Raw genomic sequence first — 51,484 nt, forward strand, 5'->3', positions numbered from 1 at the left:
CTCAGTGAATGGGATGACTTCCTCCTGCGAAAGGTCACGGAAGTCTTCAAGCACGGTTTCATCAACACCAGCACCAGAGAGCCATGTGATGATTTTGGAGATATTCCCTCGCTCCATGGCCTCGATGATTCCGAGCGGCATCTGCTCGAACGAAGGAAGCTCGAACGGCTCATTGAATCCCTCGTATTCGAACTTGACGAAGGTGTACTGCTTAGCGGTAGAACGTCCGCCCTTACGGGTCTTAGAGACAGGCATGGTCAGCCCTTTCTTGTTAAACAGCAAGACCCCCACCAGATAATGAGGGCCTTGCATGATTGTTTGGTTATCGGTCTAAATTGTTGTGAGTGAACAGCTCAAGCCTTTTCAGGCGAGCCGCTTCACCAGCTTCTTCGGGAGTGTCAAAGTATCCCGCATAGTAGCGCTTGCCGTTGTGTCCAACGCGAGCTCCCCACTTTTGCTTGCTACTGTTCCAGATTGCTCCACGAATACCAGAACGGCTCGTAGACTGCGCACCTAGAACGTTTTCCCGGTTTTGCTTGTTTGTTGCCAAGCGTAGATGATCAGGGTTTACGCACGAAGTGTTGTGGCAAATATGGCCAATAAACAACCCTTCGGGAATCTCACCCTTGGCCCATTCGTAGGAAAGCCTATGCGCTCCAGCGTTAGTTCCGTTCAGCCTCACGCATCCATACCCATCAGGGAAAGTTGCGCCGGTCCAAACCCAGCAACTGCCGGACTTATCAACTTTTTGCCAGAAGCGTTCTTCCAGTGATAAATGCTGTCCGCCGAGGGGCTTTAGACCCTTCCCCTGCCGATGCTGCCAGTAGTGACTATCGCAAAGGCCTAGTGTCCTGCACGGCTTTGTGCATCCATCAAACGAACAGGTAGACTTGGTCATATCGACTCCTTTTCAGTCGGTCACAACCCCGGAATGTTAGAGCATTCGCGGGGTTCTTTAATTCTCTAATTCTACCAGAAAAAGAACCTATTTCCCGGTGCGGAGCTGACCAACACGCACCGGGAAGTAGGAGATTATTTACGGAACAACCGGGCCATCAACGAACGAAATCGCCTTTACGCCGTTAGCGTCCGGGAAGGCCTCGATGTTTACCTCGTACCTAATTACTTCTGAGTGTACGAAAGTTACATCGCCAGAAGTCGAAAGCTGACCATCCTTGATGTACTCTCGGATCTTCGTAGTACCGTCTGCCATGTCAATGACGAACGACTTGCGCGCAGGCATTTTGGCGGTATGGTTTACCTTGACCTTGCCAGCAGTGACAGTAACATTTGCGTCGCCATGAATCAGCTTCAACACGTCCGCATTAGCGGACTCAAGGAACTCAAGAGTGTAGGTCAGGCTGTGTTCGGTGCGGACGACCTTTACAACGTCTCCACCCCAGGCCATTACCTTATCGTCGGAAGCGTCGGTAGTACGAGTGACACCTCCGTCTCCCACATATCCCGCCTTGATCCATGCTGGGTCTAGTGCAGTAGTTGCATCTGTCGGTTCGGCCACGGTCTTATCACCGAACAGCACACCGCCGGTAGCGGTTACAGGAGCACCAACGAGCACATTCTGTGTACCAGTTGCCATGATTTGCCTCCTAAAGGGCATAAGAAAAAGCCCAACCACAAACGTGGTCAGGCTTCGAAAATTGTTTGGTTAGATAGCGGGAATCTGGGTTGTTGACGCTCTGAAACTCAGTTCCACAGTGAAGGAGTAACCCGGCGTGCGAGTCTCCGAGTCGGGCTGGAAAGTAGGACGCTGAACAGTTCGCAAGAAAATCACGCCAGCCTCCTCGAACGGCCACTGACGAATCAGGCCATGCAACTCACGAGCAACCCTAGAAGCTTCCATGCCGTCAGCATGCGAAACCTCCACCGTCACCCGCGCATCATCAAGCACAACGTCCCGCTCGCCCCGGCCACCAGTGTCCACCACCGTCACCAGCAGCGGGCCCCACTCCCAACCAGGCGGCACATCCATGAACGGGCCAGCCTCAAAAGGAACATACTTGCCAAGGAACGCCACAGCACGAACAACCGGGTCCTGAAAGAGAATGATTTCAGGCATCAATCCCTCCCAGCGTCGAGTGCTCTCAAAAGTGCATGGTGCTTCCTGTTATGAAAGTGCGCGTGCCCTGTAGCCATCACTGACACAGCGCCACGCGGATCTTCCAAAACCAGCTCCGTGACCTTATAGCCCATCGCCTCACCACCAGCAGCCGCCGCAATCTTGTCGCCACGACGCTTCAAATCAGCGCGAACCTCCGGCAAATTGCGGATCTGCTCAAACACGCCCCGATTGAACTTGAGTTTGCGAGCCATCAGCCAGTCACCCGCTTCAACTTCACCTCAGTACGGAAAACGGAAGCTGTGAAGAAATTACGCACAGGAGGCGCGTAACCCTCAACACCGAACCGCTGCCCATAAACCGTGAACTGATCAAGATGACTGATCGTCAACCCAGGAGGCAGAAACAAGACGCGCTCAACAACATCCCGCTCAGCAGACATATTGCGTGGTTCATCAGCGGCAGCCACATCTATCCCAACATCCTCAACGAGAACATCCTGATAGACCGGAACCTGCGCACCCTGCGGGTTACGCTCATTCCTAAGCCACTGGTGACGAATCACCTGCTCACCCTGAACCTGCAACATTACGGCCCCCAGTTCAACTTGTACGGCTCAAGCAACGCCATCTCAGTCGCAAGCAAAGGGATAGACGCAACCGAACCGCCAGCAGCCGCATAGGTTACCGACTGCGTGCCGGCTCTCTGCGAAACAACGTTCCCCGAAGGGTTCATTGCCGCACGAGAAGCAATGCCAGCAATTAGTGCACCAAGCTCCCCAGCGTCCTCATAGCCATGCGTGAGCTCTACAGACACCGACCGATACTTCTTAGGCCAGCATCCGCCGTCCTTGCGCGACAGCAAGCCCGCCTCAGACCAATCGGCCTCAGCGGGAGAACCGTCAACGAGGACCGCAGACACCGAAACGATATGCTTCGACTTGATCTGCAAAACTTCGCCACCATTGCCGTCAACAATCAACGTCTCAGTGTGCTCGGGGGTAACATGCCAACCGCAGTACCGGCGCACAGCACTAGTCGCCGCATCAATCCAGAACTGATCATCAGTTGGGGCCGGCTTACTCGTCAGTATCGGAGGTAGAGACATTAGCCTTCACCTTCCCGCGACGAGCCTTGTTCGGCACCTTGATCGGCTCCTGAACACTAATCGGCTTAGCGCCAACCCGCTCAGCAGTTTCCTTATCCAGTTGCACCTGGTGAGGAATGTTCCCGATCAGAATTTCGTAGATTTCCATCAGATATTCCTTCCTGATACACCAGTGGGGCCACCCCGAAAGATGACCCCACTAGGTAACTGGATAATTAGCCGGCGACCGGTGCGGTGCTCGATAGGGTTACCTTCACGAAAGCGGAAGGTTTACGCACGGCCAAGGCGATACGCTCCTCGGCGCGAACCGAAATACGGTTGTAGTTGAAGTCATCCTCGTTCGAGTTAGTAGCTTCAACACGCACGCCACCCTTGCGGTAAACGGTTGCACCCTGCTTGCCAGCACCAACTAGGACGGTGCCCTGAGCGATGGCAGAGGTAACAACGGTGTTCTGGCCCCAGATACCCGGCGCGGCGTTGACCGAACCGTTGCCGTAAGCGCCAGTGAAGAAGCCGCCGGCGAAGTACTGGCCGTTGGCATCCTTGGACAGGCGCAGGGTCTGGTAATCAAGCGGGTTGATCACAAGACCGTCAGCAGTCAAACCGGTAGCGGTCTGAACCTTGGTCAGCGCACGGAAGATCGCATCCGCATTGTCAGTGTTATCAGCAGCGGCTTCGGTCTGCACGCCCACACGGTTTAGCAGGCCGCGAAGGTTCGGCGAAGTGCCCGAGCCATTCAGGAGCTGAGCCTCTTCGAACATGACCAGATCGTAGAGCAGGCGACCGTTGATCTCCGAAACCAAGAACGGCAGATCTTCCGCCATCTCGTCGTTGATCTTGATGCGACCGGCAATCTTGGTCAGCGCATCGTTGACCTGATCGTAGGTGTAGTGAAGCTGTGGCTTGAGGCCACCCTCGGCAACAGCTTCGAAAGCGCCTTCTTTCAGCGCTTCCACGTAGTACGTGATCGAAGTTGCGGTCAGAGTGCCAGTGCCAAGCCATGAGGCGATGGTTGGACGCTCACGGAAACCCTGAACGACAGTCTGGTCGATCTGTGGGTGCAGAGCGCCACCGTCGGCAAGAGCGTGCGAATCGCCGGCAGCCTTGAACTCCTGAGCGCCCAGCGAGAAGCGCTGAGACGAACCCTTGAAGTTCGCCAATTCCTGACCGAATGCCTTTACGGCATGGTCACCAATGGTCTTAGCCTGCACAGTTTCTTCCTTCTTCTTCTCGGGCATCTTTACAGCGCCCATAGCGTCAAGCTTTGCCTGCGCCTCGTTGGCCTTTAGGATCTGCTCATCGAAGGACTTAACCTCGGTGATCAGGCCGTCAATTTCTTCGACCTGCTCCGGGGTGAGATCCACACCAGCAGACTTAGCGGTTTCAGCGATGCCACGTGCCTTCACGGCTGCGGCCTCGCGCTTTTCCAAGAGAGTAGCCATGATGGCTCCTTTCGGTTATGCCCTAAATGGTTAGGGCGTTTATGAGTGCGAGTGCTGCATCCGGGTTTTTACGCGCCTTGACTTCTAAGTGGTCCTCAGCCTTGGCGGTTTCCCGCTCCTCAGCCTTGCCACTCTTCGGCTCCTCGCCGCTAACATCCGAATTGTCAGACTCAATCGAAGACAAGATTTCCCCCAGCGCCTCATGCGCTGCTTTGATCTTGGATTCGTTTTTGGCCGAAATAGTTCGACCAGCCTTGCTACCAGTTTTGACAGCAAGAAGTTCTGTTTCCTGATTGGCCCCTACTGGAACAATCGACACCTCATGGAGTTTCAGCTCTTGCAACTCCATGTGGCCGCCCTCCCAAGGACCGCCACCAACTTCGGCTTGTTTCACCACGTCGTACATAAACGACATTTGAGAAACGCGACCCTCTTTGATCAGCCGGTGCACCTGAGCGCCCTTTGCCGAATCAAGATCAAGCTGACCTTTAACGCGCAAACCGTGGTCATCCTCAAGGATTTCCACGGTCTTACCAATGTTCATGTCAGGATCATCGGTTCGATGCTGCCAGTAGATCGGGAACTGCCGGCCAGCGATAGTTGAAGTGAAAGCACCCTTGGCAACCACATCGCCATAAGAATCCTTATTGCCGAACACTGACGCGTAACCTATAAACTGCCCATCAGACAGGCCATCGCCCTCAGACTTAATCTCAGCTACGGTCGCTTTAAGTTTTGCCAATTTGGCACCTCCAAAATAAGCATGTTGAAAACGTGCCCAGGATTATCGAGGTCAGCATCGAGCCGGGACTTAGTATGGTCGTTCAAAAGGGTTGCGATTGATCCTGCATCAGGAACGCCGGCTACCGACAAATCAGCTTCAAGCTCACGCTTCCACCGGCCACCATCCCAACCCTTCGCAGAAATTACCGACTGCTGACGAACTAGGCATTTACGCCATAACTCCGCAACAGCTTTCTCGGCTTCCTCCACCGTTTCCACAGCTTCGGTAGATCCAGAGTCAGGAGTTCCAAGGTTCAGCGGAACAATCAGAGCATCCCCGCCATCAATCTTTGGGAGGTTCTGCAAGCGCCGCGCCTCATTACGAGTCATCCAAGGTCCACCGACTGACGAAGAGATAACCGCTGCCTGCTCTTCGAACGAGCCACGCAACTTCGCCTCAACGTTGAACTCCAAGAACACGCCAGCAGGAGCCCCGACGAGTGGTAGCAAGAAAGCGTTCAACCGGGACTCGATCATTGCGATGATCGGCCCCAGCGTGTCGCCGTAAAGACCGCGCCGAAACTCGCGAACATTCGAATAGTTCGCGTTATCCAACAAGCCGATCATCGTCGGGTTCACGTGATAAACCTGCGCAACAGTAGCCAACGAAAGCTTCGTCGAATCCGCCCACTGCTCATCAGCAGACGAGAAGCCGATACGCTTCACATCCATGCCATCCTCAAGCAACGGCATTCCGCCAGCGCGAGAACCCCTATCGCCCGTGAAAGCTTCAAGCATTTCTGTGAATCGCTTGCGAGCCGAACCATCCCACGACGGGGCATCCTTCGGACGAGTCACAAACGAACCAATGCGACCATTCTTCTTCCACAACTGCTTGCGGTGCACACGCGCATGATGCTGCTCTTCAAGCGTGAGACGCAGCGTCTCAACAGGCGAAGTAGAACATGTAGGATCGCCGGGGGTCCAGCCTTCGAACTCGATCACTTCGTCAGCAGTGAAACTCAGTTTCTCGCCATCGTTACCGGGTAACGCAACAACGAACTCATTCGAACCGTAGAACGAAGTAGCCTTCGAATGAACCCAACCAGCAGGCAGGTTATAAACCGAGAAGCCCTCCGGGCGGTTCATGTCCGGCGCACACCACAAGTAAGCTCGATCATAAAGAGCAATGTCGCCAACCAGCGCAAGAATCAAGTCGTAGCGGGTTTGTCGAGCATTCGGCTTCGAAATAATACTCGAAACACTATCCCCACGCACACGCTCATTCGAATCACCATTAGCCATAAACGTATGAAGACCAAGCTGGGCAATGTTGCGCGCAAGGAAATTAACCACAGTCCGCAAATGAGGCTGATTAGTCCACAGTTCTTCAATTGACTTATTGTCCAGAGACGACTCAGAAGACTCATTCATCGACCAATGCACCTGAGTCTGACCATCGAAACGCTCCGTAGTCATTCGCCCAGAAGATCCGCCACGAATCAGCCTGGTAAACGCATCCAATACACTCACACGCTCACCACCATTTGTCGTAATCTTGCCCATACGCCGTAGAGGCAACAGGAGTCTTATCAAGCATTTCTAAACCCCACAGGGCTTCCGTCGCAGCACAAAGAGGCGCAACATCGACAGGCGACTTAGCACGATTCCAAGCCCAAGTCTCACCTAAGCTCTTCTTTACTGCTTCACCCATCGCCAGCAGCAATGCCGGCTGATTAGTGAAGCGGACTGTTCCGTTCATAACCCGGTCATAAAACTGTGAACAAGAGTTCGTCAGGTCAGTACCCTGACAGGCGCGAACCTCAGTGCCTTCTTGTTCGATGTACTCGATCAAAGATGAAGCAGGAGCGCCACGGCCCTGAACCACAACCGAATCAGGCGTGAACTCAAGCCCACCCGCAAGCGTCTTAGCAACCCACTCAGTGCCAGCACGCTGAGCAATGATCTGCACCAGCGGAACACCAGCAGGCGTATAACCGGCCACCGCAAAGTAAGTCATCGAACGGTCATGTGAAGTGTCAACAGCAAGAACCAAAGGAGACTCAGGATCAAAGTCAGCAGAATCGTCAACGCACGCAGCAATAGCCTCCGCAGAGAACGGGCCATCAGAAGAAGCTACAACCCACTGGCAAAGATTCTCAGTGCGGAACACGTGCTCCGGCACCCCGTCATCGCCACCAGCACCAACGAGAGCGACCTTAGAGGCCATCATCTCCTCGGTAACGTATGCAATCCCGTTCTCGTCCTCATAGCCCATAGACGGGTTAGCCCAAGCCCAGCCGTCACGGTCGTGAATATCGCAATCATCAGGTGCGGACCACTCGAACAAGCCCATTGTGGTGTCGTGAGAGTTTGCGAAATCCTCAACGGATTTCACGCCAGACTCAACATACTTTTCCCAGTCAGCAATGCGATCCAAGCCCTGCTTGCGCAAGCCACGCAAAACAGCAGACTTCGCAGTGCCAGCATTAGACACTGCTATGGTCTGCGGTGAGAAGCGAGCATTCGTAGTGTTGGTCAACGCCGACCAGGACTCCCAATCGCGCTGCTGGCGAAGCTCATCAAAAGCAAGATCAGTAACCGACAACCCACGGCCACCATCGTCCGAAGCCGCCTCGCACTTATAGCGGGCACCATTCGTCAGCTCCAAGAACTTATTGCCGTTCACATTGGACTTGCGCTCAATGTACCGGCGTGCACCCGAACGCTGCATCGCCTTTACCGTCAAATCCAAGATCTCCTCAGCCGCACCCAACTTGTGAGCAGCGCCAAGGATCAGCGCCGGCTCATCTTCCGGGCCCTCCCACATCAGCATCCGCCACAGAAGGCGAGTAGACATGATGAACGACTTCCCGTTCTGGCGAGCGACCAACAGAAGAACAGTCTTGAACCGCAACTTCGGGAACGTGTCACTCGAAAATGAACCCAACGCCAACTCAAGCGAATGAATCAAAAACCACTCTTGCCAAGGATGCAAATGGCGGCCAGCAATCTTAGCGGCCTCAATAGCCTCGAAACCAAGTGAAGTCTCAGGAGTAAGCTCACGTAACGGCTTAGTCCACAAACGCGGAACAGTACTACCCAGCCGCCCGCTTCTTGGCTTCACGCTTGCGCTTGAGTTCATCAACAGGGTCAACCTCCACAGCCTTATCGCCGGTCAGCGCCCGACGCGAGCCAGGAGTCAAGCCCAGCGCCTCGCAATAACGCAAGAACGTAGGCAAGGAAGTGTTGTCATTAGCCGGAACCTTAGGTCGAGACTCAGTTTCAGAAGCATCCTCAAGAGCCCAATCAACGATCTGATCCCACGCATCAATCTTTCGAGCCAACGCCAACCCAGCAGAAACAGCCGCAGCATCCGCGCCCTCAGAATCAATATGCTTCGCAGCGGCAACCGCAGCAAGGAAACTCTCGGAAACATTCACAAGAACCTCCTGCTACATTGTTTGGTACAATCACGCACGCGACCCCGGATCAAAATGGCGGGGGGAGAGAACAGGGGCACCCGGGATCTGTCCGTCGGAAATACTTGGTAGTGGCGTTTGGGCCCCTACCCTTTGAGCCAGTTGCGTTTGAGTGTTCCGAGTCCGCCGACCTGCATTTTGTTTGACCGTTTGTTGTTGCATCGGCGGTGACTTGCTCGGAAGTTTGCGGGGTCTTCGGCGTGTTCGGGGTGCGTGGAGCGCGGGTATAGGTGGTCTAGTTCGAAGGCTTCGTCGTCTGGCCATGGGATGGTGTAGTCGATGGGCATGGAGCATAGCCAGCATTGCGCTTGCTTGTCGCTGCATGCGTCAAGGAAGGCTTTGCGTAGTTGGCGGTATCGTCTGCTTGTTTGTCCGTCGCCTGCCATACGCTCACCACCACCTCTTGTTGTCACCCACGCTGGTTGTCCGGTGCCAGCGTGGGCAACGTTGCGCCGGTCTAGTAGCCGTCGCGCTACCCTTTGCAGGTTGTGACGGTAACTCGCCTGACTCGCATCTATGGTTGGCTCAGGGTTACCGTCAGGAATGATCGGGCAGGTGTCGCTCGATTACCTTGAAGATCAAGCGCTAGTCGCTTGGCCGGTAATGTCGTGGCGATCCTTCACTCATTGGAGTGTTGACCCGTCGTGCGCTACCCGGTCACGAACCGGCGAGGACATACCTAGTAGCGCTTGCCCACGCACAGTTTGGGGTCTGTGGTCTGAGCAATTGGCGGTGTTGTTCTGGCAGAAACCGCAGTCTGCCCTCATGCCGTTTGGGCATAAAAAATGAGCCCCAACCTTTTGGTTGAAGCTTCTCGCTTTGGATACACGTATCCGCAGTTGACTCAAGATTAACAGTCATCTGGCGCTAGTGCAACCAGCAACCATCCCATTTCCTTTTGTCCTTTCCATGTGGCGGTGCATCCTTTGCATTCGACTGACCATTCGCTTGGTGGGAGCAGTGTGTCATTGTCTAGCCAACAGTCTGCGTAGAGGCATGTTTCGCGCTCTGTGCCGAATACTTTTTGTTGGCATGATGGGCAGGTTATGCCATCTAGCCGGCGTAGTTTCTTTGGCCTGAGCATGGTTTCGATTTCTTGTTTCGCCCATTCGAGCTTTTCGGTGAACCATAGTTCCCAGTCTGCTTCGTGAGGGTTCTTGCCGATCAGTTCAACGCATGTCTCAAGTGTTGGCGGGCTTTGTCCGAAGCGGTCGGAGTATCCGGGCTTGATGGTCTCGTCAATCTTTTTCAGTAGCTCTAGTGCTGTGGCGTTTACTAGGATGCGTTGCTTGCTGGTAGATCCTCCTGCGCCTGTGTCTGATGATCCACTAACTGCATCCCGCAGTTCAGACAGTAGCGACGGAACTTTACCGATGCGCCCACCGATTGACTTGAGGTGCGGTTCGGTTAGCTCTTGCGCGAGTGAACGTAGGGTCACGGCTTCTCCTTCAACGCTCGTTCAAAGGCTTCGAGTTCTAGCTCTGTCCTTCGCTTGACTTCTCGCTTCTGTTGCTCAATTTCTCGGCGCACCTGTTCGAGCATTTCTTCTTCCTCAACACTCTTGTCATAGGTGTTGGATGCTCTGATGTAGGCAGCTCCCACAGGCCAGATAAGACCTAGAAGCACGCTGGTTGCGAGTACGAATGATCGATCCCTGTAGGCTTGTCGCTCATCCATTGCCGCGAGTCGCACCACGGCTAGCTTTGGCGTGACCATTAGCCATCCGATGCCGAGATAGCCGATGATGCTTACCCAAACGATTAGCGCGGTCATCACTTCCCCTCCTGGATGGTGATTGGGGTGTTGGGGTTGACGAGGATTTGTTCGAAGTCGGCGAAGAGTATGGCAACTTGTTCCCCGTCGTGCTCTACGTTGATGACCTTGGATTCCTGACCGTTGAAGATCAGCGTCTTCCCAACGTGCAGTCCTGAGAGTTCTTTGGCGGTGATGTTCACTTGGTTCCTCCTAGTGCCTTTGGCGGGTAGTCGCCTAGTAGCTTGTGTTCCCATGGGCGTTTAGGGTCGAGCCCTTGTGCGCGCTTCAGGTGGTCGATAGTTTCTGGTTGGCTCATCGTGTATTCGGCCAGTTCGAGGATTCGTTTTTCGCTGAGTTCGCTTACGTACATTGCCCGCCAGACGAGTTTTTGCGAGCCGATGATTTTCTTTTTGCGCAGTTGCAGTTCGTACCAGCGAATTGATGAGTTGTATCGGACGCTCCAAAACAGTCCTTCTGGGAGTTCGGGAAGCCCGGCTTTTGGGTCGATGTTCATGGTTTCTTCCTTGTTTTCGTGGTTACAACGTTTTAGTTGTGTGCGTGTGGGAGTGTTCTGCTTGGCTGGTTGCGCCTTCTGGTTGCGGCTCGTTGTATTCGCCGCTACCAGTCCAGAACCTTGTGATGAGCACGATCCCGCAGACTATGTTCACTAGCAGGTTGAGCGCTACGAGGGCGATTAGTAGGGTCATTTTGCGTCTACCTCTCGGATGATGTGGTGGTACATGGCCTTGACGTGGCGTGCGTCTTGGAGGGCATCGTGAGCGCCTTTCTCCTGCGTTGGTAGTCGGGTGATGCCTGTCCATGCTGATAGCGCTCGCACGTCGTTGGTGTACTGCGGGATGGGTGCTGGTACGTCGATCATTCGCCCCCAGAGTTGCGACAGCACGAGGTGGTCATAGGATGCGAACCATGCCCATAGGTCCGGTGGAGTACCGCTAGCCGTAAGGAATGCGTACACCTCGTCACGAATCTGCGTCTTGGGCTTCCAGAACTGTTCGTCTGGTAGTTGCTTGATGACGTTTTCGCGCAACCAAGGCTGAGTGTCGTTGATCCATTCGAAGGGTGCTTCTGCGTTGACGCTGTAGTGCATGCGGCCGTCTTCGGCAACGATGCCGATGCTGATCAGTTCGACCGAGTGCCCGTCGTCGTAGAACTCGGTGTCATAGAAATACTTCATCTCGCTGGTATCCCGTCTTTGATTTGGTTGGTGTCGCGGTCGTAGTAGGTGTTTGCTAGCACCCTTTCCGCGTGCTGGCAGTCGTCTAGTACGTCGCGGACTCGCACGCATTCGGCGTATGCGAGTTCGGGGTTGTCAGGATTCCCGGCCTGCATGATGAGCATCTGTCCGAGCATGAGCGCATACGTTCCAAGCGGTGACTCTTCAATGCGGTAGGTCATTTCCGTTCTCTCCTTTTGCGTCGTTGCAGTCGTGCGGTGTGGGCGGTTTGGGCGTAGTAGGCGTCAGGACTGGCACCCATTCCGGCTCGCTCCCAGTTGGCATGCAGTCGGCCTTCCATGCGGATCGACCTCTCAATCGCTACCCGGTACGTGCGGCGGGTGAAGGTCATTTGGTGGGCTCGGTTTTCCAGCTGACATGAACACGTGTATGCCCGGCGTCCTTCCCTACTGCGAACCTTCCATCTACGCGAATGGTGGCGTTTTCAGGTGCGCCCTGATCTTCGAGAAGTTGGATCATCGCCTTGAGATCCTTAATGCTTGCCTTGTCACGATGCAGGGTTAGCATGTGGTCTACTGCTAATCGCTTTTTATCTAGGGTTAGTTGCTCTTGGCGTTCACTGGTGATAATCAGCGCTTCGCCGAGGTCTTGAATGTTTTCCATAGTGTTGCCTTTCGTTGCATAAAAAGAGCGCCACGATTGAGGCGCTCAGGTGGTGCGGTTACTTGTTGTCGTGTGCTTTGGCTAGATGGTCACTCGGTTGACTCGACACTGGATCAGTGGAATGTAGTCGGTTTCGCGTTCGATGCCGATTACGTTGTATCCCTCGATTAGTGCGGCTTCGATGGTGGTTCCTGATCCTGCGAATGGGTCGAGTATGGTTCCGCCTGCGGGGGTTACCAGCTTGGCCAGATACCGCATGAGGGCTAGTGGCTTCACGGTTGGATGGGCCACGCCGTCCACGTTCGGACGCTCCGACTTCGGCGCCTTTGCCACGTAGAAGAATCGGCTGGCCCCGCCGGAGTCTGTCCGGTGAGCTTCTAGCCCCTCCTGTCCCTTGAACTTCCCATGCGATGTCCTAGACTTGTCGGCTCCTCTGGATTTGGAGAACGCCCCCGCGCTAAGGGTCCCACTCTGCTCGTCCAGCAGTTCGGCGGTGTGCTCGTCGAGGATGACGTTCGCAGGCCAGCGACCAGCGGTGCTCGCGGCGGTCGTTTCGCGGTGCCTTTCGACGGTCTCACCCATGATCCCGGCACGCTTTCCGTGGGGGCCGGTTGACGGCTTCCCGGCCGGCTCGTCGTGAGCCACCCGGCAAGCGTCCACGTTGATTGCTCCGGTTCCATGCTCTAGTACGTTGCCCGCCACGGTCCCCGTGAACGGCTTCCGAGCCATGACCGCCGGTTCATAGGCGGGCTTCAGCGCGGTTCCCCAGCCCTCCCACTGCTGGGCTTCGGAGGTGCTCTCGCCCTCGCGGGTGAGTTTGTTCTTGGTTACGTTGTAACCACCTCGCCCGTCATCGCGCATGAAGCCGACGCCGGAGGCGGGGCTGGCGGAGAACTTGACTCCGGCCATCTTGTCAATCGCCTTGGAAATATCATGCGACTTCGGGAATCCGGAGCCGTAGAGCCAGAGCACGCCGTCGCGGATTTCGAACCCTGCATCCTCGATAGCAACAGCGAGCCGATGCCATGTTCGGGTTCCGCCAAATGCGAGGATGTGTCCACCGGGTTTTAGGACTCGAAAGCATTCCCGCGCCCATTCCTCGCCAGGTGGCAGCGCGTCCCACTTCTTTCCCATGAAGCCCAGCCCGTATGGCGGGTCGGTCACGATCGAGTCCACGCTGCCTTCTGGCATGGTTCGCATGGTTTCGATGCAATCCCCGTGATGCAGCGTCACGTAATCATCTTGGTAGTACGGTTTCATTGTTATTTCGCCTCGCGTGCTTTGGCGAGTCGTTCGGCGGCTGCTTGGCGTTGTTCGTCGCTCATGTTGACTTGGCGTTTGAATCCGGTGAGCGGGTCGAAGTTTTTTTCGTGGACCCGGTATTGCGCCCATTCGTTTTCGTTGGTGATGAGTTCGGCGCGTCCGGCTTCTACTTCGCGATTCAACCGGCTGATGTGTTTCTGCCGGTTTGATCCGATGTAGTAGCACCGGTCTGCTTGGATTCCGGTGACGGTGGTTTCTGATTCTTCGAAGCTGGCCATTTCGTTGGCTCCTTTGGTGTTTGGTGACTGTCATGGTCACGAGAGTTTGGGTAAGTGGTGTTTTGCGAGTACTTGGCTGCGCGTCGCTCTACGGGGCGCAGGAGGCTAACCAGCGGGTGCTAGCCGTTCGAACGTGAACACGATTGCAGGATCACCCTTACCGCCGTACCTGTGATCCGGTCCGTGAACATGATCGAAACTGTCATCAACCAGCAAACCGGCCTCCACGAAACCATCGACCACACTTTTGGTCGTATCAGCAAGGTTGTTCGGGTCAAAACGTCCCCGGCGTGGTTTCCAAATGTGCGCCACAATCCTGACCGGCGTTGGCATAGCGCTCATGCCGCGAGCTGCCACGAAGCCAGCCAGCCGCCACTGCTTCACCAGGTTCGCCTTCGCCATATGGTGGTAACGCTTATTCGAATTAATGAAGTCACACGGCGCAGGAATGCGGATCTCGATCATGTTTCTCCTTGCAGTGTTTGGTTATTCCGTCGAGTTGCCGGCGGACTAGCTCTCGTTGCTCCCTGCGGTGGGCAGTGAGACTGTCCTGGCACTTGTTGCATAGTCCGTCGCGGGTTAGGCACTTCCAGCACTTGCCACGCCACGGATCGTTACGCCGCACAAGCCACCCGTCGTAGAGTGGGCGGCAAGTTTCGCAGAGATTCAAAACAATCTCCCTAGTTCTTCCGCGGCTGGCTCTACGTCGGCCCAGTCTGATTCGGTCCATGAGTAATGCGATTCGTCGTTTGGTCGGTCTGGGTTTGCGAGCCAGTAGCGCGTTATTCCTTGCTGCCCGCCATAGTTTTCGGTTACGCCGCGAACGAGCATGATCTTCGCCGGCTTGTAGATCCGGCTTTTCGGTTGCGCGTCCATCGGCTGGTAGATCGTATGGCGCACAAGATCACCAACTGCCGGCAGATACGTCATTGCTCGCCGCCAACAGAAAAGCCACCGTCTTGGACAGTGGCTTGGTAGTTTCGGCATGTGGCTTCGAGTTCGATCAGGTACTCGGCCATCACTTCTCCGAGTCGCATGGGCTCGGCTAACTTTTCTCTCATTGGTTCAACCCCGGATCATGTGCGTTCGAATAATGGCCTTGGAATATGAGCTGCAGCGAGCCGGTTCGTCCTCGTCGGTTCTTGGCTACAGCGATTTTCATGTCTACGCTGGCTTCTCCGTACGGTTCGCGGTGCAGAAGAAGCACAACGTCCGCGTCTTGCTCGATTGAGCCTGATTCGCGCAGGTCTGACATTTGCGGGAGCGCGTCGGTTCGGTTGGTACTGTTTCGATTGAGCTGCGACAGGACAACCACCGGGACCGAGTACTCCATTGCGAGGATCTTTAGCTCACGCGACATGTCCGAAACGAACTCATGGCGCGGTCGGCGATCATTGTTCGGCTGCGACATGAGCTGCAGGTAATCAACGACAATGCCGGCTAACGGCTTGCGTCGGTGCGTGGATCTGATGAACCGCTTGATCTCAGTGATGGTTGACGCGGGTCGATCAAGCACTGCGAGCGGTCGAGTGGTTTGCGCTTGAGTCCATGACGCGATCTTTTGCCAGTCGGCAGGCTGCAGGCTTCGTTCCATGAAACGGTTCATCGGTATTTTGAGTTCGTTCGCCATGATGCGCAGGTTCAAATCGTTGCGACTCATCTCCAAGCTGATAAACGCCACAGATCCTTGAGTGAGCATCGCTTGAGCAAGCTGCACGGCTATTACTGACTTGCCCACTGCAGGCCTAGCTCCTACGACGTACACGGCTCCCGGCTGCAGTCCGTTGATGAGGTCGTTCAGTTGCGGCCATGCGGTCGGTATGGCGCGCACTTCTGATTCGAGCAGGTCAATGGTTTCTTCAAGCGTCTCAGCAAGGAAAGTGACTGGCGCTGAGGCTTCTTTCGCTGCAGCATCATCGAGTGTTTTGCGCGCTTCCTCCACGACTTCCGGTGAGCCGCCATTACTTTCGGCTAGTTCGTGAATTTTCCTTCCTGCCTGCATTAGCCGGCGTGCGATGGCTGCTTGGGTGACGATGTTCGCGTAGTGTCCGACGTTCGCTGCAGTGGGCGTAGTCTCCATCGCTTTCGGCAACAGTGCAGGATCAACCCGTTCGCCTGCAGCTTTCAAGTACCCGCCAACGGTCACCATGTCCACAGGTTGCCCGGCAGTTTTCATTGCGGCCATTGCGCGGTGAATCTTCTCGTGGAGCGGTTGCACGTAGTCTGCAGGATCAAACTCAAGATCATCGAGCACTGATCCGCGTGAGAGTAGAACGGCTCCGAGGATGGATAGTTCAGCGTTGTCGAGGTCGGACACTAGGGGCTCCTTTCGGGTATAAGAAAACCGCTAGGGGCTATCCCCATGCGGTTGCTTGTTTCGGTTGTGCTTTGGTGAGCCACATTGTGAAGGCTGCATTCCAGTTGGCTGCTCGTCGGTCGTGCGCTTCGGCATGGAGTTTGAACGCTTCGGCTACTTCGGTGACGTTCAAGTTTTTCTCTCTTGCGCGCCGCTCGTGTTCTGCAGTTGGTGACCAGTTTGCTGGTATTGCTATCGATGGTTTTTTCCTTGTCTTCTTTTCCTCCTCTGCAGGTGACTCAGAATCGAAGCCGACAAAAGAAGTATTAGTAGTAGTAGCTGTAGTAGTAGAAGTAGGCAAGGCTACGGCTTGGTCGCCGCTTTGGGTTGCTGGCGACCCCGTAGGCAGGGGTAAAGCTTGGGCGCCGCTTAGGGTAAATGCGTTTATGTCCTGCCCTTCGTTCTTCAAAATGGAAACGACCTTCGGTGACTTCCAGGCCGCCCACTCAGGATGTTCCACAACTAGCCTGTGCAACTCGTAGGCGATAATGTCTTGGATTTTCTTGGACGATATCGTGGCGTAGGCGTTTGCCATCGAAACGGAAAGCTTCGGCTGCTTGAGGATGCCGTCATGGCGAAGGTAGGACCGTATAACTACTTCTTCGGACTCTTCGTCAACGAAGATAAATCGTGCCTTTTGTAATACTTCTGCGTCGCGGCTAATGCTTTCCCTCGTGGTGTCCGGCGAGAACATGGACAGTCGCGCCGGCCGCCAGTCCACAACTCCCGCGTAAGTGATCGACGGGTGAGATAGCAGGAGCAGGTATAGGTATTTTGCGGACTGTGGCAGTTCCCTCCAATCTCGATCTCCCCACAGGCTAGTTCCAATATTCGCTTGCTCTCGTGCCACTTTTACCAGCTCAACTTTCCATAGTGATTTGTCGTAGTTTTCAGAGCCCCTGCCAGCGGTCCGACAAATTCGAGCAGTCGAGGATCTGATATTCCGTTGTGCGAGGGCGACTCTTGCGTGATCGCCCTCTGCTCTAAGATGTGCGCCGTTCGGCGGTCTTCATAGAGTTCGAATACAACCGTGCGTGTTATCGAAACCCAGCGCCTGCCCACGGTGCTTTTATAGTGTTGCCTCATGCGCAATTTGGGGTCTACGGTGATTCCGATATAGAGCAGATCGCCGCCATCCGTGTAGGCCCTGTAGAGCCATGCCGGTCGGTCGTCAAGTTTTGGTTGGCAGGTGCACTTGCAGGTGCATCCCGTTGTTCCAAGTGCCAAGGTTTTTACCTCCTTATTAGTTGCTGGATGTGCCCGGTGATGACTTGCTCTTGGTTGTCTAGGTGGTCTTCTAGGACGGCTTTGTACCCTTCGTCTTCTGGGCGGTAGTCGTCTTGGGTTTCGTCGTCCCAGAGTGACCTTGTGTGGGTTTGTGCCCGCCAGTTGATGAGTCCGAGGATGTTCATGCATGACACGTCTGATGGGCGTTGCTTGGCGAGGTTCCAAACACGGGCTTGCAGGTTGAGGAACTCGGGCTTGAAGTCGTCATTACCGTGCTCGCGGAAGTAATCAGTGAATAGGTTTTCAATGAAAGTCACGCGGTCCTTGTAGGACAGTTCGCGACTCGTTGGCATGGTCATTTGAGCTCACCTGCCAATGCGATGTAGCCGGCTACGTCCACGAGAGAGTCTTCGTGTCCGGGGGTGTTTGCTAGTCGGCTCATTTTCAACTGCACGAGCGCGTAGGCTACGTCTTCGGCGGTGAGTGGTTCGGATAGTTTCTTGCCGAGTTGCGCGTTCCAGAGTGCTGCGATGCGTCCGAAGTTTTCTTTGGGGTGTCCGTAAGCGTCTGCCCGGTCGCCGTTGATCAGACTCTCGGCGGTGGATAGGATACGGGCACGCTCATTCTCGGCTTCCACTTCGGTGTGAACCTCAGTGTCAGGGGCAGGGGTTGGTGCGTGGCAAAGGTCGACTGGTTGATACCATCCGGAATTACCATTGCTAAAATCGACGCGGTACGGAAAGGCCTTACCTTCTATGAGGCCAATTGTTCCGATAAGTTCGCCGTGAATAATTTTTACTCGGCTGCCCAATTCAAACGGTTTATCAAATTTCATTACCACTGGTACTTCTCCTAGTCCTAGAATTTCTGAGTTTTTGAACATGCGTGCCCCGGCTTTGAATGTGAAGTCGCCTTGCCGGTTTGGGATGCCACTGTCAGTAATTTTCACGGTGATTTCCGTGCCGTCATGGTCGTGGATGCGCACATAATCGCCGGTCTGGTATTGCTGACTCATTTCTTTCTCGCTTTCATGACGTTGCCTACCGCTTGATTCGCGGTGTGGTCGGCGTGGGTTAGCCGTATCGGTGTTCGGATTGCGTTTAGGTGCTTCACGAGATGGCATACGCAACGCTTGTTCCGGCACATAAAGTAAGGCGCTGCACCCGCGCAACATTTGTCGCACTCCGGCTTATCGAGGGTCACTGGTTAGCCTCGGCTTTTTTGCGTGCCCGGTATGCACGGTTTTCTTCATTGACCGCATCGGCGCATGGGTCGCAAACGGGCTCACCGTATTTCTTGTGCTGCCGATAACCAGTCATCGATCCGTGCTCACGATCAGCCACCACCGTGACTCGCCTACGCCTCGGCACTGGAGGTTCTAGGCTGACAACCGGCTTGCCACGGTTCATCCAGTCCTTGCACACTCGGCAGTCTTCGCCGTCTGCTATGTGCTCCTTGATGCCCCTATCGGTCGCGCAGTACATGTACCCGCTCATTTGTAAGTCCTTTTGGTTATGGTTTCGGGGCTGGCATCGTGTGGACGCCAGCCCCGAAAAGTGGGATGAAAAAAGCCAGCGCGTCATGCACTGGCTGGGAGAGTTACTTCTTCAAAACTCTCGGAATGACTCCCGGATTTCCGAAGATGCATCGTGCCGCGTATACGGCTAGGACGAGCTGCCAGTAAGTTAGCCCAAGCTCTGGGAACCATGCGGCGGCGAACCACCAGATAATGAGGGTTCGGAATGCTAGCAGGAAGAGCATCATGAACACTTTCCCGAACCATCCCGCACTATCTAGCGCTGGTGAGACGATCTCTGCTTTGATGTACGACTCTGACATTTGATTACCCTTTCTAGGCATAAAGAAAGCACCAGTTATAAGAAACTGATGCTTGGAGATAAGTTGGGGATAACTACTCGCCTAAGAGGTCGCGACGACGCTTCCCCGGCTTGTTCGTTGGGGTGATGATCGTCAGCACCCATAGCCCTAAGTAAAAGTGAGTTCTACGTTCGGACCATTCGCCCCAGTGGGACCATGAAGCTCCGAAAAGTATGTTGTCGATGCCTCGCTTGCCCCACTCGGTTCTTCCGGCGTTCCAATTGATTTCGACCTTCATGCGGGGATTATCTGCGGGATTCATAACTTCTCCTTAGAAGGCTGGTTTGTCGTTCGGCTCGCCCCAGCCACCTTGCGGGTTAGCGTTCGACTGCCACGGATCGTTACCCTGATTCGGCGCGTTCCAACCCTGCGACGGCTGCGGGTTCTGCTGTGGTGCGGACTGCTGTGGTGGCTGGGACTGAGTGCCACCTCCACCATTGCCACCGGAACGATTCGTGCGCGTCACCTTGGCAGAAGCGAACCGGAGAGAAGGGCCGATCTCGTCAACCTCCAACTCCATGACAGTTCGATCCTCACCCTCCTTGGTGGTGTACTTGCGCTGATGCAACCGACCCTGAGCAATAACCCGCATCCCCTTAGTCAGCGTCTCCGCAGCGTTCTCCGAAGTTTCGCGCCACACTGAACACCGGAGAAATAGCGCTTCCCCGTCTTTCCATTCGTTGCTCTGCCGGTCAAACGTGCGCGGGGTGGAAGCGATGGTGAAGTTTGCGACCGCTGATCCGCTTGGCGTGAACCTGAGCTCTGGATCTGCCGTCAAATTCCCGATTACCGTAATTACTGTTTCGCCTGCCATTTACTTGCTTTCCTTTCGGTGGTCGCCGTATATTGCGGCGATTGAGTCACTGAGAACCTTGGCTAGGTGCGCTGATTTCACTTCAATCTCCTCGGGCATACCGTTATTCGGGCCTCGCAACTCTGCCGTCTTCGTGTATTTCAAGCCCGGATCAAGCTCGATCTGAATGGTGATCTTGTCCGCCATGTTTATTTACCTTCTTCGTTTTCGTTTTCGCGTACTGCTGCGAGGATCTTTTGCGCGTCCTCAGCGCTGATTTTGTTCGGGTGATCCCACTGTTGGCCGATGACCTGACCGGCAGTGGCGAGCATTGCCTGTGGGTCGCCCGTATAACCGGCCTCGGTGAGCGCGTTACTGATCGCCTGCCACTGCGCACGCCACGGCTCAGTCACCGGCTCGGATAGCACGTCTACGTGGTGTGGGACTGTTTTCTTCTGCGAAACACGCTTAGGCACAGTGAAAGCCTTCTCAATATGCGAAAGGGCGATAATCTCCACACCACCCACAGCTTGACCCGCGTAAACAACCTCAGGATTATTGACCAGCTTCACTAGTCGACCAATCCAATCGTTAGTCTCCGTGCCCCATGCCTTAGCGATAATCCGGCGCATACCCAGCGACGGAATCCAAGGTCGACCATTCATCCCCACAAGGTCAATGATGACCGGTTTGGTGCCGTCTCCCTGGCGAACGTTTTCGATGGTGGCGACGATTGGTGCGCCACTCAAGTCCGCGGCATTCAGCCTGTCGGATTTTGCTAAGAGAGTCTTTGAAATATCCATTAGAACGTGAACTCCGTATCTGCGTAGTGGTCGATCCATACTGTTTCGGGTGCGCCTGCGATTGAGTGCAAGTACCAGCTGATGGCGTTTCCTGCGTGTGCCTCGAAAGCGCTAACTGCTTCGAGGATCACGCGGTGCCATTCGGGATCCGGGTAGACGCGTTTCACGAACAACGGCATGCCACCGCTGTAGCTCACGTAGTCGATCCATTTGCGCCCGGTGACCAGCAACCCCATTTGTAGTTGCGCGACGTTTCCGCTCGGGATTGTTCGAGTCAAGAATTGGCGTAGCTGAGTTTTCTGGTCGCGGGATTTGATTTCAATTAGGCCGTCATCGCCAACCAGTCCGTCGGGTGAATAACCTAATTTGAATCCGTGGTCATCGTTGACGATGAAGCCGACCTCAGTAACTGGCGCATGATTGTCTGCATACACGGCTCGTGCGTAAGGTTCGTCGTCCACGCCTCGCTGCATTGCCCGGTTCATCGGCATAAATTCCACGCGCCCGGTGATCCGCTCGGCTATGAGCGTGTTCATGAGCGTGTGTGCCATGTCGCCGTTGGACACTGTAAGGGTTTGAGTGTTCTTCGCACGAGCCAATTCGGACCGGGTTGGGTGCATCGTTTTGATGCGCTTCTGCTCCCCGGCCTTAGTCGCTTTGCCCCAGCATGGCGTATCGGCCTCGGCTTGGCACTCTGGGCACTCGTAAGCTACTGCTCCTAGCGTTTCCTTGGTGACCAGTGCGCCCACGGTAGACGCTGTAACAAGGCCGCAACGGGCTTGGAGCCACTCATCGGTGCCTTGCTCTAACTTGTCATAGATCGTTGTCGCCACAGTCGGCCTCCTCGGGCATAAGAAAAGCCGAATCGTCTGATTTGGCTTGGTCGGTGATCGGGGTGCAACAACCGCAGTTCTGGTCGCACGCTTGGCTATAGGGGTGCGTGCTCACAACCCGCATCCTTTGCTGGTGTCTTGGTGTGTGGCGAGTCGGTCTAACGCGAGCGCCATGAACGCGGCCTCGAACTGTTCACCGCACGCAACGCACTTGGTGGTTACAGTCGGCGCACCATGCATCGCCGCGTCGTGCTTCTCATTAGCGCCCATTGGGTTCGTCTCCTAGTAGTTGCTTGGCCTCGGTGTGCGGGCATTGCTCGCCGGGTTTCAGGTCGAGGTAGCCGTGTTCTTGGCATCCTCCGTGGTGGTCGAACCAACACGCGCCGGGGTCTGTCATGTCGCGCACAAGCTGACGCAACTGCGCCTCCCGTTCCCGCATGTGCTTTTCCAGCACCTCGGATAGGTGGGCGCGGTATTCGGCGTTAGGTCGCCACGTACTGTCACAAGCGCAAACCGTGTCATCAGGTGCATTCGCAAGCGGACGGTGGGCTGTCAGGATTTCTTGAATGGTCATGGCTTCACCTCCGGGCGGTACAGCACACGGGCGGGGAGGGTGATCTTTCCGGTCGTGTAAATGTGCTCCGCGTTGGCTATTGCCCACTCTGAGCCGACGATTGAGGACTTCTCCACCATTTGCAAGACGCATGGATCGCCGTCGAGAATCACCGAACCAGCCGGCAACTTGTCGAGTTCTTCCACGCTGTTCACTACCGGCTGGGCGACGGCGAGGTAAGCGGACACGGCGGCGCGAGCTACAGCTACGTGCATTTCCTCGGTAGGCAAATTGCCATAGACGGTGCCCATCGTCGCCTTAGCTGCCGTTTCGAGCGCGTCCGGGTTTAGCGGGGTGTTAGGCATTGTTTTCTCCTAGTCCGAGGCGGGCGCGAATGTCAGCCCAGACGGTTTCGTATTCGATCCCGCCACCGAACGTTTCGACGTACGCAATCAAGTTCGCTGTCCGTTGCTCGTAAGCGAGGGCGAGGGTGGCGTTTGCCCTCGTGCCTCCGGGGTTTCGCGGATCGTCCTGCGCAAATTCTTCATACGGGTTGCCGGGTAGGTTGCTCATTTGTTTTCCTCTCCCATCTCGATTGCTTCGGCGATCATTCTTAGGTCTTTTGCAATGTCAGCGTCATGTGGGTGCACGTCGCTTTGGGTGTCAATGTCGATTGCGAGGGTTCCCCAAACCCGGTCCACGCCGATAACAATGGTCGTGTTGCTGGCACGTAGGGTGGCTGCCACGACGCACGCACTCCCCGAGTCGTGGCGGTTTACGGTTACGCCAGCATGAGTTGCAGGTTGTGGTTTCATTTGTTTTCCTCTTTCGTAGTAGTGCGCGCCATGCGGTCGGCGTAGGCGATAGCTTCGGCCCACGTGTCGAATTCTTCTGCCGGGTGAGCCCCATGCCAGACGTGGGAATAATGCTTACCCGCAGTGACCTCGTACCGGCCACTGCACGTCCTAACATCAATCCGCTCCGTCCGATCCACCCCGTCTGACCATGTGCCGTCGATAAGGCGATAAGGGCCAGTGCGTTCGTGGTCGTATTCGCAGGTCTGGCAGTCCTCCGGGCAGTCCGTGTGGTCGATGTGCACGCAGCGTACGCACGCGCTGCACGGCGGGCTTGCGTGGCACCGGCAGTCATGACACTCAGCCACGTTCCTCACCTGCCATCCCTGCGTCGGCCAGCTTGCGAGTTTCGCAGGGGTATGCGGTGTGGCAGTTAGCGCAGATCGTGTACTTGATCCAGTTGCGTGGTTCGGCATAGTCAACGTCGTAAGATTCGGGGCGCTCGCCACGCTTCGGCTTGTGCAGTTCTTGTATCTGCTCCAACGCGGTGCGCATGACCGGGATTATGGGTTTCATGACTGCTCACCGTCCAGTGCTTGTTTGATCATCTTGAGGTGGGTTGGGGTCAACTGGTTGACAATCGCCTCGGCCTGTTCGAGGCGGGTGATTAGGGCGAGGACGGTTGGCGGGTCGAACGTGGCGATGTGGATTGCGTCTGCCCAGTGCGGGATCTTCTCGTCATCCGCGAATTTGGTTGATGACTTCAAGGAACGCCACGCAACCTTATTGGCGATTGCAATATGGGATTCCCCGACAGATGGATTCCAGTGCACCCACTCGCCCGGTGTTGCTTCTTCTGCGATCTTGCGCAGGTTGGTTAGGTTTTTCACGCCGCGCTCCTTTCAATTAGTGCCCAGATCATGAATGCTACGAAACACAGTCCGGCGAGGATGAAGTCAAACTTTAGGTAGTCCATGCGCCGACCAAGCCGATCAGTGTTGAGCCGAACAAGAGGGTTACGAGGGCGATTGCTTCGATCCAGTAACCGGTGGGGAGGTTGTCAGCGTCAGAATGGCAAGTCATTGATTCCCGCCTTGATAGCAACAACCTCAGACTGTGTGCGGATCAGATCAGCTTTCGACTGCAACCGGTCAGCACGCACATTCATCGCCTGAATCTTCCGACGCGCATTAGCCTCAGCAACGGGCACGAACTCGCTGACTTCGGCCTCCATGATGGTCACCGTCGCGCCCCAACGCTCGGCACGCTTAGCACGCTCACGAGCTGCCGAACGAGACTTGAACATGCCACCCATGTTCGGCCAAACAAACTTGTAATCATCCTCGATAAGGTCAACAGCCCACTGAGTTCCACTGTTTGCGCGATCATCCAAGAAGAACGCCCAACCACTCGGCTTCCAGTCTGGATTCTGGATCAAGGTTTCCGCGTAATCCCACGTCGAGTAACCCCACTCTTCTGGCGAATCATCAATAGCACTAAGCTCCGGGAAATGCTTCCAAAAGTTGACTTTCGCTTCGGATGGAATGTCAGTGATAACAGCTTTGTAGAGACGCATTAGGAGGCCTTCTTGTCGTTGTAACGGGTTTCGAGGAACGGGATAGCCTTGTGCAACGAGCCATACTCATCAACAAACTTGGCCACGTGACGCTGAATCGCCTCAGCGCCAGGAATCGTAATCTTCAACGTGTGCATCAGCTCGCCACCGAACCGCGGCACATCAGCGTTTTGCACCCGGTCAAAATACGGCTTCTTATGCGAGAACTCTGAATACCGGTTGCGGTACTCTTTCTTCTGCTTCGAATCAGACCAGCGACTACGAGACTCGGAATAGATCCACTCGGTGAAGATCAAGCATTCGCGTAGGTCCTGCTCGCCTACTTTGAGGACGCTTGCCACAGATCGGAAGCTGAGCTTGTCATCGTCTGAGCAGTACGTGTCCCAGAAGTTCACCTTTGGCGCGTCGGCCTCAATCTTGGAACTCAGTGCCAGCTTCTCGCTTTCCGACTCAAGCACCATGCGTGCAAGGTCGGATCGGGTCAGCTCGGCGGGGCGAGGCGCGCTACTGAGTTGCTGAGCCATCTTGAAGAAAGCCTCGACAAGGTTCGCCTTGAACTCTGCAACCTGATCGGTATTGCGCATGAAGGTCATGAGCAAAGTTGACTGAGGCTCATTCAGTAGGGCGACGCGAACCTGCGAGTTGTTATAACCAGCTCGCGTTTCAAACGCGACCTGTCCGAAGCGCTCCAGCTTCGCCGTGTGCGTCGAGATGCTTTCGAGAACATTCTTATGTTGAACGCCAGCACCCTCGGCGATCTGCTCGGAACTTACAACAAGCCCGAATCCGTTGTGCTCGATGGTTGGTACAATAGGATTATTCATTTTGTTTCTCCTTGAAACGACGAAACCCGCTAGTGACTGCTAGCGGGTTTTACTTTTGGGGTTGGGTTCTTCTAGTCATCGTCTACCCCGTAAAGTTCGGCGTAGGCTTGCTGGGCTGGGGTTGGAAGTGCTTGGAGATAGGCTGATACGGCGATGCGAACAACAGCAGTGTGCATTTCCTCGTCCGGCAGGTCGCTGTAGACAGTAGACATGACAGCTTGGGATGCCAAAAGAAGCGCATCGGGGTTTAGTGCGGGTTGGTTAGGCATTGGGGATCTCCTCATATTTCCAGAGCACAGCGTCGGGGTGCTCATTGATCAGCTCGACAGGGGCGTTGGGCGTTGGCGTGATGGGGTATTTATCGAAGTCGTAATATGAGTCTTCAAGCCCAGAACCATTCACCCATTCACTCAGCCAGCAGTCATGACCGGTGGTTAGCTTGTGTTCCCCGCTATGGTCTCGGCAGCCGGCGGTGTCCCATTCTTCGGGTTCGCAGTTTGGACGTTTCCGGCAGTCTGCGTCAGGAGCTTCATGACATTCGATACTCAATCCGCTCACGCTGATCTTGTGCCCGCTCATTCCCCTGCTTCCTTGCTTAGTTCGCGTGCTTTGAGGGCAATCTCAACGAAAGCATTCTTATTCGAAGGGCATGTGCGGTAAACGCGTTCTAGCTCCGCCGCGTGTTCTTCCAACTCGGCCTGCTCCTTAGCTTTAGCGGTGATGCGTTCCTGCACATCGACGACTTCCTGAAGCTTGTGCATGGCATTGAACGCGAGGACTTCGGGCACGCTCATGTCATCGGACGTGTCGCCATACCCCGCCACTTCTAGCACCGCCAGAGCAATAGCGGGTGCGTCGAACGAATGGAGCGTAAGGCCGCTTCGTCCGGCATCCTTGTACTCGATGCCTAAAGTAAAGTGTTTGCCTAATTCCTTCACTTGCAATTGTCTGGTTTTATCAACGCTATTGAATGTGTTCATTTGCTTTCTCCTTGTTCGACTAGATCAATAAGCGCCACAACCACATTCGCGCTAACGACCTGCGCATAAGCGTTATAGCTTTCGACATATTCTCTGGCGGTGCAATTATCAGAGCTTGCAACAGCGAGGAACTTCTCAGCTGACTCTTTGATTGCGACCAAATCTAAGGGCTCTATTGTTTGCGTCATTACCTTTTCCTTCCTCTGGATATTTCTTCTTGTACTCATCCCTCAATGCCACATCGCGGTCTCGCCAATACCTGTAATCAGTAGCAAACGAACCAAGCCCTACACCCTTGGTAACTTTGTCCGCGACGATCACAGCAAGAAACATGTACTTAGTGGCAGCTTCTTCAATCTGAGCAACAAGTAACTTCCGATTAGCCTCAGTAACCCGATCAGCCAGATTCACGCTGCCATCAACCTTCTCTCTACTGACTTGTGGTGGCCACACTCGTTAGGGTTCATCACGTGAGCAACCGCCGTTTCGCCGGTAATGTCGCTGTATTCCTTGTCGTAAGCGTTCTTGATGAATTCGGCAGCTTCAACGGCCTTGTCTTTACGGTCATTGAAGGCGCGCTCAAGACGGCGTGCAGTCTTCTTCATCTCTGAGAACGTCGCTGTTACACCGTTGATGGCGTTATAGCGGGCAAGTTCAGTGAGGAAGTCGGGTGATGGGTTGTTTTTGGGCATGACAGATAGTCCTTTACTTTCCGCAAGAAACACGGAAGGGAGGGTGAAGGGGTAATGCGGGGGTGGTGTGATGCCTAGATTTAGGCGAAAGGGTCGATCATGCCGGTCTCTTCATTCACAACCGGCTTGGAGTTTTCTTGCTTGATGTAGGCGATGATCGCCTTGATATTGCTTTTGTCTAACATGATCTTGTTGCGACTGAGGCGGGTGCAGTGATTTGTTGAGATCCGGCAGTAGCGGCGAAGCTCGGTTGGTGTCATCCCAAGTTCCGGGGCCACATCCTCTGGTGACCGCCAATGGGGGAGTAGGTCTTCACTCATGCCGACACTGCCAGTTCTTCGTCTCGACTGATCTCTGCCCGTCGCACCAGCTCGGTGAGGCTTACGCCGAGCCACTGTGCGGCTTGGAACGCTTCTTCCCATCCGAAGGTGCGTTCGCCATTTAGTCGGTAGCTCGTGGCACGCTGTGAGATATGGATGATATTGGATAGTTCGGTCTGTGTTTTTCGCTGACGACCCATCTCTGCTCGGATTTCCGAAGCGAGTAAGTCGTGCATGTTCTTAGTTGCCATGCATTCAATCTAGAAGTTTTCTTTTAGGAAAGCAACCCGTAACTTGCGTTCTGTCGTAATTGTTCTAAACTAAAACCATGACGACTAGTAAGAAGCTCTCAGATATCGAACTTGCAATCGCCTCCGTAGTACGCGGAGAACTTGCCAAGCGTCGCCTGAGTGCCAATGCCTTCGCTTCAAAGCTCGGCCTCTCGCAACCAGCATTGAGCGCCAAGCTTCGCGGAGGTACCAAATTCTCCATTGGGGAACTGGAAGCTTTTGCTAGCGAACTAGGACTGTCGCTGAGCTGGGTCATTATGTCCGCAGAAAAGCAGTTGCAGCGTGATCCGTCCGCAGTGTACGGACTTGCAGCAGACCAGCGCACCGACGCAACCGACCGCCGCCAGGAGGGCGAGCAGGAAAACCCGTAAGGAGGAGTGTGGAGAAACTGCTGAAAGCTGCCGAGGATGCTGGCATCAGAGTTCTTTACGGAAGTCTCGACGGGCGCAACGGTGTCTACTACGACGATCTGAGGTTGATAATCCTTGAGCAATCATTGACCCCAGAGATGGAACGTTTCACCCTCGCCCACGAGCTAGGTCACGCGCATCACGGTCACCGGGAAAGTACGCCGGCGAACGAGATGAAAGCTGATGAGTTTGCCGCTAAGTCGTTAGTACATGAGGACGAGTACCAGAGGGCGGAAAGCATCAGCGAGAGCCCTCGTTTCATAGCTCAAGAGTTAGGTTTGCCAGTTAGGGCTATAGAGGCATACTGGAGGCTGAAAGACGTGTTACCAATGGCAACAAGGGTCGGAGCGGGTTAGAAGTAGATCGCGCAAGATCCGCGAGATTTAGGCATTTTTAGACGTAGGTGATGTGCTGAAATGGGTTGAATGGGAAATTCAATTCTCCCCATCTCCACGTATTTGAACCCTCGAGATCCTTATGATCTCGGGGGTTCTGTCGTTAACCTATGTGCGGTATACGACCTATTGCCCAGTGAGTGATCTTCAGTTTCTGATAAAGATTCGCTAGGTCCTTCGTGGCGTTAGCGAATGGCAGACACTTGGGACATGGGGATTCTGCTTGAATTAGTCGTCTGCTCAATCCTTTGGGACTTGGGGCTTACCTGAAGTGAGTACGTGAGCGTGATCCGGTTGCCTCTGCCCGAACGGACTTCAGATGTTGAACGCAGGGGAGCGCTACCGAGGTTGCAGAGACAGCGGTTCGTTGGTAATTCCGGTTCTTAGCTGGGTTCTCATTGGCGCGTGGTGCGTACCTCGGGCCGAAGTGTCAAGGCCGGGCATGGACGGCCTAGGGCAGATCTTGGCGCGTAGATAGATGATGGCCACACTAGGTAACACGGTGCCTTGCGCGCGAGTCATGTCGCGAGGTCGCTGTTTACCACATAGACTGGAATTGAACGGCTAAGCAGACGGCCAGATTGCTGAAACGGAGTGAGATCAGAAACGATGGGTAAAAACGGTTCCCAGCGGGTATCACCGGCTATTTCGGCTATCTATGCTGTGATCGCATTCCTCCTCGAAGTTGGTCTGATTTTCGCGGCAGCGTTGGCCGCCATCGCCTTCGTGCCATGGCCAACTATCCCGTCGATCCTCGTGGTGGTAGTGCCGCTACTAATTATTTGGGCACTCTTCTTCTCACCTAAAGCCAAGTTCCGTCTGCGTCTTCGTATTAGGTTGACGCTACTGCACCTGATCTACCTCGTCGGTGCCTACGTGTTGTGGCTGAGCGTTGATCACTCATTTACCGATCAGTCCCAGATCTGGGCGATCGCGATGCTTGCTCTGACGGGTATAAGCGCCATCCTGGTTCTAGCCACGGGCGGATACGTGGTGCCACACGACCGAGAAAAGAGAACTCCGCAGTCGCCAGGCCAGTCTAAGGATGCGACACGCAATGCACCTCGCGGACGCCGCGCGGCACGCTAAAAAACTTAAAGTAAAAATTATGGGTACGGCCAATTGGTCGTACCCATAATTTTCCCACGTTGGACTATCTAGTCATCAGCCAACCCAGTGCACCAGCGCCGCCGGCAATCACGAAGGTGGAGCATAGATACACGATTGCGCGGGCCTTGTTGACCTCATAAATCAGGCGGAACCCGACAAATAGGGTACTGGCGGTAGTCAGTGAGCCACAGACCCCAGAGGCCAGCAGCCAGAGCCGATCGGCTGCAGGTATGGTGTGCACAAAGTTTTCGTGCGTGAGATCCAACTGGTGGCTGCGTGCGTAACCGAGCACCACGCCTAACGCAAAGCTACCGAGAATGTTCGCAAGCAGGATTCCGCGCGGCCAGCCAGCGAACAGGCCCTGCGCCAAATCGTGTGTTGCAGGAAGCGAACGGTCCAAGAGGTAACGAAATATCGCGCCGAGAGCTCCAGCGACTAACAGCAGCCCGATCACGACAGCTCCTGCGGGCGAGCTAGGTGTCGGTCCAGCAACGTGTGCGTCAAGAAGACGGCAGCTAGACAGAGCACCACGCTGAGTAAGAGGTAGCCGATGTATCCGGCAGCGCTCAAACTAGTAAATAACAGCAGTACCGTCGAAAGGGTGGTGAAGGAACCACAAAAACCGGTGCCTGCGAAAAGCTGCAGCAGCGGTGCCAGCGGCCTGTGCGCAGCATAGGCGCTCAACGCAGCCAAAGCGACGCAACCAAGGACGTTGACGATCAAGGTTGAGGCGGCCCAGACGTTGGCCGGGGTGAGCATGTCAATGGCTACTCGGGCCAGCGCGCCCAAGGCTCCGCCGAGTGCCACCGCCAGGAATTTAGCGAGCTGAGCTCGATCGATCATGGAGCGCAGACCCAGACCAGCGAGGCTTCGATGTAGTTCAGCTGGTGTGGAAGCTCGATCATTGCCCCGGGCACGATTCCTAACTTCTTGGCGCGACGCAGAAACTCTGGGTCTTCGTCGCTCACGCGACACACGATCGCCTGCGCGCCGTGGAACCGATCGAGGCGCTGCGCATCGCGGGTAGCTAGCACCCCCGCGGCCGAGGGGATCGAGTCGCCATGCGGATCGACCTCGGGGTGTCCCAGCCGGGCGTGTAAGGCATCGATGAATCTGTCGGTGACGGTGTGTTCAAGCGCCTCAGCCTCATCGTGCACCTCGTCCCAGACATATCCGAGTTCATCGCGCAGGAAGGTTTCTAAAATCCGGTGTCGGCGCACCATGCGCAGCGCCTCGCGTCGCCCGATGTCGCTCAACGAGATGGCGCCACGCGGAACATGATCGACCAGACCTTTAACCGCAAGCTTTTGCACCATCGAGGTGGCCGAGGCGGGGGAGAGCCCCAGCTGATCGGCTAACGCTCCGGTGCCCACTGGCTCATCTTCCCATTCGGTGAGCAGGTAGAGCGCCTTGAGGTAGTCTTCCTCGCTGGTGGTCAGCTTGTGCGGGTGCAGGCCGGGCATGGTTAACCGCGGTTCAGGTAGGGCAGGATCAGCGGGTGTAGCGCGCCATTGCTGGCCAGCGCATTACCGCCGTGGCAGCCTTCGACGCCCGCGATCGAGGTGAAAGTTCCGCCGGCTTCACGAACCAGTGGGACCAGCGCAGCCATGTCGTAGAGTTCTAGTTCCGGTTCGAAGGCCGCGTCTACCGCGCCCTCGGCGAGCAGTGCGTAGGAGAAGAAATCTCCGTAGCCGCGGGTGCGCCAGGCCTGATCGAGCAGTTCGAGCAGATCATCGAGCTTGCCCAGCGCCTTCCAGCCGTTGAGTGAAGCGTAGGACAGCGAAGCATCAGCCAGTTCGGTGACCTGTGAAACGTGCAGTCTGCGTGGGGCATCGAGCCCTGGTTCGCTGACATACGCGCCTAACGACGTGGCGGCGTGCCAGCGCCGGGACAGCGCCGGTGCCGAGACCACACCCACTACCGGTTCATCGTCGATGACCAGCGCGATCAGTGTCGCCCAGACCGGTACGTGGCGCACAAAGTTTTTTGTTCCGTCGATCGGGTCGATCACCCAGCGCCGCGATCCACTGCCGTGCACCCCAAATTCTTCGCCAAGCACCGAGTCCTCCGGGCGATGTTCGGCGAGCATCGCTAGGATCAGCTCTTCTGCCCCGCGGTCAGCATCGGTGACCGGGGTCATGTCGGGTTTGGTATCCACGCGCAGATCGTTGGCTCCGTAGCGGGCCAGGGTCAGTTCATCGACCCGCTGCGCCATCATCAGGGCGAAGTCGAGGTCCTGTTGCAAGGTGTATTCGGCCATGGGGTAGTGGCGCTAGAGTGCGCCCAGCTCCTTTTCGTGCGAGAGGTCTTCGGTGGTGATCAGTCGGCGGTACGAGGCGAGCCTGGAGGCTGCGGCCGGTGGAGTGTCAGGGTCTTGCACCCAGGCTTCCAGCGCGCAGCCAGCGGCGTTGGCCTGATGGTTGCAACCGCGTGGGCAGCCGGTCGCGATCTGCGCCAGCTCGCCGAAGGCGCCCAGAATATTATCCGGGTCAACCAGCCCGAGCCCGAAGGAACGGATACCCGGGGTGTCGATCAGCCAGCCGCCGGGTGCTTCGCCCAGGCGCAAGGCCAGCGCGCTGGAGGAGGTGTGCCGGCCGCGGCCGGTTACCGAGTTCACCTGTCCGGTGGCTCTGGTGGAGCCGGTGAGCGCATTAACCAGCGTGGATTTACCCACCCCGGAGTGCCCGATGACTACCGAAACACAACCGGCCAAGAGTTCTTCGAGCTCATCTAATGCGCCGACGGCTAGGCGCGCGCTGGAGCCGTCGGCACCGCGCGCATCCACGCCGGTGGCTTCCGAGTCGGTGGTCCGCGAGATCACCACTTCCAGCGGCAACCCCTCATAGTGTTTCAAAAATTCGGCCGGGTCTTTCACATCGGCCTTGGTCACGCACAGTACCGGGGAAATGCCCGCATCGTAGGCGGCCACCAGCGCACGATCCACAAAGCCGGTGCGTGGTTCGGGGTTCGCGGCGGCGACCACGATCACCAATTTGTCCACGTTGGCCACCACCACCCGCTCGGTCGCGTCGGTGTCGTCGGCGCTGCGCCGCAGCAGTGTGCTGCGTTCCTGAATGCGCACTAGTCGCGCCAGCGTGTCGGGCTTGCCGCTGGTGTCACCCACCAGCGCTACCAGATCCCCGGGCACGATCGCCTGGCGGCGCAGTTCGCGGGCACGGGCGGCGATGACGATGCGCTCTTGGGCGGTATCCTCATCCAAAATGGCGGTGTAGCGTCCGCGGTCCACGGTAATAATGCGCCCGATCACTGCCTTGTCGTAGGCGGGACGGTCCTTGGTGCGCGGACGGGTGCCCTTCTTGTTCGGGCGTACCCGCACCGATGATTCGTCGTAGTCGCTATAACGCATTAGCCTGCCTGGCTTGGAGTGCTTGAGGTGCTTGAAATGTTGGCGGTTCCGGCCATCTGCTCCCACAGTGCGGGAAAATCGGGCATGGTTTTAGCGGTAGTCGCAATATTCTCCACCCGAACCCCGTCGATGGCGAGGCCCAATAGCGCTCCCGCGGTCGCCATCCGGTGATCTTCATAGCTGTGCAGATCCGCGGCGCGCAGCGGCCCGGGATTAATCTGCAGCCCGTCCGCGGTGGCGTGTACGCTGGCCCCCACCTTGCTCAATTCGGTTTCCAGCGCGGCCAGCCGGTCGGTCTCGTGTCCGCGCAGGTGTCCGATGCCGCGCAGCGTGCTCGGCGAATCGGCCAGCACACACAGGGCCGCAAGCGTCGGGGCCAGCTCGGAGGCATCGGAGTAGTCGATCCCGCGGAGGGTGCCGGTGCCCGTGACGGTGAGCACCCCCTCCTCGTCCAAGGAGACGTTCGCGCCCATGGCACTAAGGATTTGTACCCATTTCCCGCCGACCTGGGTGGTCTGCGCGGGCCAGAACGGCACCCGCACGGTACCCTGCGAGGCGAGCGCCGCAGCCAAAAACGGTCCGGCGTTGGACAAATCCGGTTCGACGGTGACGGTGAAACCGGCCAGCCGGCCCGGTGCGATCTTCCAGCCGCGGCCGTCGGCGTCCGCAGCCACCTGCACACCGAGTCCGCGCAGCGTCTGCACGGTCATCACAATGTGGTCGGGGCTCGCGATATGCCCGGGCGCCGCACGCAGATGCAAACCGCCCGGCAGCGCATGGCCGATGAGCAGCATCGCGGAAATGAACTGCGAGCTGGCCGACGCGTCGATGCTCACGGTATCTGGCACGCTCACCGAGCTGGCATCAAGCGTAAAGGGCATCAGCCCGGGCTGATCGGCAAAGCTAAATTCCACGCCGAGCTCAGCCAGGGCATCAAGCACCGGGGCCATCGGACGAGCCCGAGCGGCTGCATCACCGTCAAAGTGCACGCGTGCCCCGGTGGCCGCGGCCAGCGCCGGCACAAAACGCATCACGGTTCCGGCTAGCCCGCAGTCGATGTGCAGGGCTGCTGCGCCAGCGGCGCGCAGCGCGCCTGGCTCGGCGGGGTGCAGCACCACGGTGGTTGACCCATCGTCCTGGGTCTGCCGGGTGATCTGCGCGCCAAAGGCTTCCAGGGCAGCCAGCATCAGCTCGGTGTCGCGGCTGATCAGCGTGTTGTGGATCGTGGAGGGCGTCTGTGCCAGCGCGGCCAGCAGCAGATACCGGTTGGTCAGCGATTTTGAGGCCGGCACGTGCACCGTCGCATCCAGCTTGCCGGAGGCAAAAGGTGCCTCCCACCAGTTCAGTTCGCATCCATGAGCGCTCACAGAGATAATCGCACTTCCCGTCTAAATCGGCCGTTGAACTCTTTGCCTAATTCTAGCCGAGAGCGCGCCGGGAATAACCGTCAGGGGTCGGCGGTTGAAATAAGTGTGACGACGATGGAACAGACACAGACACAGGCACCCTGCAAGGCCCGGCCCGGTGTGAGCCGCGCCCTGTCCACTAGCCGGGTCAAGCGCGTAGACTCATCGGTGATGACTGATAACACCGTGGACACGGACTTGCCCGATGTGAGCAAGGAGACCGAGGACGAACGTCGTGCGCGTTTTGAGCACGACGCACTCGGTTATGTCGACCAGCTGTACTCGGCGGCGTTGCGCATGGCGCGTAACCCGGCCGACGCCGAAGATCTGGTGCAGGAGGCCTTCACGAAGGCCTACTCGGCATTCCACCAGTACAAGCCCGGGACTAACCTGAAGGCTTGGCTGTACCGAATTCTGACCAACACCTACATCAACCTTTATCGCAAGCGCCAGCGCGAACCGCTGCGCACCTCGACGGACACCATCGAGGACTGGCAGATGGCCGCGGCCATGGAGCATAGCCCCACCGGGTTGCGCTCCGCGGAAGTTGAGGCGCTCGATCACCTGCCCGATTCCGATGTGAAGGCTGCCTTGCAGTCCATCGGCGAGGATTTCAGGCTCGCGGTGTACTTCGTGGACGTCGAGGGATTCAGCTACAAGGAAGCCGCCGAAATTTTAGGGGTGCCGATCGGAACCGTGATGTCACGGTTGCACCGCGGACGTAAGTCGTTGCGCGAACTACTGGCCGATTACGCCGCAGACCGTGGCATCAGAGCCCCCGGGGCAGGCGCCAAGGCCACAGCGAAGAAAGCGGAGAAGTAGCGATGGACTGTAATTCATTGGGGGACTGCGCCGATGACCGCATGGTACGCATTTATGAGTACCTCGACGGCGCGCTGACGCTGGGCGACCTGAAAGACGTTAAAGCACACCTGGATCATTGCCCGGAATGCACCGAGCAGTACGATCTGGAGTGCATCATTCGTTCGGTGGTGCGCCGCAGCTGCCAGGAGGCTGCCCCGCAGCAGCTGAAAATGAATATTATTACGCGCATCTCGCAGATCCGCATCGAATCCGGGCACTAAGCCCGGCGCGGATAACGACCCAAAAAGAAAACCCCGTATCCTTCGAAGTTACTTCGAATGGTACGGGGTTCTTTGTGCTCAAATCGCTTAGCTGTTTGGGCGCTTGCCGTGGTTGGCACCGCCACGCTTACGATCTTTACGCTTACGTGAACGCTTCGACATGGTGACTCCTTTGCGGGATCAATAATTGCCTTCCCGAATGCTCGGGCCGGCTAATAGTCTTTCATACCTTGGCACCATTGCCTAACCGGTGCGCCGGTGGTGAGTCGGCGATTGCCCGGCTTCAGCTGGCGTCTGGTTCGGGCAGATCCAACCATGAATACCAGCCACGGTGCAGTACCAGCCAGGCCATCAAACCATAACCGGCCTGACCCGGCACGCCGCCGGATGCGGTCAGGTCACTGCGCCACTGCGAGTGGGCGCGCAGCGGAGTGAAGGTGTCGATGTAATGGTGGTTGCGACGCAGCGCCACATCAGAGTAGACCCGGTTCAACTCCGCTACGCGTTCATTGCGTGCGTCATCTAACCCCGGAGCCGGACCCACCAGCAATGCTTTAATGCTCATCTGCGAGGCCGAATCGAGGATGTTGGCCAAGTTCAAGCGGCTGCGCGCTGTGGTCAGCCCCAAATCCACGTCCCGATCGGACAGCGCAATAACCAGACGGTTTTCGACCTGATCGCCAAAGCGCCGGGAGGCTTCGCCCATCCAGCGTTCGGCCAGAGCTTCGGAACCTTCTGCCGGCGCGGCGAGCACAAAGGACTGCAACCGCAGAGCGGGGTCTTGGGTTCGAGCCATCACTCGGCCGAACCAGCCCAGTGCGCGCGGGTCGCCGTGTCCTGCAAGTAACTCATCGCCGATGGCGGTGATGCGGATGGTGCGAAATTCCAACTTGGCGACCTTTCGTTGGTAAAACTAAATCTTTGTCAACCTTAGCAGTGTCCAGTTGCCAGATCGGGGAGGCAGGATCGGGTTAAAGACCGCAGCCGGCGAACCCGAGACCGTAATGACGGGATCGGGTTCGCCGGCTGCAGTTACACAGAGTCGAGCGTGTCGCTTAGCGTGCGAACGCGGCCTTGAGCAGCACCGCAGCTTCAGCTTCGTGACGCTTCGCGTTACCCGCGGAGGTCGCAGCCGAGGCCGGGCGCGAAACGAGGCTGACCTTCGTATCGAGCTCAGGAGCCACGTACAGGCCGAAGAACGGCCATGGGCCCTGGTTCGCAGGTTCGTCCTGAACCCACGAAACGCTGGCGTTCGGGTACTTCGCCAGCTCGTCGGCGATCTGCTTCACAGGTGCCGGGTAGAGCTGCTCAACGCGAACGATCGCAACCTTCTCATCCTGCGCCTTGCTGCGCGCAGCGATCAGGTCGTAATACAACCGGCCGGAAACCAGCAGCACCTTTTCGACGGCATCCTTGTTGCTGATCGTCGAATCGGCGATGACCTCCTGGAAACCACCGGTGGTGAAGTCCTCTACCGCCGTTGCCGCGGCCTTCAAACGAAGCAGCTGCTTCGGGGTGAAGACGATCAGCGGCTTGCGCGGACGGGCATAAGCCTGGCGGCGCAGCAGGTGGAAGTGGTTTGCACCGTTGGAAGGCTGGGCCACAACCATGTTGTTCTCCGCGCACATCTGCAAGAAGCGTTCGATGCGTGCCGAGGAGTGGTCTGGACCCTGGCCCTCGTAGCCGTGCGGCAAGAGCATGACCAGCGAGGAGGACTGGGACCACTTCTGCTCGGCCGAGGAGATGAACTCGTCGATCACGGTCTGCGCGCCGTTGACGAAGTCACCGAACTGCGCTTCCCACAGGACCAGTGCATCCGGGCGCTCCACCGAGTAACCGTATTCGAAGCCCAGGGCAGCGTATTCCGAAAGCAGCGAGTCGTAGATCCACAGCGGGGCCTGGTCATCGGACAGGTGGTGCAGCGGGTACCACTCGTTGTCGTTCTCGCGGTCGTGGAAGACCGAGTGACGCTGTACGAAGGTACCGCGGCGCGAATCCTGGCCTGCCAGACGGACCGGCACACCTTCCATGGACAGCGAGCCCAGGGCAGCCAGCTCGGCGAAGCCCCAGTCAATGCCGCCTTCGCGGGACATCTTCTCGCGGCGCTCCAGCAAGGCCTTGAGCTTGGTGTGCATGGTGAAGTCCTCCGGAACGGCCAGGTGGGCCGCGCCGATCTTCGCCAGCGTGGACTCGGTGATCGCCGAGCCACGTGCACCGTCGACGGTGTTCTCGTCGGCGGCCTGCGCGAAAGGCTTCTCCAGGTCGTTGATGGTCGAGCCCGGGGTGATGATCGGGATCGGCGAGGTCTGCGCGGCGTGAGTTTCGGAGAAGATCCGTTCCAGGTTCCCCTTGTACTCTGCCAGCACGTTCTCGGCTTCCTCCGCGGTGATATCCCCGCGGCCAACCAGGGCCTCGGTGTACAGCTTGCGGGTGGAGCGCTTCGCCTCGATCAGGTTGTACATGATCGGCTGGGTCATCGACGGATCGTCGCCCTCATTGTGACCGCGGCGGCGGTAGCAGATGAGGTCGATGACGACGTCCTTGCCGAACTTCTGGCGGTACTCGAAGGCCAGCTGGCCCACGTGTACGACGGCCTCCGGGTCATCCCCGTTGACGTGGAAGATCGGTGCCTGCACGGTGCGTGCCACATCGGTGGCGTACACCGAGGAGCGTGAGGAACTTGGAGCGGTGGTGAAGCCGATCTGGTTGTTCACGATCACGTGCACGGTGCCGCCGGTCTTGTAGCCTGGCAGCTGGCTCATCGCCAGCACCTCGGAAACTACACCCTGGCCGGCGAATGCTGCGTCGCCGTGCACCAGAATTGGCAGCACATTGTTCTTCGAATCCATGCGGTCCAGCTTCGCGCGGGTGATGCCCTCGAGCACCGGATCCACGGCTTCCAGGTGCGATGGGTTCGCGGCCAGGTAGACCTTGGTCTGGTTGCCGGCATCCGAGGTGTAGGAACCCTCGGTGCCCAAGTGGTACTTCACGTCGCCCGAACCCTGGACCGAGCCCGGAGTTGCGGTGCCCTCAAATTCGCGGAAGACCTGTGCGTAGGTCTTGCCGGCAATGTTGGTCAGCACGTTCAAGCGGCCGCGGTGCGCCATGCCGATGGCAACCTCGTCCAGCTGCTCGTCGGCAGCGTCGGAAATGATCGCGTCCAACAGCGGGATCAGCGATTCGCCACCCTCAAGGGAGAAGCGCTTCTGGCCGACGAACTTGGTCTGCAGGAAGGTTTCAAACGCTTCGGCGGCGTTCAGCTTCGACAGGATGCGCAGCTGCTCATCGCGGGATGGCTTCGCGTACCCGGATTCCAGCTTCGACTGGAACCATTCGCGCTCCACCGGGTTCTGCAGGTGCATGTACTCGGTACCGGTGGTACGGCAGTACGCGTCACGCAGGATTCCCAGGATGTCGCGGAGCAGTGCACGGTTTTTGCCGCCCAGCCCGCCGGCAACCCATTCGCGATCCAGATCCCACAGGGTCAGCCCATAGGTCTGGATGTCGAGGTCCGGGTGCTTGCGCTGCACGTATTCCAGCGGGTTGGTGTCCGCCATCAGGTGGCCACGCACGCGGTAGGAGTTGATCAGGTGCTGGATGCGCGCGACCTTGTTGACTACCAGGTCGACGTCGACCTGGTTGTCGATGGCCCAGCGTACCGGCTCGTAAGGGATCCGCAGCTGCTCGAAGATTTCGTCGTAGAAACCCTGCTCGCCAAGCAAGAGGGATTCGATGAGCTTCAAGAATTCGCCGGAACCTGCGCCCTGGATCACGCGGTGATCGTAGGTGGAAGTCAGCGTGATGTGCTTGCCGATGCCCAAATTGGCGACGGTCTTCTCCGAGGAACCACGGTATTCTGCCGGGTATTCCAGTGCGCCAACGCCCACGATGGCGGCCTGGCCCTTGGAGAGGCGAGGCACCGAGTGCACGGTGCCGATGCCGCCTGGGTTGGTCAGCGATACGGTGGTGCCCGAGTAATCGTCGGCGGTCAGCTTGTTATTGCGAGCGCGTTTGATCAGGTCTTCGTAGGTGGTCCAGAACTCGTTAAAGCTCAGGGTCTCCGCGGCCTTGATATTCGGCACCGCAAGCATCCGCGAGCCGTCAGGCTTGGGAATGTCGATCGCGATACCGAAGTTCACGTGCGCCGGCTGGATCGCGGTGGGCTTCTTATCGATTACGTCGTAGGTGACGTTCATCGAAGGGATCTGGCTCAGCGCACGGATCACGGCGAAGCCGATCAAGTGGGTGAAGGAGATCTTGCCGCCGCGGGCACGCTTGAGGTGGTTGTTGATGACGATTCGGTTGTCGATCATCACCTTCGCCGGCACGGCGCGCACGGTGGTCGCGGTAGGCACGGTGAGCGAGGCATCCATATTGGTGGCGATGGCCTTCATTGGCCCGCGCAATGGGGTGCGTTTTTCCTCGCCGTACAGCTCGGTCGACGGGGCAGGCTTCGGCGCCTGTGCCGGGATCGGAGCGGTTTTCGGAGCGGCATCCTTCGCCGGAGCCGATTCGGCCTTGGCTGGCGCCGGTGCAGCTGGCGCCGAGTCGGTGGTGCGAGCCGCGGCCGCGGCGCGAGGTGCGCCCTGGCCATTGCTCGACGCTGCCGGTGCTGCCGGGGCAGCCTTGGGTGCTGGCGCCGGCGGTGCGCTTGGCTCCGCCTTTGCCGCCGGTGCCGCAGGGGCAGCCGATTCATTGTTTTCGGTGGTGAGGGACTCGAAAATATCCCACCATTTTTTATCGACCGAGTTCTTATCGACGAGATACTGCTGGTACAGCTCGTCTACTAGCCACTCGTTTCCACCAAACTCTTCAGTAAGTCGGTGGTGTGCTTGCTCTGGCACGTGCAACGCCTCTTCCCTGATTTCTACGTTGTTCTAGCTTGAGCCGGTGGTAGCCCGAGGACGTGAAAATGGCCACCGATACTCACAAGATTTCTAGACCTGCGCTCCAGTCTAGTGACATCTTGCAAGGTTTTGCCACGAGTCGTCGGGAATATCACGAAAGTGTCGCTAAACACTGACCATTTACCCCGGGGTAACTACCGCATATCGCGCCGGGCAGAATATTGTGCGCGATCGGCGATCTTTCGTTAGACTAAATCGCACTATGGAATCTCATTCTCCAAGCCGGTCCGTCGCCCGCGGGCGCAGCACCGGCCATCACACCGAACGCCTGGCAGATTCTGCCTCCCGATTGGAGCCTTCTAGTTGCCGCTTAGAGCAAACTAGAGGCCTTCTGACCCCCCGATTCCAGGGGCGTGGCTAACGCCCATGGAATGGATCTTCATACTTTTCGGTGTACTGCTCATTCTTGGCACCGGTTTCTTTGTAGCGGTCGAATTTTCGCTCGTCGCCCTCGATAAAAGCACGGTCCAGCAGGCCATCGACCGCGGCGAAGCGGGCGCCAAACCGCTGCTGCAGTGCCTGACCTCGCTGTCCACGCAACTTTCAAGCTGTCAGCTGGGCATCACGCTGACCACGCTGCTCACCGGTTATGTACTTGAACCGGCGATGAGCCAGCTGCTCGCCCCGGTACTTGAAAACTTCGGCATTGGCGGCGCCAGCGCCACCGCGGTCGCCGTGGTGATCTCCCTGGTGGTGGCCACCTTGCTCTCGATGCTGATCGGCGAGTTGGTACCCAAGAACCTGGCGATCGCTAAGGCTATGGCGGTAGGTAAGGTACTGGCCCGCCCGCAGCTGGTGTTCACCGCCATCTTCAAGCCCGCGATCGTGGTGCTCAACGGTTTTTCGAACATGATCCTGCGCAGGTTCTTCGGCCTCGAAGCGAAGGAAGAAATTTCCGCCGCCCGCAGTGCCCAGGAACTTGCCTCGCTCGTTCGCCGTTCCGCGGAACTTGGGACCCTTGACATCCAGACCGCGCGATTTATGGAATCAACCATTGAATTTTCCGAACGCACCGCGGCCGATGTGATGACTCCGCGCACCTCGATGGCCACCATCGAATCCGAGGCGGATCTCTCCGAACTCATCGCGATGAGCGCGGATACCGGGTTCTCCCGGTTCCCGGTCACCGAAGGCTCCAGCGACGACATCCAGGGCATCTGCCACGTCAAAGCCGTCGTTTCGGTGCCACGCGAACGCCGTGCGGCACTGCAGGTCGGCGAATTTGCACGCGACGCCCTCTACGTTCCGGAGACCATTCACCTCGATGTGCTGCTCGAACAACTTCGCGCCGCGGAATTCCAGGTGGCGATCGTGATGGACGAATACGGTGGCACCGCCGGACTGGTGACCTTGGAAGACCTGGTCGAAGAGATCGTCGGAGAAGTATCCGATGAGCATGACGAGGACGAGGAAGAGGCGGTCACTCAGCCCGACGGCCAATGGCTGTTCCCCGGAATGAACCGTCCGGACCACATCAACGAGCACTTTGACAAGGATGTGATTCCCGACGACTCGGCCTACGACACCATCGGCGGCTTTATGCTCTCGCAGCTTGGACGCCTGGCCGAATTGAACGACACCGTGCACACCGAGGCCGGCACCTTCACGGTGACCGAACTCGATGGCCGCCGGATCGCGCAGGTACGTTTTGAACCTGCCCCGGCCGATGCGGAGGACACCCATGAGTGACCTGATGGGAATCGCCTGGCTCTTCATCCTGCTGGCGGTCAACGCGTTCTTCGTGGCCGGCGAATTTGCCGTCATGTCGGCGCGCCGCTCGCAGATTGAACCGCTGGCCGACGAGGGAAATAAACGCGCGAAGATCGCGCTGTTCGCCATGGAGCACGTTTCGATTATGCTCGCGGTCTGCCAGCTGGGCATCACCGTCTGCTCGTTGCTGATCCTGAACATCTCCGAACCTGCGCTGCACCACCTGCTCGGCGTGCCGATGATGGCATTGGGGATGCCGGTTGAGGTGGCGGACACCGCCGCCTTCCTGATCGCGCTGGTGCTGGTGACCTTCTTGCACGTGACCTTCGGCGAAATGGTGCCGAAGAATATTTCGGTGTCCGTCGCCGACAAGGCGGTGATGGTGCTGGCGATGCCGCTGGTGGGCGTCTCCAAGGTGCTCAAGCCGATCATCGCGATGCTCAACGGTGCGGCCAACCTGTTCTTGAAACTCTTTGGTGTGGAACCACAGGACGAGGTGACTAGTTCTTATACCGCCGCCGAGGTGCGTTCGATTATCGATACCTCCTCGCAGGAGGGCACGCTGGAAAACAAGCACGCGCTGCGGCTGACCAAGGCGCTGGAATTTTCCACCGTCTCGGCAGCCTCCTGCATGGTGGAAGTTGACAAGCTTTTCACCCTGGAGTGGGGTCAGACCACCGCGCGCGAATTTGAAAAGAAGGTCGGCAAGACCGGGTATTCGCGCATGCTGATCACCCGCGAGGATGTGCCGGTGGGCTACTGGCATGTCAAAGACGTGATGCTGATCGACGATGCACACTCCACCGCGCCGCTGCGCGATCTGCCGCTGCACCCACTGGGTGTGGTGAAGCAGGATACCGAAATCGAGGAAGCGCTGGAGAGCATGCGCCAGGAGGGAAATCACCTCTCGGCAGTGGTCAACGAGGCCGGCGCCACCATCGGCGTACTGTTCCTGGAGGACATTATCGAGGTGCTGGTGGGCGAGATCAGCGATTCGACGCAGAAGCGTCACGCCCCCCCAAGCTCGCGGCAGGGCAACTAGCCTCACAAGCAAAAGCGTATTGCGAACCAGTCGCAACTGGTAGAGTTAACTGCGGCATCGTACCCACGATGCCGCAGTTACTTTTTGCGTGAAAGCCGGTTTATGAGCACTTCCCCGATCCTCAGCTTCGACGCAGCAACCCTGGCCTTCGGCCGGCGGGTGCTGTGGCAGGAATTGAACCTGCAGGTGAAACCCGGGGAATTTCTGGCGGTGCTCGGGCCCAACGGTTCGGGAAAAACCAGTTTTATCAACACCATGCTGGGCACCACCGCGCTCAGTGCCGGGAACGTATCCATCGCCGGAGCCCCGGTTCGCCGCGGCTCGAACCTGGTGGGCTTGATCCCGCAGCAACGCCCCTTTGGTGACAACGTTCCCTTACGCGCGCGCGATCTGGTGGCGCTCGGAGTAGACGGCAACCGGCCCGGGATCCGCATTGCCCGCAAGGCGGTGCACGCCAAGGTTGATGAGCTCTTGGAATTGGTCGGCGCCAGCGCCTATGCGGACCGCCCGGTCGGCGATCTTTCGGGCGGCGAACAGCAGCGTTTACGCGCTGCGCAAGCACTGGCCGGAGACCCGCGCGTGCTGCTTTGTGATGAACCATTGCTCTCCCTGGACCTGCACCATCAGCAGGCGATCAGCCAGGTCATTCACCGCCAGGCCGCCGAACACGGCGCCGCGGTCATCTTCGTCACCCACGAGATCAACCCGATCCTGCCCTATGTGGACCGCGTGCTCTATCTGGCCGAGGGCAGGTTCCATCTCGGCAGCGTGGATGAGGTGATGCAGTCCTCGGTGCTGAGCAATCTTTATGGTGCTCCGGTTCAGGTGCTGCGCGTGAACGGGCGGATCGTGGTGGTCAGCGGCGACGGGCAGCGCCAGCTGCCGCCCGACGGGCATGAACACGCCGGGGACCACGCATTTGAGACCGGAAAGTAGCCGACGATGGACTTCGCAGATTTTATCGACCGCACGCTGAACTTCGACGACTACGGGCTGCTGCTGCCGCTGGTCTCCAACTCGCTGATCGCAGGCGCCGCCCTGGGCATCGTCGGCGGGCTGATCGGCATCTTCATCATGATGCGAGATATGGCCTTCGCGGTCCACGGGATCGCGGAACTTTCCTTCGCCGGGGCGGCCTTTGCGCTGCTCATCGGGGTCGACGTGGTGACCGGATCGGTGGCCGGCTCGCTGATTGCCGCACTGGTACTCGGAGTCCTAGGGACCCGGGCGAAGGATCGGAACTCGATCACCGGGGTGCTGATGCCCTTCGGCCTGGGCCTGGGCATCTTGTTCCTCTCGCTTTATGAAGGGCGCAGCGCAAATAAGTTTGGCCTGCTCACCGGGCAGATTGTCGCGGTCGACGACGTGCAGCTAGGAGGCATGCTGGCGCTGTGCGCGGTGGTGGTGCTGGCGCTGATTCTGCTCTGGCGTCCGCTGACCTTCGCCTCGGTGGATCCGGTCCTGGCCAACGCCCGAGGCGTACGCACCGGTGGACTATCGATCATCTTCATGGTGATTCTGGCGTTGGCGGTGGCCGTCGCGATTCAGGTAGTTGGTGCGCTGCTGGTGCTGGCGCTGCTGATCACCCCGGCCGCCGCGGCCTTGCGGGTTAGTTCCAACCCGGCGCTCACGGTGATTTTAGCGATCGTGTTTGCCGAGATTTCGGTGCTCGGCGGTATCCTGCTGGCGCTGGCCGGTTCGCTGCCGATCAGCCCATACGTGACCACCATTTCCTTCGTGATCTACCTGGTCTGCCGCGGCGTGGAAGCGCTGCGCAGTCCGCGCAAACACCAGGTTTAACCGCCGGCAGATCTGCCGGCGGACCCGCGGTCCAGCGCAGCTCAGCTGGCTTTGCGCCGGCAGTCCTCGCAGAGCCCGTAAATTTCTACGGTGTGCTCCGGATCGGTGAACCCATTTTCCGCGGCCACCCGCGCCGCCCAGCGTTCCACGGCCGGGGCGAGCACCTCCACGGTCTTCGAGCACACCCGGCAGACCAGGTGGTGGTGGTGCACCTCGGTCTCACAGCGCCGGAAACGGGCCTCGCCGTCACCGCTGCGCAAGACATCGACCAGGCCATCGTCGGCCATTGACTGCAGCAGCCGGTACACCGTGGCCAGCGAGACCTGCTTCGCCGAATCCACCAGCCAGCGGTGCAGCTCCTGGGCGGTGGCAAAATCGTCGACCTCGCCCAACGCCTCGGATACCGCGAGCCTCTGTTTGGTCACGCGGGTTTCTGGCTGCGCCATCTCGCTGCACCGTTCCTTCCTGAAAACTTTTTGGTCCGGGCCCACTAAGGCGCCCTTAGAACCTCAATTTTAGCCAACTTCGCCGCAAGAAACGTGTCTGTGACTGGCCGAGGGCGCGCCGTCGGCCTAGGCTGAAGCTATGCGCATCACATTACGCGGGCATTCCGCCATCCACGTGGCCACCATCGATGGTTCCTTGCTGCTCGATCCCGGCGTCTGGTCAGAACTTGACGGGGCCTTCAGCGGGATCAGCGCGGTGCTGCTCACCCATGAACACGCGGACCACGCAGATCAGCCACGGATTGCGGCCGCGGTGATCGAAAATTCGATGCTGCGCGTGTATGCGCCCGACGCGTTGGCCCGCGCCCTGCGTGAGGCGCTGCCCGGGCCCCACCAGGCACAAATTACGACGGTGCAGGCCGGGGACGACTTTGTGGTCGGCGGCATCCGCGTGCGCGCCTTCGGTGGCACCCACGCCACCATCCATAGTTCGATCGAGCTGGTGGCGAACCTCGGCTACCTGCTCGGCGAGAGCGAGCTCTTCCACCCCGGGGACAGCTATCAGGTGCCCATCGGGATTCGCCCGCAGGTGCTGGCGCTGCCGCTGATGGCCCCGTGGGCAAAGATCGCGGAGACCATGGATTTTGCTGCCGCGGTGGGCGCGCCGGTATGGGTGCCGATCCATGATGGGCTGCTCAACGATCGTGGCCGCAAGCTCTTTGACACCCAGCTCTCGTCCCGAGCCCAAGATTCCGGCGCGACGCTGCACCGGCTGGAGCCGGGCACCAGCTACGAACTTGCACAGATCGGAACGGGCGCATGAAACCACTGATTCCGGCCTCCGAGCTGGCTGCACGACTAGCCGAGCCCACGCTGGTGCTGCTCGATGTGCGCTGGGCGCTGGGCCGCACCGACGGCAAGGCGCACTACGCCGCGGAACATATCCCCGGCGCGGTATTCGTCGACCTGGACACAGAACTAACGGGCGCCGTCACCCCGCATTCTGGCCGTCACCCGCTGCCGGCGCCCGCAGATTTTGAGGCCAGCGCGCGCAGTTGGGGGATCGCCCAGGATTGCTCCGTGGTCATCTACGATGATTCCGGTGCGCTGGCCGCCGCCCGCGCCTGGTGGCTGCTGCGCCACGCGGGTTTTGACCAGGTGGCGGTGCTCGACGGCGGCCTGGACGCGTATAAGGAGCTGGGCGGACAGCTGGCAAGCGGCCAGGAGCATAACCCGCCCGGGGACGTGCAGCTGAGCTGGGGCGCCATGCCGGTGCTCGGATTCGAACAGCTACAAGGTTATGCCGGCACGCTGATCGATTCGCGCGCCACCGCCCGCTACCTGGGAATCGAGGAACCTATCGACCCGGTGGCCGGGCATATTCCCGGGGCACGTAACCGGCCCACCACAGACAACCTCGACGCCCAAGCCAGATTCCTGCCGCCATCCGCCCTGGCCCGCGCCTTTCAGACTCTGCAGCAGGGAGCAAAAACGGCGGGGGATGACGCTGGGTTAGCCGCCTATTGCGGGTCCGGGGTGACCGCCTGCCACCAGGTGCTCGCCGGCGCGCAGGCCGGATTGGAGATCGCGCTCTACCCGGGCAGCTGGTCACAATACTGTTCCTACCCGCAGGCGCCGGTCACCACCAGCGATGAACAACACCGCCACTAACCGAAAGGCCCTTTATGAGCACGCTCTTCAGCAAAATTATCAACGGAGAGATCCCGGGACGCTTTATCTGGTCCGACGAGACCTGCGTCGCGTTCCTCTCCATCGGACCGCTGCGCGATGGCCACACCCTGGTGGTGCCGCGCGCGGAGATCGACGAATTTACCGACGCGGACGACGCATTGCTCACGCACCTGAACCTGGTGGCGGCGAAGATCGGCCGCGCGCAGAAACGAGCGTTTAATGCGGCCCGTGCCGGGCTGATGATCGCCGGTTTTGAGGTCCCGCACCTGCACGTGCACGTCTGGCCGACTAATTCGCTAGCCGACTTTGACCTGTCCAACGCGGCCGTCAATCCGGATCCGGCACGCATGGACCAGAACGCGGCCGCACTGCGTGAGGCGTTGCGCGAAGACGGTTACGCGCAGTTCGTCCCGGCAGGCTAGGCTCCCGCGGGATGCTGGCTACAGCGCCGCCAGCGAATCCTTAATCGCCTTGCGGATGCGCTTCTCGCTGACCGAATACGCGGTACCCAGCTCTTGGGCGAACAGCGAGATGCGCATTTCTTCGAGCATCCACTTCACCTCGCGCAGCCCCGCCGGAGTGCGAGCTCCCTCGGGGACTTCAGCCAGCGCGGCGTCGTAGTCATCCTCCAATTTCTGGATCACCATCAAGCCGTGCCCGTCCCTGGTCACCGCCCCGGAGGTGAGCTTGGCCAGACGGGATTCGATGCCCTGTAAATACCGCGGCAAGCGCATCAGATGCCCGGCCCCGGTCGCGGCGATGAACCCCGGGTAAATGAGCTGTTCCAGCTGCGAGCGAATGTCGCTGACCGCGGCAAACATCGCCAATGACTTAGTGGTCTTCAGCGCGGTGTGCACCCGGGTTGCGGAGCCGAACACCTTGGAAATGACCGCGGTGATCGCAAAAATTGTGTCGATTTGCTCGGCGCGTACCGCTTCAAACAACTTCTCAAAACCGGCACGATCCATCGGCAGCACCTCGGGGACCAGCTTGTCCACCGCCGCCATGGTGCAATCGGCGATCAGTTCATCGATCGAACCATGCGGGTTCTGGCTGAAGGCCAGCCGCTCGGCATTATTCAGATGCCCGCTGACAAACTTCGAGGCGGCCGGCAGGCGCAGCATCAGCAAGCGGATAATTCCGGTCCGATGCGCGCTGCCGCGTTCGGCGGCGCTGCGGTAAACGCCCAGGCTCACATCCTTGCCGGTATCCACCAACCCCGGATAAGCGGTAATTTCCTGGCCCATCACGGTGGTGGTGACCTTTGCGGGCAGTACGTCCGCCTGCGTGTGCAGCGTCGGCCAGGCGGTCAGCCCATGCTGATCCCACTGGCCGGAAGAACCGGAAGATCCGGAAGATCCGGAAGCTGCCGGGGCCTGCGGCCCCTTCGCGTTGTTGGTGCCCTGAACCGGCTTCGCACCCTGAGCATTTTTGCTCTTCGCGCCAGCTTTACCGGCAGCACCGGTTTTGCCAGCCGCCGGGGGTGCCGGTGCAGCGGAACCAGGGGAGTTGACCCCACTGGCCAACGCCGCCCGGTTCGCCGCCGCCAGCTTGTACTGCAACGCGGCCAAGTCATCGCCGCGGCCAAGCACCGTACCGGCAGAGTCAACCACCTCAAAGCCGAAGCGCAGGTGCGCCGGAAGCGTCGAAAAATCAAACACCTCCGGGTCCACCACAATGCCGCCCAAACGGCGCAGCACCAGTGCCAAGGATTGGGCCAAATCATCGCTGGCCGGGTCAAAATCGGTGTCAAGCATGGCAAGCGCACGGCCGGCCACGTCGGGAGCCGGAACAAAGTTCTTGCGAATCGCCTTGGGCATCGAACGAATCAACGCGGTGATCAGTTCGTGGCGCAGCCCCGGAATCAGCCAGCTGAATCGCGCCGGATCCAACTGGTTTAAGAACACCACCGGAACCTGCAGGGAGACGCCGTCACCCTCGGGCCCGGTAGCCGCCGGGTTGTACTCATAATTCAGCGGCAGCGCGATGGAACCGTGGGACCAGGTGCGTGGGAACGCGGTCTCATCAAGCTGATCCGCGTCGGAGGCGAGTACCGCCGCCGGATCAAAGTCCAGGAGCCCAGGATCGGCGGCCGAGGCGCGCTTAAACCAACGATCAAAGTGCCGCTCGGAGACCACATTTTCGCCCAGCCGCGAGTCGTAGAAGTCGAAGAGGTCCTCATCGGAAATGCGCAGGTCATGACGGCGCATCCGGGTTTCGAGCTCTTCAACTTCGGCCAGCACCGCGCGGTTGCGGGCGAAGAACTTGTGGTGGGTGCGCCAATCGCCCTCCACCAGGGCATGGCGGATAAACAGTTCGCGGGCCAGCGGCTGATCCACCCGCCAGTAATGCATGCGGCGCTTGGCCACGATCGGCAGGCCGAAGAGCGTGACCTTCTCGTAGCCCATCACCGAGCCCATTTTTTTGGACCAGTGCGGCTCCGAATAGCTGTGCTTGAGCAGATTCGGGGCGAGCTCCTCCACCCATGCCGGGTCGATCGCCGCCGCGGTGCGCGCCCACAGCCGCGAGGTTTCCACCAGTTCGGCGGCCATCACCCAGGTCGGCGACTTCTTAAACAATGCGGACCCGGGAAAAATCGCGAAGCGCCCGCCACGCGCCCCCTGGTAATCACGTTTGCGTTCATCATAGAGCCCGATGTGCCCCAGCAACCCAGCCAGCAGCGACTTGTGGACCTGGTCCTCGTTCGCCGCCGGGTCGATCGGTGCGGCGGCCACGGTAATCTGCAGCGACTTGGACAGCTGGCGAAGCTGGGTGAACAGATCCTGCCATTCGCGCACCCGCAGGTAGTTAATGTATTCGGACTTGCACAGCCGGCGAAACGCCGAGGAGGACAGCTCTGTTTGCTGCTCCTGGAGATACGCCCAGAGGTTCAGCAGCCCGATGAAGTCCGACTTTTCGTCGGCGAAGCGCTTATGCAGCAGCGCTGCTTTTTCGCGCTGCCCGGTGTCTTCGCTGGGCCGTTCGCGCGGATCCTGGATGCTCAGCGCCGCGGCCAGCACCATCAGTTCCTTAGCCACGCCACGGTTCGCGGATTCCAAAATCATCCGGCCCAGCCGGACATCGAGCGGAAGCAGCGCAAGTTTGCGTCCGATATCGGTCACCACCGCGCGCTTGTCTTCACTCAGCGCTCCGAGTTCGCGCAGCAGATTTACCCCGTCGGAGATCGCCCGCGCGTCCGGCGGCTGCACAAAACCGAAGTGCGAGACCTCGGCGGCGGTGGCCACCACACCCATCGAAATCATTTGCAGGATGACACTTGCCAGCGAGGTGCGCAGAATCTCCGGGTCGGTGAATTCCGGGCGCGAATCGTAGTCCGCCTCGGAGTACAGCCTGATCGCGATGCCCTCCGAGACACGCCCGCAACGCCCCGAACGCTGATTGGCGCTGGCCTGGGAGACGCGTTCGATCGGCAGGCGCTGCACCTTAGTGCGGTGGCTGTAGCGCGAGATGCGCGCGGTGCCGGTGTCGATCACATACTTAATGCCGGGCACCGTCAGCGAGGTTTCGGCCACGTTCGTCGCCAGAATAATGCGCGGTGCGGCCCCCGGGTGGAAGACCGCATGCTGTTCGGCCAGCGAAAGCCGGGCGAACAACGGCAGCACCTCGTAGCGCGGCAACCGTTTGTTCGCCGCCACCAGCGCACGCAGCGCGTCGGCGGCATCGCGGATTTCACGCTCCCCGGAGAAGAAGATCAGGATATCTCCGGGCGCCTCGCTTGCCAGCTCACGCACCGCGTCGGTGACCGCGTCCAGCGGATCCCGGTCATCTTCAAGCGAATCAGCGTCCTCGTCGGATAAATCCTCGGTGGATGCTTCCAGCGGGCGGTAGCGGATTTCGACGGGGAAGGTACGCCCGGAAACCTCGATGATCGGCGCCGGGTCAACCTCACCGGAGGGTAAGCGGGTGCCAAAGTGCGTAGCAAATCGTTCCGGGTCGATGGTCGCGGAGGTGATGATGAGTTTAAAGTCCGGCCGCTTGGGCAGAATCTCTTTCAGGTAGCCGAGCAGAAAGTCGATGTTCAGGCTGCGTTCGTGCGCCTCGTCGATGATGATCGCGGAATATTTTTTGAGCAGCTTGTCGCGCTGAATTTCGGCCAGCAGGATGCCGTCGGTCATCACCTTCAGCTGCGTCCGGCGGGAGACTTCGCCGGTGAAACGTACGTGGAAGCCCACCTCGTCGCCGATCTTGG

The 51,484-nt window shown here is 58.2% G+C and carries 77 protein-coding genes (2 of these 77 only partly in view); 12 read left to right on the plus strand and 65 right to left on the minus strand.

Annotated features, from left to right (window positions below):
- The 54 genes from VJ369_RS03160 to VJ369_RS03420 all read right to left on the minus strand — a co-directional run.
- Positions 1-255, minus strand: partial view of a hypothetical protein gene (locus VJ369_RS03160; RefSeq protein ID WP_324090688.1) — the 5' portion only. 48 nt of this gene lie to the left of the window's left edge; only the first 255 of its 303 coding nucleotides appear in the window; its start codon is at positions 253-255; its stop codon lies off the left edge, out of view.
- Positions 256-322: 67 nt separating this feature from the next.
- Positions 323-898: an HNH endonuclease gene (locus VJ369_RS03165; RefSeq protein ID WP_324090689.1), complete on the minus strand. Its 576-nt coding sequence runs from the start codon at positions 896-898 to the stop codon at positions 323-325.
- Between the two features lie 138 nt (positions 899-1,036).
- Positions 1,037-1,597, minus strand: coding sequence for a hypothetical protein (locus VJ369_RS03170; RefSeq protein ID WP_324090690.1), 561 nt, complete (start codon positions 1,595-1,597; stop codon positions 1,037-1,039).
- A gap of 69 nt (positions 1,598-1,666) precedes the next feature.
- A complete protein-coding gene (locus VJ369_RS03175; RefSeq protein ID WP_324090691.1) occupies positions 1,667-2,077 on the minus strand; it encodes a hypothetical protein in 411 nt (136 codons plus the stop codon).
- Positions 2,077-2,331, minus strand: coding sequence for a hypothetical protein (locus VJ369_RS03180; RefSeq protein WP_324090692.1), 255 nt, complete (start codon positions 2,329-2,331; stop codon positions 2,077-2,079). Before VJ369_RS03180 ends, VJ369_RS03175 begins: the two co-directional genes overlap by 1 nt.
- Entirely contained in the window at positions 2,331-2,666 is a 336-nt protein-coding gene (locus VJ369_RS03185) for a hypothetical protein (protein WP_324090693.1), read from the minus strand. The genes VJ369_RS03180 and VJ369_RS03185 overlap by 1 nt, the downstream gene beginning before the upstream one ends.
- Complete coding sequence (locus VJ369_RS03190) at positions 2,666-3,184, minus strand: hypothetical protein (protein ID WP_324090694.1); 519 nt, start codon at positions 3,182-3,184, stop codon at positions 2,666-2,668. Before VJ369_RS03190 ends, VJ369_RS03185 begins: the two co-directional genes overlap by 1 nt.
- Positions 3,156-3,332, minus strand: a complete 177-nt coding sequence (locus tag VJ369_RS03195; RefSeq protein ID WP_324090695.1) for a hypothetical protein — start codon at positions 3,330-3,332, stop codon at positions 3,156-3,158. Before VJ369_RS03195 ends, VJ369_RS03190 begins: the two co-directional genes overlap by 29 nt.
- A gap of 67 nt (positions 3,333-3,399) precedes the next feature.
- Positions 3,400-4,626 (minus strand): phage major capsid protein, encoded by a 1,227-nt coding sequence (locus tag VJ369_RS03200; protein WP_324090696.1) that lies wholly within the window; start codon positions 4,624-4,626, stop codon positions 3,400-3,402.
- A 22-nt stretch (positions 4,627-4,648) separates the two neighbouring features.
- Positions 4,649-5,368, minus strand: a complete 720-nt coding sequence (locus VJ369_RS03205; RefSeq protein ID WP_324090697.1) for an HK97 family phage prohead protease — start codon at positions 5,366-5,368, stop codon at positions 4,649-4,651.
- Positions 5,344-6,783, minus strand: coding sequence for a phage portal protein (locus tag VJ369_RS03210; protein ID WP_324090698.1), 1,440 nt, complete (start codon positions 6,781-6,783; stop codon positions 5,344-5,346). The genes VJ369_RS03205 and VJ369_RS03210 overlap by 25 nt, the downstream gene beginning before the upstream one ends.
- Positions 6,784-6,886: 103 nt before the next feature.
- The gene (locus VJ369_RS03215) at positions 6,887-8,494 is read right to left on the minus strand and encodes a terminase large subunit domain-containing protein (RefSeq protein WP_324090699.1); all 1,608 of its coding nucleotides are present in this window, start codon (positions 8,492-8,494) and stop codon (positions 6,887-6,889) included.
- On the minus strand, positions 8,448-8,792 hold the full coding sequence (locus VJ369_RS03220; RefSeq protein ID WP_324090700.1) for a terminase small subunit: 345 nt from the start codon (positions 8,790-8,792) through the stop codon (positions 8,448-8,450). The genes VJ369_RS03215 and VJ369_RS03220 overlap by 47 nt, the downstream gene beginning before the upstream one ends.
- Before the next feature lie 125 nt (positions 8,793-8,917).
- On the minus strand, positions 8,918-9,217 hold the full coding sequence (locus VJ369_RS03225; protein ID WP_324090701.1) for an HNH endonuclease: 300 nt from the start codon (positions 9,215-9,217) through the stop codon (positions 8,918-8,920).
- A 464-nt stretch (positions 9,218-9,681) separates the two neighbouring features.
- Complete coding sequence (locus VJ369_RS03230) at positions 9,682-10,269, minus strand: DUF7341 domain-containing protein (protein ID WP_324090702.1); 588 nt, start codon at positions 10,267-10,269, stop codon at positions 9,682-9,684.
- Complete coding sequence (locus VJ369_RS03235) at positions 10,266-10,607, minus strand: hypothetical protein (protein ID WP_324090703.1); 342 nt, start codon at positions 10,605-10,607, stop codon at positions 10,266-10,268. Before VJ369_RS03235 ends, VJ369_RS03230 begins: the two co-directional genes overlap by 4 nt.
- A complete protein-coding gene (locus VJ369_RS03240; RefSeq protein WP_324090704.1) occupies positions 10,604-10,786 on the minus strand; it encodes a hypothetical protein in 183 nt (60 codons plus the stop codon). The genes VJ369_RS03235 and VJ369_RS03240 overlap by 4 nt, the downstream gene beginning before the upstream one ends.
- Positions 10,783-11,100 (minus strand): hypothetical protein, encoded by a 318-nt coding sequence (locus VJ369_RS03245; RefSeq protein WP_324090705.1) that lies wholly within the window; start codon positions 11,098-11,100, stop codon positions 10,783-10,785. Before VJ369_RS03245 ends, VJ369_RS03240 begins: the two co-directional genes overlap by 4 nt.
- A 189-nt stretch (positions 11,101-11,289) precedes the next feature.
- Positions 11,290-11,781, minus strand: a complete 492-nt coding sequence (locus VJ369_RS03250; RefSeq protein ID WP_324090706.1) for a 3'-5' exoribonuclease domain-containing protein — start codon at positions 11,779-11,781, stop codon at positions 11,290-11,292.
- Positions 11,778-12,002, minus strand: coding sequence for a hypothetical protein (locus tag VJ369_RS03255; protein ID WP_324090707.1), 225 nt, complete (start codon positions 12,000-12,002; stop codon positions 11,778-11,780). Before VJ369_RS03255 ends, VJ369_RS03250 begins: the two co-directional genes overlap by 4 nt.
- Positions 12,003-12,168: 166 nt before the next feature.
- Positions 12,169-12,444 (minus strand): hypothetical protein, encoded by a 276-nt coding sequence (locus VJ369_RS03260; protein WP_324090708.1) that lies wholly within the window; start codon positions 12,442-12,444, stop codon positions 12,169-12,171.
- A gap of 81 nt (positions 12,445-12,525) precedes the next feature.
- The gene (locus tag VJ369_RS03265) at positions 12,526-13,704 is read right to left on the minus strand and encodes a site-specific DNA-methyltransferase (protein ID WP_324090709.1); all 1,179 of its coding nucleotides are present in this window, start codon (positions 13,702-13,704) and stop codon (positions 12,526-12,528) included.
- Positions 13,705-13,706: 2 nt separating this feature from the next.
- On the minus strand, positions 13,707-13,985 hold the full coding sequence (locus VJ369_RS03270) for a hypothetical protein (RefSeq protein WP_324090710.1): 279 nt from the start codon (positions 13,983-13,985) through the stop codon (positions 13,707-13,709).
- A 105-nt stretch (positions 13,986-14,090) separates the two neighbouring features.
- The gene (locus tag VJ369_RS03275) at positions 14,091-14,450 is read right to left on the minus strand and encodes a hypothetical protein (RefSeq protein WP_324090711.1); all 360 of its coding nucleotides are present in this window, start codon (positions 14,448-14,450) and stop codon (positions 14,091-14,093) included.
- A 201-nt stretch (positions 14,451-14,651) separates the two neighbouring features.
- Positions 14,652-14,915: a hypothetical protein gene (locus VJ369_RS03280; RefSeq protein WP_324090712.1), complete on the minus strand. Its 264-nt coding sequence runs from the start codon at positions 14,913-14,915 to the stop codon at positions 14,652-14,654.
- Positions 14,912-15,046: a hypothetical protein gene (locus tag VJ369_RS03285; RefSeq protein ID WP_324090713.1), complete on the minus strand. Its 135-nt coding sequence runs from the start codon at positions 15,044-15,046 to the stop codon at positions 14,912-14,914. The genes VJ369_RS03280 and VJ369_RS03285 overlap by 4 nt, the downstream gene beginning before the upstream one ends.
- Complete coding sequence (locus tag VJ369_RS03290) at positions 15,043-16,302, minus strand: replicative DNA helicase (protein ID WP_324090714.1); 1,260 nt, start codon at positions 16,300-16,302, stop codon at positions 15,043-15,045. Before VJ369_RS03290 ends, VJ369_RS03285 begins: the two co-directional genes overlap by 4 nt.
- Before the next feature lie 37 nt (positions 16,303-16,339).
- Positions 16,340-17,035: a hypothetical protein gene (locus VJ369_RS03295; protein WP_324090715.1), complete on the minus strand. Its 696-nt coding sequence runs from the start codon at positions 17,033-17,035 to the stop codon at positions 16,340-16,342.
- 158 nt (positions 17,036-17,193) lie between these two features.
- Positions 17,194-17,568 (minus strand): GIY-YIG nuclease family protein, encoded by a 375-nt coding sequence (locus VJ369_RS19135; protein WP_414652613.1) that lies wholly within the window; start codon positions 17,566-17,568, stop codon positions 17,194-17,196.
- A gap of 5 nt (positions 17,569-17,573) precedes the next feature.
- A complete protein-coding gene (locus VJ369_RS03300; protein WP_324090716.1) occupies positions 17,574-17,927 on the minus strand; it encodes a hypothetical protein in 354 nt (117 codons plus the stop codon).
- Positions 17,924-18,583 carry a DUF6378 domain-containing protein gene (locus VJ369_RS03305; RefSeq protein ID WP_324090717.1) on the minus strand — a complete coding sequence of 220 codons (660 nt, stop codon included), beginning with the start codon at positions 18,581-18,583 and terminating at the stop codon, positions 17,924-17,926. Before VJ369_RS03305 ends, VJ369_RS03300 begins: the two co-directional genes overlap by 4 nt.
- Before the next feature lie 184 nt (positions 18,584-18,767).
- The gene (locus tag VJ369_RS03310) at positions 18,768-19,064 is read right to left on the minus strand and encodes a hypothetical protein (RefSeq protein WP_324090718.1); all 297 of its coding nucleotides are present in this window, start codon (positions 19,062-19,064) and stop codon (positions 18,768-18,770) included.
- A gap of 103 nt (positions 19,065-19,167) precedes the next feature.
- Complete coding sequence (locus tag VJ369_RS03315) at positions 19,168-19,407, minus strand: hypothetical protein (protein WP_324090719.1); 240 nt, start codon at positions 19,405-19,407, stop codon at positions 19,168-19,170.
- Positions 19,408-19,480: 73 nt separating this feature from the next.
- Positions 19,481-19,708, minus strand: coding sequence for a hypothetical protein (locus tag VJ369_RS03320; RefSeq protein WP_324090720.1), 228 nt, complete (start codon positions 19,706-19,708; stop codon positions 19,481-19,483).
- A gap of 9 nt (positions 19,709-19,717) precedes the next feature.
- Positions 19,718-20,260, minus strand: coding sequence for a single-stranded DNA-binding protein (locus VJ369_RS03325; protein WP_324090721.1), 543 nt, complete (start codon positions 20,258-20,260; stop codon positions 19,718-19,720).
- Positions 20,261-20,446: a hypothetical protein gene (locus VJ369_RS03330; RefSeq protein ID WP_324090722.1), complete on the minus strand. Its 186-nt coding sequence runs from the start codon at positions 20,444-20,446 to the stop codon at positions 20,261-20,263.
- Between the two features lie 2 nt (positions 20,447-20,448).
- Entirely contained in the window at positions 20,449-21,042 is a 594-nt protein-coding gene (locus VJ369_RS03335) for a hypothetical protein (protein ID WP_324090723.1), read from the minus strand.
- The gene (locus VJ369_RS03340; protein ID WP_324090724.1) at positions 21,042-21,875 is read right to left on the minus strand and encodes a lambda exonuclease family protein; all 834 of its coding nucleotides are present in this window, start codon (positions 21,873-21,875) and stop codon (positions 21,042-21,044) included. Before VJ369_RS03340 ends, VJ369_RS03335 begins: the two co-directional genes overlap by 1 nt.
- A 111-nt stretch (positions 21,876-21,986) precedes the next feature.
- Positions 21,987-22,145: a hypothetical protein gene (locus VJ369_RS03345; RefSeq protein WP_324090725.1), complete on the minus strand. Its 159-nt coding sequence runs from the start codon at positions 22,143-22,145 to the stop codon at positions 21,987-21,989.
- Complete coding sequence (locus tag VJ369_RS03350) at positions 22,135-22,449, minus strand: hypothetical protein (protein ID WP_324090726.1); 315 nt, start codon at positions 22,447-22,449, stop codon at positions 22,135-22,137. The genes VJ369_RS03345 and VJ369_RS03350 overlap by 11 nt, the downstream gene beginning before the upstream one ends.
- Positions 22,446-22,793 (minus strand): hypothetical protein, encoded by a 348-nt coding sequence (locus VJ369_RS03355; protein WP_324090727.1) that lies wholly within the window; start codon positions 22,791-22,793, stop codon positions 22,446-22,448. The genes VJ369_RS03350 and VJ369_RS03355 overlap by 4 nt, the downstream gene beginning before the upstream one ends.
- Entirely contained in the window at positions 22,786-23,001 is a 216-nt protein-coding gene (locus tag VJ369_RS03360; protein ID WP_324090728.1) for a hypothetical protein, read from the minus strand. The genes VJ369_RS03355 and VJ369_RS03360 overlap by 8 nt, the downstream gene beginning before the upstream one ends.
- Positions 22,998-23,243 (minus strand): hypothetical protein, encoded by a 246-nt coding sequence (locus VJ369_RS03365; protein ID WP_324090729.1) that lies wholly within the window; start codon positions 23,241-23,243, stop codon positions 22,998-23,000. The genes VJ369_RS03360 and VJ369_RS03365 overlap by 4 nt, the downstream gene beginning before the upstream one ends.
- A gap of 339 nt (positions 23,244-23,582) precedes the next feature.
- On the minus strand, positions 23,583-23,798 hold the full coding sequence (locus VJ369_RS03370; RefSeq protein WP_324090730.1) for a hypothetical protein: 216 nt from the start codon (positions 23,796-23,798) through the stop codon (positions 23,583-23,585).
- Positions 23,795-24,112 carry an ead/Ea22-like family protein gene (locus tag VJ369_RS03375; protein ID WP_324090731.1) on the minus strand — a complete coding sequence of 106 codons (318 nt, stop codon included), beginning with the start codon at positions 24,110-24,112 and terminating at the stop codon, positions 23,795-23,797. Before VJ369_RS03375 ends, VJ369_RS03370 begins: the two co-directional genes overlap by 4 nt.
- Positions 24,113-24,288: 176 nt before the next feature.
- Positions 24,289-24,798, minus strand: coding sequence for a hypothetical protein (locus tag VJ369_RS03380; RefSeq protein ID WP_324090732.1), 510 nt, complete (start codon positions 24,796-24,798; stop codon positions 24,289-24,291).
- Entirely contained in the window at positions 24,798-25,622 is an 825-nt protein-coding gene (locus VJ369_RS03385) for a Rha family transcriptional regulator (RefSeq protein ID WP_324090733.1), read from the minus strand. Before VJ369_RS03385 ends, VJ369_RS03380 begins: the two co-directional genes overlap by 1 nt.
- 71 nt (positions 25,623-25,693) lie before the next feature.
- The gene (locus VJ369_RS03390; protein ID WP_324090734.1) at positions 25,694-25,891 is read right to left on the minus strand and encodes a hypothetical protein; all 198 of its coding nucleotides are present in this window, start codon (positions 25,889-25,891) and stop codon (positions 25,694-25,696) included.
- Complete coding sequence (locus VJ369_RS03395; RefSeq protein ID WP_324090735.1) at positions 25,884-26,201, minus strand: hypothetical protein; 318 nt, start codon at positions 26,199-26,201, stop codon at positions 25,884-25,886. Before VJ369_RS03395 ends, VJ369_RS03390 begins: the two co-directional genes overlap by 8 nt.
- A complete protein-coding gene (locus VJ369_RS03400; protein WP_324090736.1) occupies positions 26,198-26,602 on the minus strand; it encodes a hypothetical protein in 405 nt (134 codons plus the stop codon). Before VJ369_RS03400 ends, VJ369_RS03395 begins: the two co-directional genes overlap by 4 nt.
- A 135-nt stretch (positions 26,603-26,737) precedes the next feature.
- On the minus strand, positions 26,738-27,013 hold the full coding sequence (locus VJ369_RS03405) for a hypothetical protein (RefSeq protein WP_324090737.1): 276 nt from the start codon (positions 27,011-27,013) through the stop codon (positions 26,738-26,740).
- Entirely contained in the window at positions 27,010-27,294 is a 285-nt protein-coding gene (locus tag VJ369_RS03410) for a hypothetical protein (RefSeq protein WP_324090738.1), read from the minus strand. Before VJ369_RS03410 ends, VJ369_RS03405 begins: the two co-directional genes overlap by 4 nt.
- Before the next feature lie 80 nt (positions 27,295-27,374).
- Positions 27,375-27,614, minus strand: a complete 240-nt coding sequence (locus VJ369_RS03415) for a hypothetical protein (protein WP_324090739.1) — start codon at positions 27,612-27,614, stop codon at positions 27,375-27,377.
- The gene (locus VJ369_RS03420) at positions 27,611-27,865 is read right to left on the minus strand and encodes a helix-turn-helix transcriptional regulator (RefSeq protein WP_324090740.1); all 255 of its coding nucleotides are present in this window, start codon (positions 27,863-27,865) and stop codon (positions 27,611-27,613) included. Before VJ369_RS03420 ends, VJ369_RS03415 begins: the two co-directional genes overlap by 4 nt.
- A gap of 77 nt (positions 27,866-27,942) precedes the next feature.
- On the opposite strand from VJ369_RS03420, the gene VJ369_RS03425 reads away from it, so the two are divergent.
- From VJ369_RS03425 to VJ369_RS03435, 3 genes are all read left to right on the plus strand, one after another.
- Positions 27,943-28,275, plus strand: a complete 333-nt coding sequence (locus tag VJ369_RS03425; protein WP_324090741.1) for a helix-turn-helix transcriptional regulator — start codon at positions 27,943-27,945, stop codon at positions 28,273-28,275.
- Positions 28,276-28,283: 8 nt separating this feature from the next.
- Entirely contained in the window at positions 28,284-28,670 is a 387-nt protein-coding gene (locus VJ369_RS03430) for an ImmA/IrrE family metallo-endopeptidase (RefSeq protein WP_324090742.1), read from the plus strand.
- Positions 28,671-29,318: 648 nt separating this feature from the next.
- Entirely contained in the window at positions 29,319-29,798 is a 480-nt protein-coding gene (locus VJ369_RS03435; protein WP_096256404.1) for a DUF2568 domain-containing protein, read from the plus strand.
- A gap of 64 nt (positions 29,799-29,862) precedes the next feature.
- Here the strand turns inward: VJ369_RS03435 and VJ369_RS03440 are convergent, their stop codons facing one another.
- Genes VJ369_RS03440 through aroA form a run of 6 tightly spaced genes read right to left on the minus strand, consistent with a single transcriptional unit; the run spans position 29,863 to position 34,553 of the window.
- Positions 29,863-30,273: a fluoride efflux transporter FluC gene (locus VJ369_RS03440; protein WP_324090743.1), complete on the minus strand. Its 411-nt coding sequence runs from the start codon at positions 30,271-30,273 to the stop codon at positions 29,863-29,865.
- Positions 30,270-30,662 (minus strand): FluC/FEX family fluoride channel, encoded by a 393-nt coding sequence (locus VJ369_RS03445; protein ID WP_188686591.1) that lies wholly within the window; start codon positions 30,660-30,662, stop codon positions 30,270-30,272. The genes VJ369_RS03440 and VJ369_RS03445 overlap by 4 nt, the downstream gene beginning before the upstream one ends.
- Entirely contained in the window at positions 30,659-31,282 is a 624-nt protein-coding gene (locus tag VJ369_RS03450) for a metal-dependent transcriptional regulator (protein ID WP_324090744.1), read from the minus strand. Before VJ369_RS03450 ends, VJ369_RS03445 begins: the two co-directional genes overlap by 4 nt.
- A gap of 2 nt (positions 31,283-31,284) precedes the next feature.
- Positions 31,285-32,079, minus strand: coding sequence for an inositol monophosphatase family protein (locus tag VJ369_RS03455; protein ID WP_096256408.1), 795 nt, complete (start codon positions 32,077-32,079; stop codon positions 31,285-31,287).
- Between the two features lie 12 nt (positions 32,080-32,091).
- A complete protein-coding gene (gene rsgA, locus VJ369_RS03460; RefSeq protein WP_324090745.1) occupies positions 32,092-33,186 on the minus strand; it encodes a ribosome small subunit-dependent GTPase A in 1,095 nt (364 codons plus the stop codon).
- Complete coding sequence (gene aroA, locus VJ369_RS03465; protein ID WP_324090746.1) at positions 33,186-34,553, minus strand: 3-phosphoshikimate 1-carboxyvinyltransferase; 1,368 nt, start codon at positions 34,551-34,553, stop codon at positions 33,186-33,188. The genes rsgA and aroA overlap by 1 nt, the downstream gene beginning before the upstream one ends.
- Positions 34,554-34,763: 210 nt before the next feature.
- Here aroA and VJ369_RS03470 point away from each other — a divergent pair, with 210 nt between their 5' ends.
- Both VJ369_RS03470 and rsrA read left to right on the plus strand, forming a co-directional pair.
- Positions 34,764-35,414 carry a sigma-70 family RNA polymerase sigma factor gene (locus VJ369_RS03470; protein WP_324090783.1) on the plus strand — a complete coding sequence of 217 codons (651 nt, stop codon included), beginning with the start codon at positions 34,764-34,766 and terminating at the stop codon, positions 35,412-35,414.
- 2 nt (positions 35,415-35,416) lie between these two features.
- Complete coding sequence (gene rsrA, locus VJ369_RS03475) at positions 35,417-35,677, plus strand: mycothiol system anti-sigma-R factor (RefSeq protein ID WP_324090747.1); 261 nt, start codon at positions 35,417-35,419, stop codon at positions 35,675-35,677.
- Positions 35,678-35,764: 87 nt separating this feature from the next.
- On the opposite strand, the gene VJ369_RS19140 is transcribed toward rsrA, so the two are convergent.
- From VJ369_RS19140 to VJ369_RS03485, 3 genes are all read right to left on the minus strand, one after another.
- Positions 35,765-35,839: a 50S ribosomal protein bL37 gene (locus VJ369_RS19140; RefSeq protein ID WP_374954809.1), complete on the minus strand. Its 75-nt coding sequence runs from the start codon at positions 35,837-35,839 to the stop codon at positions 35,765-35,767.
- A 121-nt stretch (positions 35,840-35,960) separates the two neighbouring features.
- Positions 35,961-36,566: a GDSL-type esterase/lipase family protein gene (locus VJ369_RS03480; protein WP_096256413.1), complete on the minus strand. Its 606-nt coding sequence runs from the start codon at positions 36,564-36,566 to the stop codon at positions 35,961-35,963.
- 166 nt (positions 36,567-36,732) lie between these two features.
- A complete protein-coding gene (locus VJ369_RS03485) occupies positions 36,733-40,521 on the minus strand; it encodes a multifunctional oxoglutarate decarboxylase/oxoglutarate dehydrogenase thiamine pyrophosphate-binding subunit/dihydrolipoyllysine-residue succinyltransferase subunit (protein WP_324090748.1) in 3,789 nt (1,262 codons plus the stop codon).
- A 429-nt stretch (positions 40,522-40,950) separates the two neighbouring features.
- Here VJ369_RS03485 and VJ369_RS03490 point away from each other — a divergent pair, with 429 nt between their 5' ends.
- From VJ369_RS03490 to VJ369_RS03505, 4 genes are all read left to right on the plus strand, one after another.
- Positions 40,951-42,273, plus strand: coding sequence for a hemolysin family protein (locus VJ369_RS03490; protein WP_324090749.1), 1,323 nt, complete (start codon positions 40,951-40,953; stop codon positions 42,271-42,273).
- Entirely contained in the window at positions 42,266-43,336 is a 1,071-nt protein-coding gene (locus VJ369_RS03495; protein ID WP_324090750.1) for a hemolysin family protein, read from the plus strand. The genes VJ369_RS03490 and VJ369_RS03495 overlap by 8 nt, the downstream gene beginning before the upstream one ends.
- Positions 43,337-43,438: 102 nt before the next feature.
- Positions 43,439-44,272: a metal ABC transporter ATP-binding protein gene (locus VJ369_RS03500; protein WP_324090751.1), complete on the plus strand. Its 834-nt coding sequence runs from the start codon at positions 43,439-43,441 to the stop codon at positions 44,270-44,272.
- Positions 44,273-44,278: 6 nt separating this feature from the next.
- On the plus strand, positions 44,279-45,136 hold the full coding sequence (locus VJ369_RS03505) for a metal ABC transporter permease (RefSeq protein ID WP_324090752.1): 858 nt from the start codon (positions 44,279-44,281) through the stop codon (positions 45,134-45,136).
- 41 nt (positions 45,137-45,177) lie between these two features.
- Here the strand turns inward: VJ369_RS03505 and VJ369_RS03510 are convergent, their stop codons facing one another.
- Positions 45,178-45,582, minus strand: coding sequence for a Fur family transcriptional regulator (locus VJ369_RS03510; RefSeq protein ID WP_105678820.1), 405 nt, complete (start codon positions 45,580-45,582; stop codon positions 45,178-45,180).
- 139 nt (positions 45,583-45,721) lie between these two features.
- Here VJ369_RS03510 and VJ369_RS03515 point away from each other — a divergent pair, with 139 nt between their 5' ends.
- The 3 genes from VJ369_RS03515 to VJ369_RS03525 are packed head-to-tail and all read left to right on the plus strand — an operon-like array spanning position 45,722 to position 47,696.
- Entirely contained in the window at positions 45,722-46,405 is a 684-nt protein-coding gene (locus VJ369_RS03515) for an MBL fold metallo-hydrolase (protein ID WP_324090753.1), read from the plus strand.
- Positions 46,402-47,253, plus strand: a complete 852-nt coding sequence (locus VJ369_RS03520) for a sulfurtransferase (protein ID WP_324090754.1) — start codon at positions 46,402-46,404, stop codon at positions 47,251-47,253. Before VJ369_RS03515 ends, VJ369_RS03520 begins: the two co-directional genes overlap by 4 nt.
- A gap of 14 nt (positions 47,254-47,267) precedes the next feature.
- Positions 47,268-47,696: an HIT family protein gene (locus tag VJ369_RS03525; RefSeq protein ID WP_324090755.1), complete on the plus strand. Its 429-nt coding sequence runs from the start codon at positions 47,268-47,270 to the stop codon at positions 47,694-47,696.
- Between the two features lie 18 nt (positions 47,697-47,714).
- Here the strand turns inward: VJ369_RS03525 and hrpA are convergent, their stop codons facing one another.
- Positions 47,715-51,484: the 3' portion of an ATP-dependent RNA helicase HrpA gene (gene hrpA / locus VJ369_RS03530; RefSeq protein ID WP_324090756.1), read on the minus strand. The gene runs 244 nt beyond the window's last position; only the last 3,770 of its 4,014 coding nucleotides appear in the window; the start codon falls outside the window, past its right edge; its stop codon occupies positions 47,715-47,717.

The organism is Glutamicibacter sp. (genome assembly GCF_035257265.1).
In the GTDB taxonomy this organism is placed as follows: Bacteria; Actinomycetota; Actinomycetes; order Actinomycetales; family Micrococcaceae; genus Glutamicibacter.

What these genes read in the sequence shown, in the direction of transcription:
- VJ369_RS03165 (WP_324090689.1), bottom strand. Translation starts at nt 898, where the DNA reads ATGACCAAGTCTACCTGTTCGTTTGATGGATGCACAAAGCCGTGCAGG.
- VJ369_RS03170 (WP_324090690.1), bottom strand. Translation starts at nt 1,597, where the DNA reads ATGGCAACTGGTACACAGAATGTGCTCGTTGGTGCTCCTGTAACCGCT.
- VJ369_RS03175 (WP_324090691.1), bottom strand. Translation starts at nt 2,077, where the DNA reads ATGCCTGAAATCATTCTCTTTCAGGACCCGGTTGTTCGTGCTGTGGCG.
- VJ369_RS03180 (WP_324090692.1), bottom strand. Translation starts at nt 2,331, where the DNA reads ATGGCTCGCAAACTCAAGTTCAATCGGGGCGTGTTTGAGCAGATCCGC.
- VJ369_RS03185 (WP_324090693.1), bottom strand. Translation starts at nt 2,666, where the DNA reads ATGTTGCAGGTTCAGGGTGAGCAGGTGATTCGTCACCAGTGGCTTAGG.
- VJ369_RS03190 (WP_324090694.1), bottom strand. Translation starts at nt 3,184, where the DNA reads ATGTCTCTACCTCCGATACTGACGAGTAAGCCGGCCCCAACTGATGAT.
- VJ369_RS03195 (WP_324090695.1), bottom strand. Translation starts at nt 3,332, where the DNA reads ATGGAAATCTACGAAATTCTGATCGGGAACATTCCTCACCAGGTGCAA.
- VJ369_RS03200 (WP_324090696.1), bottom strand. Translation starts at nt 4,626, where the DNA reads ATGGCTACTCTCTTGGAAAAGCGCGAGGCCGCAGCCGTGAAGGCACGT.
- VJ369_RS03210 (WP_324090698.1), bottom strand. Translation starts at nt 6,783, where the DNA reads ATGAATGAGTCTTCTGAGTCGTCTCTGGACAATAAGTCAATTGAAGAA.
- VJ369_RS03215 (WP_324090699.1), bottom strand. Translation starts at nt 8,494, where the DNA reads ATGAACTCAAGCGCAAGCGTGAAGCCAAGAAGCGGGCGGCTGGGTAGT.
- VJ369_RS03225 (WP_324090701.1), bottom strand. Translation starts at nt 9,217, where the DNA reads ATGGCAGGCGACGGACAAACAAGCAGACGATACCGCCAACTACGCAAA.
- VJ369_RS03245 (WP_324090705.1), bottom strand. Translation starts at nt 11,100, where the DNA reads ATGAACATCGACCCAAAAGCCGGGCTTCCCGAACTCCCAGAAGGACTG.
- VJ369_RS03250 (WP_324090706.1), bottom strand. Translation starts at nt 11,781, where the DNA reads ATGAAGTATTTCTATGACACCGAGTTCTACGACGACGGGCACTCGGTC.
- VJ369_RS03255 (WP_324090707.1), bottom strand. Translation starts at nt 12,002, where the DNA reads ATGACCTACCGCATTGAAGAGTCACCGCTTGGAACGTATGCGCTCATG.
- VJ369_RS03260 (WP_324090708.1), bottom strand. Translation starts at nt 12,444, where the DNA reads ATGGAAAACATTCAAGACCTCGGCGAAGCGCTGATTATCACCAGTGAA.
- VJ369_RS03265 (WP_324090709.1), bottom strand. Translation starts at nt 13,704, where the DNA reads ATGAAACCGTACTACCAAGATGATTACGTGACGCTGCATCACGGGGAT.
- VJ369_RS03270 (WP_324090710.1), bottom strand. Translation starts at nt 13,985, where the DNA reads ATGGCCAGCTTCGAAGAATCAGAAACCACCGTCACCGGAATCCAAGCA.
- VJ369_RS03275 (WP_324090711.1), bottom strand. Translation starts at nt 14,450, where the DNA reads ATGATCGAGATCCGCATTCCTGCGCCGTGTGACTTCATTAATTCGAAT.
- VJ369_RS03280 (WP_324090712.1), bottom strand. Translation starts at nt 14,915, where the DNA reads ATGACGTATCTGCCGGCAGTTGGTGATCTTGTGCGCCATACGATCTAC.
- VJ369_RS03285 (WP_324090713.1), bottom strand. Translation starts at nt 15,046, where the DNA reads ATGAGAGAAAAGTTAGCCGAGCCCATGCGACTCGGAGAAGTGATGGCC.
- VJ369_RS03295 (WP_324090715.1), bottom strand. Translation starts at nt 17,035, where the DNA reads ATGTTCTCGCCGGACACCACGAGGGAAAGCATTAGCCGCGACGCAGAA.
- VJ369_RS03300 (WP_324090716.1), bottom strand. Translation starts at nt 17,927, where the DNA reads ATGACCATGCCAACGAGTCGCGAACTGTCCTACAAGGACCGCGTGACT.
- VJ369_RS03305 (WP_324090717.1), bottom strand. Translation starts at nt 18,583, where the DNA reads ATGAGTCAGCAATACCAGACCGGCGATTATGTGCGCATCCACGACCAT.
- VJ369_RS03310 (WP_324090718.1), bottom strand. Translation starts at nt 19,064, where the DNA reads ATGAGCGGGTACATGTACTGCGCGACCGATAGGGGCATCAAGGAGCAC.
- VJ369_RS03315 (WP_324090719.1), bottom strand. Translation starts at nt 19,407, where the DNA reads ATGTCAGAGTCGTACATCAAAGCAGAGATCGTCTCACCAGCGCTAGAT.
- VJ369_RS03320 (WP_324090720.1), bottom strand. Translation starts at nt 19,708, where the DNA reads ATGAATCCCGCAGATAATCCCCGCATGAAGGTCGAAATCAATTGGAAC.
- VJ369_RS03325 (WP_324090721.1), bottom strand. Translation starts at nt 20,260, where the DNA reads ATGGCAGGCGAAACAGTAATTACGGTAATCGGGAATTTGACGGCAGAT.
- VJ369_RS03330 (WP_324090722.1), bottom strand. Translation starts at nt 20,446, where the DNA reads ATGGCGGACAAGATCACCATTCAGATCGAGCTTGATCCGGGCTTGAAA.
- VJ369_RS03335 (WP_324090723.1), bottom strand. Translation starts at nt 21,042, where the DNA reads ATGGATATTTCAAAGACTCTCTTAGCAAAATCCGACAGGCTGAATGCC.
- VJ369_RS03345 (WP_324090725.1), bottom strand. Translation starts at nt 22,145, where the DNA reads ATGGGCGCTAATGAGAAGCACGACGCGGCGATGCATGGTGCGCCGACT.
- VJ369_RS03350 (WP_324090726.1), bottom strand. Translation starts at nt 22,449, where the DNA reads ATGACCATTCAAGAAATCCTGACAGCCCACCGTCCGCTTGCGAATGCA.
- VJ369_RS03355 (WP_324090727.1), bottom strand. Translation starts at nt 22,793, where the DNA reads ATGCCTAACACCCCGCTAAACCCGGACGCGCTCGAAACGGCAGCTAAG.
- VJ369_RS03360 (WP_324090728.1), bottom strand. Translation starts at nt 23,001, where the DNA reads ATGAGCAACCTACCCGGCAACCCGTATGAAGAATTTGCGCAGGACGAT.
- VJ369_RS03365 (WP_324090729.1), bottom strand. Translation starts at nt 23,243, where the DNA reads ATGAAACCACAACCTGCAACTCATGCTGGCGTAACCGTAAACCGCCAC.
- VJ369_RS03370 (WP_324090730.1), bottom strand. Translation starts at nt 23,798, where the DNA reads ATGAAACCCATAATCCCGGTCATGCGCACCGCGTTGGAGCAGATACAA.
- VJ369_RS03380 (WP_324090732.1), bottom strand. Translation starts at nt 24,798, where the DNA reads ATGCGTCTCTACAAAGCTGTTATCACTGACATTCCATCCGAAGCGAAA.
- VJ369_RS03385 (WP_324090733.1), bottom strand. Translation starts at nt 25,622, where the DNA reads ATGAATAATCCTATTGTACCAACCATCGAGCACAACGGATTCGGGCTT.
- VJ369_RS03390 (WP_324090734.1), bottom strand. Translation starts at nt 25,891, where the DNA reads ATGCCTAACCAACCCGCACTAAACCCCGATGCGCTTCTTTTGGCATCC.
- VJ369_RS03395 (WP_324090735.1), bottom strand. Translation starts at nt 26,201, where the DNA reads ATGAGCGGGCACAAGATCAGCGTGAGCGGATTGAGTATCGAATGTCAT.
- VJ369_RS03400 (WP_324090736.1), bottom strand. Translation starts at nt 26,602, where the DNA reads ATGAACACATTCAATAGCGTTGATAAAACCAGACAATTGCAAGTGAAG.
- VJ369_RS03410 (WP_324090738.1), bottom strand. Translation starts at nt 27,294, where the DNA reads ATGCCCAAAAACAACCCATCACCCGACTTCCTCACTGAACTTGCCCGC.
- VJ369_RS03415 (WP_324090739.1), bottom strand. Translation starts at nt 27,614, where the DNA reads ATGAGTGAAGACCTACTCCCCCATTGGCGGTCACCAGAGGATGTGGCC.
- VJ369_RS03420 (WP_324090740.1), bottom strand. Translation starts at nt 27,865, where the DNA reads ATGGCAACTAAGAACATGCACGACTTACTCGCTTCGGAAATCCGAGCA.
- VJ369_RS03425 (WP_324090741.1), top strand. Translation starts at nt 27,943, where the DNA reads ATGACGACTAGTAAGAAGCTCTCAGATATCGAACTTGCAATCGCCTCC.
- VJ369_RS03435 (WP_096256404.1), top strand. Translation starts at nt 29,319, where the DNA reads ATGGGTAAAAACGGTTCCCAGCGGGTATCACCGGCTATTTCGGCTATC.
- VJ369_RS03445 (WP_188686591.1), bottom strand. Translation starts at nt 30,662, where the DNA reads ATGATCGATCGAGCTCAGCTCGCTAAATTCCTGGCGGTGGCACTCGGC.
- VJ369_RS03450 (WP_324090744.1), bottom strand. Translation starts at nt 31,282, where the DNA reads ATGCCCGGCCTGCACCCGCACAAGCTGACCACCAGCGAGGAAGACTAC.
- VJ369_RS03455 (WP_096256408.1), bottom strand. Translation starts at nt 32,079, where the DNA reads ATGGCCGAATACACCTTGCAACAGGACCTCGACTTCGCCCTGATGATG.
- rsgA (WP_324090745.1), bottom strand. Translation starts at nt 33,186, where the DNA reads ATGCGTTATAGCGACTACGACGAATCATCGGTGCGGGTACGCCCGAAC.
- VJ369_RS03470 (WP_324090783.1), top strand. Translation starts at nt 34,764, where the DNA reads ATGACTGATAACACCGTGGACACGGACTTGCCCGATGTGAGCAAGGAG.
- rsrA (WP_324090747.1), top strand. Translation starts at nt 35,417, where the DNA reads ATGGACTGTAATTCATTGGGGGACTGCGCCGATGACCGCATGGTACGC.
- VJ369_RS03490 (WP_324090749.1), top strand. Translation starts at nt 40,951, where the DNA reads ATGGAATGGATCTTCATACTTTTCGGTGTACTGCTCATTCTTGGCACC.
- VJ369_RS03495 (WP_324090750.1), top strand. Translation starts at nt 42,266, where the DNA reads ATGAGTGACCTGATGGGAATCGCCTGGCTCTTCATCCTGCTGGCGGTC.
- VJ369_RS03500 (WP_324090751.1), top strand. Translation starts at nt 43,439, where the DNA reads ATGAGCACTTCCCCGATCCTCAGCTTCGACGCAGCAACCCTGGCCTTC.
- VJ369_RS03505 (WP_324090752.1), top strand. Translation starts at nt 44,279, where the DNA reads ATGGACTTCGCAGATTTTATCGACCGCACGCTGAACTTCGACGACTAC.
- VJ369_RS03510 (WP_105678820.1), bottom strand. Translation starts at nt 45,582, where the DNA reads ATGGCGCAGCCAGAAACCCGCGTGACCAAACAGAGGCTCGCGGTATCC.
- VJ369_RS03515 (WP_324090753.1), top strand. Translation starts at nt 45,722, where the DNA reads ATGCGCATCACATTACGCGGGCATTCCGCCATCCACGTGGCCACCATC.
- VJ369_RS03520 (WP_324090754.1), top strand. Translation starts at nt 46,402, where the DNA reads ATGAAACCACTGATTCCGGCCTCCGAGCTGGCTGCACGACTAGCCGAG.
- VJ369_RS03525 (WP_324090755.1), top strand. Translation starts at nt 47,268, where the DNA reads ATGAGCACGCTCTTCAGCAAAATTATCAACGGAGAGATCCCGGGACGC.